The sequence below is a fragment of the Pseudomonas putida genome (assembly GCF_028682475.1).
Classification (GTDB): Bacteria; Pseudomonadota; Gammaproteobacteria; order Pseudomonadales; family Pseudomonadaceae; genus Aquipseudomonas; species Aquipseudomonas putida_AG.
Genome location: NZ_JANHLE010000012.1, coordinates 1 through 54,710, shown reverse-complemented (window position 1 = coordinate 54,710; position 54,710 = coordinate 1). Strand labels below are relative to the sequence as shown.

The 54,710-nt window shown below is 61.0% G+C and carries 56 protein-coding genes, 1 tRNA gene and 3 pseudogenes (1 of these 60 running past the window's edge); 25 read left to right on the top strand and 35 right to left on the bottom strand.

The window, feature by feature from the left end:
- Window positions 1-1,107: the 3' portion of a siroheme synthase CysG gene (cysG, locus tag NPS47_RS12340; RefSeq protein WP_274295223.1), read on the top strand. The gene continues 282 nt to the left of window position 1, outside the view; 1,107 of the gene's 1,389 nt are visible here — the last part of the coding sequence; its start codon lies off the left edge, out of view; the stop codon is at window positions 1,105-1,107.
- Between the two features lie 66 nt (window positions 1,108-1,173).
- Here the strand turns inward: cysG and NPS47_RS12335 are convergent, their stop codons facing one another.
- The 8 genes from NPS47_RS12335 to NPS47_RS12300 form a co-directional block, all read right to left on the bottom strand.
- Window positions 1,174-2,142: a glutathione S-transferase family protein gene (locus tag NPS47_RS12335; RefSeq protein ID WP_274295222.1), complete on the bottom strand. Its 969-nt coding sequence runs from the start codon at window positions 2,140-2,142 to the stop codon at window positions 1,174-1,176.
- Window positions 2,143-2,252: 110 nt separating this feature from the next.
- On the bottom strand, window positions 2,253-3,248 hold the full coding sequence (locus tag NPS47_RS12330; RefSeq protein ID WP_274295221.1) for a glycosyl transferase family protein: 996 nt from the start codon (window positions 3,246-3,248) through the stop codon (window positions 2,253-2,255).
- Window positions 3,245-3,580, bottom strand: coding sequence for a TusE/DsrC/DsvC family sulfur relay protein (locus NPS47_RS12325; protein WP_274295220.1), 336 nt, complete (start codon window positions 3,578-3,580; stop codon window positions 3,245-3,247). Before NPS47_RS12325 ends, NPS47_RS12330 begins: the two co-directional genes overlap by 4 nt.
- Window positions 3,577-3,876, bottom strand: a complete 300-nt coding sequence (gene tusB, locus NPS47_RS12320) for a sulfurtransferase complex subunit TusB (protein ID WP_274295219.1) — start codon at window positions 3,874-3,876, stop codon at window positions 3,577-3,579. The genes NPS47_RS12325 and tusB overlap by 4 nt, the downstream gene beginning before the upstream one ends.
- Window positions 3,876-4,235, bottom strand: coding sequence for a sulfurtransferase complex subunit TusC (gene tusC, locus NPS47_RS12315; protein WP_274295218.1), 360 nt, complete (start codon window positions 4,233-4,235; stop codon window positions 3,876-3,878). Before tusC ends, tusB begins: the two co-directional genes overlap by 1 nt.
- 1 nt (window position 4,236) lies before the next feature.
- On the bottom strand, window positions 4,237-4,629 hold the full coding sequence (gene tusD / locus NPS47_RS12310) for a sulfurtransferase complex subunit TusD (RefSeq protein WP_191832093.1): 393 nt from the start codon (window positions 4,627-4,629) through the stop codon (window positions 4,237-4,239).
- A 128-nt stretch (window positions 4,630-4,757) separates the two neighbouring features.
- Window positions 4,758-6,137, bottom strand: a complete 1,380-nt coding sequence (locus NPS47_RS12305; protein WP_274295217.1) for a nucleobase:cation symporter-2 family protein — start codon at window positions 6,135-6,137, stop codon at window positions 4,758-4,760.
- A 223-nt stretch (window positions 6,138-6,360) separates the two neighbouring features.
- On the bottom strand, window positions 6,361-7,032 hold the full coding sequence (locus NPS47_RS12300; RefSeq protein ID WP_274295216.1) for a Bax inhibitor-1/YccA family protein: 672 nt from the start codon (window positions 7,030-7,032) through the stop codon (window positions 6,361-6,363).
- A gap of 121 nt (window positions 7,033-7,153) precedes the next feature.
- On the opposite strand from NPS47_RS12300, the gene NPS47_RS12295 reads away from it, so the two are divergent.
- A tRNA-Ser gene (locus NPS47_RS12295) sits at window positions 7,154-7,241 on the top strand.
- 120 nt (window positions 7,242-7,361) lie between these two features.
- On the opposite strand, the pseudogene NPS47_RS12290 reads toward NPS47_RS12295, so the two are convergent.
- Window positions 7,362-7,601: pseudogene (locus NPS47_RS12290) on the bottom strand (integrase); the annotation flags it as partial.
- Window positions 7,602-8,107: 506 nt separating this feature from the next.
- On the opposite strand from NPS47_RS12290, the pseudogene NPS47_RS12285 reads away from it, so the two are divergent.
- From NPS47_RS12285 to NPS47_RS12265, 5 genes and pseudogenes are all read left to right on the top strand, one after another.
- Window positions 8,108-8,302, top strand: a pseudogene (locus NPS47_RS12285) (DUF2514 family protein); the annotation flags it as partial.
- A 14-nt stretch (window positions 8,303-8,316) separates the two neighbouring features.
- Complete coding sequence (locus tag NPS47_RS12280; protein ID WP_274295215.1) at window positions 8,317-8,523, top strand: hypothetical protein; 207 nt, start codon at window positions 8,317-8,319, stop codon at window positions 8,521-8,523.
- A 135-nt stretch (window positions 8,524-8,658) separates the two neighbouring features.
- Window positions 8,659-8,892, top strand: coding sequence for a hypothetical protein (locus NPS47_RS12275; protein ID WP_274295214.1), 234 nt, complete (start codon window positions 8,659-8,661; stop codon window positions 8,890-8,892).
- 964 nt (window positions 8,893-9,856) lie between these two features.
- Complete coding sequence (locus NPS47_RS12270; protein ID WP_274295213.1) at window positions 9,857-10,225, top strand: hypothetical protein; 369 nt, start codon at window positions 9,857-9,859, stop codon at window positions 10,223-10,225.
- Window positions 10,226-10,326: 101 nt separating this feature from the next.
- A complete protein-coding gene (locus tag NPS47_RS12265; protein ID WP_274295212.1) occupies window positions 10,327-10,740 on the top strand; it encodes a hypothetical protein in 414 nt (137 codons plus the stop codon).
- 106 nt (window positions 10,741-10,846) lie between these two features.
- Here NPS47_RS12265 and NPS47_RS12260 read toward each other — a convergent pair whose 3' ends face one another.
- Window positions 10,847-11,788, bottom strand: coding sequence for a universal stress protein (locus NPS47_RS12260; RefSeq protein WP_274295211.1), 942 nt, complete (start codon window positions 11,786-11,788; stop codon window positions 10,847-10,849).
- A 404-nt stretch (window positions 11,789-12,192) separates the two neighbouring features.
- Here NPS47_RS12260 and NPS47_RS12255 point away from each other — a divergent pair, with 404 nt between their 5' ends.
- The 3 genes and pseudogenes from NPS47_RS12255 to NPS47_RS12245 form a co-directional block, all read left to right on the top strand.
- Complete coding sequence (locus NPS47_RS12255; RefSeq protein ID WP_274295210.1) at window positions 12,193-12,639, top strand: hypothetical protein; 447 nt, start codon at window positions 12,193-12,195, stop codon at window positions 12,637-12,639.
- 187 nt (window positions 12,640-12,826) lie between these two features.
- Window positions 12,827-13,018: a hypothetical protein gene (locus NPS47_RS12250; RefSeq protein ID WP_274295209.1), complete on the top strand. Its 192-nt coding sequence runs from the start codon at window positions 12,827-12,829 to the stop codon at window positions 13,016-13,018.
- 70 nt (window positions 13,019-13,088) lie between these two features.
- A pseudogene (locus tag NPS47_RS12245) lies at window positions 13,089-13,250 on the top strand (anti-virulence regulator CigR family protein); the annotation flags it as partial.
- A 174-nt stretch (window positions 13,251-13,424) separates the two neighbouring features.
- Here NPS47_RS12245 and osmE read toward each other — a convergent pair.
- Window positions 13,425-13,787 carry an osmotically-inducible lipoprotein OsmE gene (gene osmE, locus NPS47_RS12240; RefSeq protein ID WP_274295208.1) on the bottom strand — a complete coding sequence of 121 codons (363 nt, stop codon included), beginning with the start codon at window positions 13,785-13,787 and terminating at the stop codon, window positions 13,425-13,427.
- A gap of 132 nt (window positions 13,788-13,919) precedes the next feature.
- On the opposite strand from osmE, the gene NPS47_RS12235 reads away from it, so the two are divergent.
- The 3 genes from NPS47_RS12235 to NPS47_RS12225 all read left to right on the top strand — a co-directional run bounded on the left by NPS47_RS12235 (window position 13,920) and on the right by NPS47_RS12225 (window position 15,323).
- Window positions 13,920-14,189, top strand: coding sequence for a hypothetical protein (locus NPS47_RS12235; RefSeq protein WP_274295207.1), 270 nt, complete (start codon window positions 13,920-13,922; stop codon window positions 14,187-14,189).
- A 106-nt stretch (window positions 14,190-14,295) separates the two neighbouring features.
- Window positions 14,296-14,871 (top strand): hypothetical protein, encoded by a 576-nt coding sequence (locus NPS47_RS12230; protein ID WP_274295206.1) that lies wholly within the window; start codon window positions 14,296-14,298, stop codon window positions 14,869-14,871.
- A gap of 17 nt (window positions 14,872-14,888) precedes the next feature.
- The gene (locus NPS47_RS12225; protein WP_274295205.1) at window positions 14,889-15,323 is read left to right on the top strand and encodes an MAPEG family protein; all 435 of its coding nucleotides are present in this window, start codon (window positions 14,889-14,891) and stop codon (window positions 15,321-15,323) included.
- Here the strand turns inward: NPS47_RS12225 and NPS47_RS12220 are convergent.
- From NPS47_RS12220 to yghU, 4 genes are all read right to left on the bottom strand, one after another.
- A complete protein-coding gene (locus tag NPS47_RS12220; RefSeq protein ID WP_274295204.1) occupies window positions 15,317-15,790 on the bottom strand; it encodes a copper chaperone PCu(A)C in 474 nt (157 codons plus the stop codon). The genes NPS47_RS12225 and NPS47_RS12220 overlap by 7 nt on opposite strands.
- A 15-nt stretch (window positions 15,791-15,805) precedes the next feature.
- Window positions 15,806-16,798, bottom strand: a complete 993-nt coding sequence (locus NPS47_RS12215; RefSeq protein ID WP_274295203.1) for an SCO family protein — start codon at window positions 16,796-16,798, stop codon at window positions 15,806-15,808.
- A gap of 41 nt (window positions 16,799-16,839) precedes the next feature.
- Window positions 16,840-20,256 carry an Ig-like domain-containing protein gene (locus tag NPS47_RS12210; RefSeq protein WP_274295202.1) on the bottom strand — a complete coding sequence of 1,139 codons (3,417 nt, stop codon included), beginning with the start codon at window positions 20,254-20,256 and terminating at the stop codon, window positions 16,840-16,842.
- A gap of 257 nt (window positions 20,257-20,513) precedes the next feature.
- Complete coding sequence (gene yghU, locus NPS47_RS12205) at window positions 20,514-21,353, bottom strand: glutathione-dependent disulfide-bond oxidoreductase (protein WP_274295201.1); 840 nt, start codon at window positions 21,351-21,353, stop codon at window positions 20,514-20,516.
- Between yghU and NPS47_RS25640 the strand changes: the two genes are divergently transcribed.
- Entirely contained in the window at window positions 21,352-21,546 is a 195-nt protein-coding gene (locus NPS47_RS25640; RefSeq protein WP_337993420.1) for a VOC family protein, read from the top strand. The genes yghU and NPS47_RS25640 overlap by 2 nt on opposite strands.
- A gap of 57 nt (window positions 21,547-21,603) precedes the next feature.
- Here the strand turns inward: NPS47_RS25640 and NPS47_RS12200 are convergent, their stop codons facing one another.
- The 4 genes from NPS47_RS12200 to NPS47_RS12185 all read right to left on the bottom strand — a co-directional run bounded on the left by NPS47_RS12200 (window position 21,604) and on the right by NPS47_RS12185 (window position 25,368).
- On the bottom strand, window positions 21,604-22,956 hold the full coding sequence (locus NPS47_RS12200; RefSeq protein WP_274295200.1) for a glutamine synthetase family protein: 1,353 nt from the start codon (window positions 22,954-22,956) through the stop codon (window positions 21,604-21,606).
- A 23-nt stretch (window positions 22,957-22,979) separates the two neighbouring features.
- On the bottom strand, window positions 22,980-23,537 hold the full coding sequence (locus tag NPS47_RS12195; RefSeq protein ID WP_038612709.1) for a helix-turn-helix domain-containing protein: 558 nt from the start codon (window positions 23,535-23,537) through the stop codon (window positions 22,980-22,982).
- 12 nt (window positions 23,538-23,549) lie between these two features.
- On the bottom strand, window positions 23,550-24,839 hold the full coding sequence (locus tag NPS47_RS12190; RefSeq protein WP_274295199.1) for an NAD(P)/FAD-dependent oxidoreductase: 1,290 nt from the start codon (window positions 24,837-24,839) through the stop codon (window positions 23,550-23,552).
- 79 nt (window positions 24,840-24,918) lie between these two features.
- Entirely contained in the window at window positions 24,919-25,368 is a 450-nt protein-coding gene (locus tag NPS47_RS12185) for a multidrug/biocide efflux PACE transporter (protein ID WP_274295198.1), read from the bottom strand.
- A gap of 93 nt (window positions 25,369-25,461) precedes the next feature.
- Between NPS47_RS12185 and NPS47_RS12180 the strand changes: the two genes are divergently transcribed.
- Window positions 25,462-26,322, top strand: a complete 861-nt coding sequence (locus NPS47_RS12180) for a LysR family transcriptional regulator (RefSeq protein ID WP_274295197.1) — start codon at window positions 25,462-25,464, stop codon at window positions 26,320-26,322.
- Here NPS47_RS12180 and NPS47_RS12175 read toward each other — a convergent pair.
- From NPS47_RS12175 to NPS47_RS12165, 3 genes are all read right to left on the bottom strand, one after another.
- Window positions 26,264-27,475: a GGDEF domain-containing protein gene (locus tag NPS47_RS12175; RefSeq protein ID WP_274295196.1), complete on the bottom strand. Its 1,212-nt coding sequence runs from the start codon at window positions 27,473-27,475 to the stop codon at window positions 26,264-26,266. The two genes, NPS47_RS12180 and NPS47_RS12175, sit on opposite strands and share 59 nt — an antisense overlap.
- A gap of 113 nt (window positions 27,476-27,588) precedes the next feature.
- On the bottom strand, window positions 27,589-28,788 hold the full coding sequence (locus tag NPS47_RS12170) for an amidohydrolase family protein (protein ID WP_274295195.1): 1,200 nt from the start codon (window positions 28,786-28,788) through the stop codon (window positions 27,589-27,591).
- A gap of 102 nt (window positions 28,789-28,890) precedes the next feature.
- On the bottom strand, window positions 28,891-29,580 hold the full coding sequence (locus NPS47_RS12165) for a GntR family transcriptional regulator (protein WP_274295194.1): 690 nt from the start codon (window positions 29,578-29,580) through the stop codon (window positions 28,891-28,893).
- 493 nt (window positions 29,581-30,073) lie between these two features.
- Here NPS47_RS12165 and NPS47_RS12160 point away from each other — a divergent pair, with 493 nt between their 5' ends.
- Both NPS47_RS12160 and NPS47_RS12155 read left to right on the top strand, forming a co-directional pair.
- Entirely contained in the window at window positions 30,074-31,603 is a 1,530-nt protein-coding gene (locus NPS47_RS12160; RefSeq protein ID WP_274295193.1) for an NCS1 family nucleobase:cation symporter-1, read from the top strand.
- 24 nt (window positions 31,604-31,627) lie between these two features.
- Window positions 31,628-32,356, top strand: a complete 729-nt coding sequence (locus tag NPS47_RS12155) for an aspartate/glutamate racemase family protein (RefSeq protein ID WP_274295192.1) — start codon at window positions 31,628-31,630, stop codon at window positions 32,354-32,356.
- Window positions 32,357-32,485: 129 nt separating this feature from the next.
- On the opposite strand, the gene NPS47_RS12150 is transcribed toward NPS47_RS12155, so the two are convergent.
- From NPS47_RS12150 to NPS47_RS12125, 6 genes are read right to left on the bottom strand one after another with little or no spacing between them, the layout of a single operon-like run.
- On the bottom strand, window positions 32,486-33,370 hold the full coding sequence (locus tag NPS47_RS12150) for a ChaN family lipoprotein (protein WP_274295191.1): 885 nt from the start codon (window positions 33,368-33,370) through the stop codon (window positions 32,486-32,488).
- A 56-nt stretch (window positions 33,371-33,426) separates the two neighbouring features.
- A complete protein-coding gene (locus NPS47_RS12145; RefSeq protein ID WP_274295190.1) occupies window positions 33,427-34,194 on the bottom strand; it encodes a heme ABC transporter ATP-binding protein in 768 nt (255 codons plus the stop codon).
- The gene (locus tag NPS47_RS12140; protein WP_274295189.1) at window positions 34,194-35,231 is read right to left on the bottom strand and encodes a FecCD family ABC transporter permease; all 1,038 of its coding nucleotides are present in this window, start codon (window positions 35,229-35,231) and stop codon (window positions 34,194-34,196) included. The genes NPS47_RS12145 and NPS47_RS12140 overlap by 1 nt, the downstream gene beginning before the upstream one ends.
- Window positions 35,228-36,115, bottom strand: a complete 888-nt coding sequence (locus NPS47_RS12135; protein ID WP_274295188.1) for a heme/hemin ABC transporter substrate-binding protein — start codon at window positions 36,113-36,115, stop codon at window positions 35,228-35,230. Before NPS47_RS12135 ends, NPS47_RS12140 begins: the two co-directional genes overlap by 4 nt.
- Before the next feature lie 12 nt (window positions 36,116-36,127).
- Window positions 36,128-37,198, bottom strand: a complete 1,071-nt coding sequence (locus NPS47_RS12130; RefSeq protein ID WP_274295187.1) for a hemin-degrading factor — start codon at window positions 37,196-37,198, stop codon at window positions 36,128-36,130.
- 17 nt (window positions 37,199-37,215) lie between these two features.
- Complete coding sequence (locus tag NPS47_RS12125) at window positions 37,216-37,902, bottom strand: energy transducer TonB (protein ID WP_274295186.1); 687 nt, start codon at window positions 37,900-37,902, stop codon at window positions 37,216-37,218.
- Between the two features lie 214 nt (window positions 37,903-38,116).
- Here NPS47_RS12125 and NPS47_RS12120 point away from each other — a divergent pair, with 214 nt between their 5' ends.
- Window positions 38,117-40,345 carry a TonB-dependent hemoglobin/transferrin/lactoferrin family receptor gene (locus NPS47_RS12120; protein WP_274295185.1) on the top strand — a complete coding sequence of 743 codons (2,229 nt, stop codon included), beginning with the start codon at window positions 38,117-38,119 and terminating at the stop codon, window positions 40,343-40,345.
- A gap of 6 nt (window positions 40,346-40,351) precedes the next feature.
- Here the strand turns inward: NPS47_RS12120 and NPS47_RS12115 are convergent, their stop codons facing one another.
- The 3 genes from NPS47_RS12115 to NPS47_RS12105 all read right to left on the bottom strand — a co-directional run bounded on the left by NPS47_RS12115 (window position 40,352) and on the right by NPS47_RS12105 (window position 42,833).
- Window positions 40,352-40,600 carry a hypothetical protein gene (locus tag NPS47_RS12115; RefSeq protein WP_274295184.1) on the bottom strand — a complete coding sequence of 83 codons (249 nt, stop codon included), beginning with the start codon at window positions 40,598-40,600 and terminating at the stop codon, window positions 40,352-40,354.
- A gap of 185 nt (window positions 40,601-40,785) precedes the next feature.
- Window positions 40,786-42,126, bottom strand: coding sequence for an ATP-binding protein (locus NPS47_RS12110; RefSeq protein ID WP_274295183.1), 1,341 nt, complete (start codon window positions 42,124-42,126; stop codon window positions 40,786-40,788).
- Complete coding sequence (locus NPS47_RS12105) at window positions 42,123-42,833, bottom strand: response regulator (protein ID WP_274295182.1); 711 nt, start codon at window positions 42,831-42,833, stop codon at window positions 42,123-42,125. Before NPS47_RS12105 ends, NPS47_RS12110 begins: the two co-directional genes overlap by 4 nt.
- A gap of 164 nt (window positions 42,834-42,997) precedes the next feature.
- Here NPS47_RS12105 and NPS47_RS12100 point away from each other — a divergent pair, with 164 nt between their 5' ends.
- Window positions 42,998-43,321: a hypothetical protein gene (locus NPS47_RS12100; protein WP_274295181.1), complete on the top strand. Its 324-nt coding sequence runs from the start codon at window positions 42,998-43,000 to the stop codon at window positions 43,319-43,321.
- Window positions 43,314-44,021, top strand: coding sequence for a DUF3313 domain-containing protein (locus NPS47_RS12095; RefSeq protein WP_274295180.1), 708 nt, complete (start codon window positions 43,314-43,316; stop codon window positions 44,019-44,021). Before NPS47_RS12100 ends, NPS47_RS12095 begins: the two co-directional genes overlap by 8 nt.
- Here NPS47_RS12095 and NPS47_RS12090 read toward each other — a convergent pair.
- Both NPS47_RS12090 and NPS47_RS12085 read right to left on the bottom strand, forming a co-directional pair.
- Window positions 43,993-45,822 (bottom strand): SLC13 family permease, encoded by a 1,830-nt coding sequence (locus NPS47_RS12090; protein ID WP_274295179.1) that lies wholly within the window; start codon window positions 45,820-45,822, stop codon window positions 43,993-43,995. The genes NPS47_RS12095 and NPS47_RS12090 overlap by 29 nt on opposite strands.
- A 75-nt stretch (window positions 45,823-45,897) precedes the next feature.
- The gene (locus tag NPS47_RS12085; protein ID WP_274295178.1) at window positions 45,898-46,551 is read right to left on the bottom strand and encodes an SOS response-associated peptidase; all 654 of its coding nucleotides are present in this window, start codon (window positions 46,549-46,551) and stop codon (window positions 45,898-45,900) included.
- 167 nt (window positions 46,552-46,718) lie between these two features.
- Between NPS47_RS12085 and NPS47_RS12080 the strand changes: the two genes are divergently transcribed.
- The 4 genes from NPS47_RS12080 to NPS47_RS12065 are packed head-to-tail and all read left to right on the top strand — an operon-like array spanning window position 46,719 to window position 49,555.
- Window positions 46,719-47,909: an NAD(P)/FAD-dependent oxidoreductase gene (locus tag NPS47_RS12080; protein ID WP_274295177.1), complete on the top strand. Its 1,191-nt coding sequence runs from the start codon at window positions 46,719-46,721 to the stop codon at window positions 47,907-47,909.
- Between the two features lie 26 nt (window positions 47,910-47,935).
- On the top strand, window positions 47,936-48,301 hold the full coding sequence (locus NPS47_RS12075; protein WP_274295176.1) for a DUF1641 domain-containing protein: 366 nt from the start codon (window positions 47,936-47,938) through the stop codon (window positions 48,299-48,301).
- 22 nt (window positions 48,302-48,323) lie between these two features.
- Window positions 48,324-49,145: a methyltransferase domain-containing protein gene (locus NPS47_RS12070; RefSeq protein WP_274295175.1), complete on the top strand. Its 822-nt coding sequence runs from the start codon at window positions 48,324-48,326 to the stop codon at window positions 49,143-49,145.
- A gap of 59 nt (window positions 49,146-49,204) precedes the next feature.
- Window positions 49,205-49,555: a hypothetical protein gene (locus NPS47_RS12065; RefSeq protein ID WP_274295174.1), complete on the top strand. Its 351-nt coding sequence runs from the start codon at window positions 49,205-49,207 to the stop codon at window positions 49,553-49,555.
- Window positions 49,556-49,558: 3 nt separating this feature from the next.
- Here NPS47_RS12065 and NPS47_RS12060 read toward each other — a convergent pair whose 3' ends face one another.
- Window positions 49,559-50,257 (bottom strand): YoaK family protein, encoded by a 699-nt coding sequence (locus NPS47_RS12060; RefSeq protein ID WP_274295173.1) that lies wholly within the window; start codon window positions 50,255-50,257, stop codon window positions 49,559-49,561.
- Window positions 50,258-50,287: 30 nt separating this feature from the next.
- Window positions 50,288-51,370, bottom strand: a complete 1,083-nt coding sequence (locus NPS47_RS12055; RefSeq protein ID WP_274295172.1) for a PAS domain-containing protein — start codon at window positions 51,368-51,370, stop codon at window positions 50,288-50,290.
- Window positions 51,371-51,857: 487 nt separating this feature from the next.
- Here NPS47_RS12055 and NPS47_RS12050 point away from each other — a divergent pair.
- The coding region (locus NPS47_RS12050; protein ID WP_274295171.1) for a T6SS effector BTH_I2691 family protein at window positions 51,858-54,710 on the top strand (2,853 nt) is incomplete at its 3' end.

Here is a 54,710-nt window from a genome sequence, read left to right as displayed (position 1 = left end):
CAGCGCTGCGTGCCGGTCAATGTGGTCGATGCGCCGTCCCTGTGTTCGGTCATTTTTCCGGCCATTGTCGACCGTTCGCCTTTGGTCGTTGCGGTGTCCAGCGGCGGCGATGCGCCGGTGCTGGCGCGCTTGATCCGGGCCAAGCTGGAAACCTGGATTCCTGCCGCCTACGGTGAGCTGGCCGGGCTGGGCGCGCGTTTTCGCGACAAGGTCAAGGCGCTCTATCCGGACGTCAATCAGCGTCGCGGCTTTTGGGAAGATGTTTTCCAGGGCCCGATCGCTGAGCGGCAACTGGCCGGGCAGGGGGCTGAAGCCGAGCGTTTGCTGCAGGCCAAGATCGACGGTGCCAGCTATCAGGCGCCGGGCGAGGTGTACCTGGTTGGCGCGGGCCCGGGCGATCCGGACCTGTTGACCTTCCGCGCCTTGCGCCTGATGCAGCAAGCCGACGTGGTGCTCTACGACCGTTTGGTCGCTCCGGCGATCATCGAGTTGTGCCGCCGTGATGCCGAGCGTATCTATGTCGGCAAGCGTCGCGCTGACCACGCCGTGCCCCAGGAGCAGATCAACCAGCTATTGGTTACCCTGGCGCGTCAGGGCAAGCGGGTGTTGCGCCTCAAGGGCGGTGATCCGTTCATCTTCGGTCGTGGTGGCGAAGAGATCGAGGAACTGGCCGAGCAGGGCATTCCGTTCCAGGTAGTGCCGGGGATCACGGCAGCCAGTGGTTGCTCGGCGTATGCCGGGATTCCGCTGACGCATCGTGATTACGCCCAGTCGGTGCGTTTCGTCACTGGCCACCTCAAGGACGGTACCAGCAACCTGCCTTGGAATGACCTGGTGGCACCGGCGCAGACCCTGGTGTTCTATATGGGCCTGGTTGGCTTGCCGACCATCTGTGCCGAGCTGATTCGTCACGGTCGTGCGGCTGATACCCCGGCAGCGCTGGTGCAGCAGGGCACTACACCGAACCAGCGGGTGTTCACCGGTACGCTCGCTGACCTGCCAGCCCTGGTGGCTGAGCATGAAGTGCATGCACCGACCCTGGTGATCGTCGGCGAAGTGGTGCAGTTGCGCGACAAGCTGGCTTGGTTCGAAGGTTCTCAAGGCTGAAAAACATCGCGGGGCAAGCCCGCTCCCACTTGGTGGGAACGGGCTTGCCCCGCGATGAATCCAGCCCTAGTTTCCCGCCTTTATCCAAATCCCTCGTCCCGCCAAACGCTCCCGATCATGCGCCACAGCAAAATCCTGCATCGGCCCTTTAGGCACAATCCCGTTCGGATTGATAGTCTTGTGGCTCATGTAGTAATGCTTCTGGATATGCTCGAAATTCACCGTCTCGGCCACCCCCGGCCACTGATACAACTCCCGTAGCCAGTTCGACAGATTCGGATAGTCAGCCAGGCGCCGCAGGTTGCACTTGAAGTGCCCGTGGTACACCGCATCGAAACGAATCAGCGTAGTGAACAGCCGCCAGTCCGCCTCGGTCAGGTATTCCCCGGCCAGATAGCGATGCTCGCCCAAGTGTTGCTCCAGGCAGTCCAGCTCGGCAAACACTTCATCAAACGCCTGCTCGTATGCCTGCTGCGAGGTGGCAAAGCCTGCGCGGTACACGCCGTTGTTGATGGCCGGGTAGATTCGCTCGTTCAGCGCATCGATCTTGGCTTGCAGTGGTGCGGGGTAGAGGTCCAGGCGATTGCCGGTCAAGTCGTCGAACGCATGGTTGAAGATTCGAATGATCTCCGCCGACTCGTTGTTGACGATGCGCTGTTCCTGCTTGTCCCACAGCACCGGTACCGTGACTCGGCCGCTGTAGTGCGGGTCGTCGCGGGTATAGCGCTGATGGAGGAAATCCAGGTGCTCGAGCTTGTCGCCGGTGGAGCCTTTGCTCTGATCGAAGGTCCAGCCATGTTCGCCCATCAGCCAGCTGACCACCGACACGTCGATCAGGCTTTCCAAGCCCTTGAGCTTGCGAAAGATCAGGGTGCGGTGCGCCCAGGGGCAGGCCAGCGAGACATAGAGGTGGTAGCGACCGGCCTCGGCGGCGGGCAGTTGATTGCGTCGCTGCGCATTTTCGCGTTGGAACGCACCGTCTTTGCTGCTTTGATACCACTGGTCATGCCAGCGTCCGTCGATCAACAGGCCCATGCTGAGCTCCTTGGCGATTCGTTCGAGTATAGAGCCCAGTGTACGAGCTTGAGTTCGAACGAATAGCGCAAAGTCTGCGCCTGTTTAATCGACTTTATAGATGGGTTGCCTTACGCCTGGCGTTGATCCCAATAGCGTTGCGCCTGCGCGAAGGCTTCATCACGGCTGTGACCCAGCCCACGCAAGGCCAGGGCCATGGTCGCCACCACAGCGAGCTCGCCATAGCTGTCGCGAGCTTCGCCGTGCCATACGCTCAGCAGATGCTCAGGAACAAGGCTCGCCGGTTTGACATGGCGCTGGGGCGCCAGGGCTGGCCATTCTTCATCCCACTCAATGCCGTTCGCTGTGCCATACAGATGGCTGCTGGAGTCCGGGTTGATCTCGATCTCACCGCCATCACCCTTGACCACAATCGCGGTGTCGCCAAGCAAGCGGCTGGCTTCGCGATGCACCGCCTGGTAACCCGGGTGGAAGATACTCTGCAGCCCGCAACGGGCACCCAGCGGATTGAGCACCCGCGCCAGGGAGTGAATCGGCGAGCGCAGGCCCAGGGTGTTGCGCAGATCGATCATGCATTGCAGACGCGGCGCCCAGTCCTGCAGAGGGAAAAACGCCAGCTGCTGGCTGTCCAGGGCCTGGGCAACGGCATTCCAGTCACGGCACAGCGGGATCTGCAGCAGCTCGAGCACTTGCTCGGTGTACAGGCGGCCGGCGGTATGAGCACCGCCGCCGTGCAGCAGGATACGCACACCGTTGGCGGCCAGGCACTTGGCAGCGAGCAGGTACCAGGGCAAGTGACGTTTCTTGCCGGCATAGCTCGGCCAGTCGAGGTCCACCGCGATCTGTGGCGCGTCCAGACGCTCACGCAACGCTTCGGTGAAGCCGGCCAGTTCCTCGGGGCTTTCTTCCTTGTGCCGCAGCAGCATCAGGAAAGCGCCCAGCTGGGTTTCTTCAACCTTGTCGTCGAGCAGCATGCCCATGGCTTCGCGGGCTTCCTCGCGGTTCAGGCCGCGGGCGCCGCGCTTGCCCTTGCCGAGGATGCGTACGAACTGGGCGAAAGGGTGTTCGACCTGGGTTTCGGTGATCAGCGGGCGAGGATCGGTCATATGCAATTGGTTGGTTTCGGCAGGCCCGCAAGCTTCGCGGCGAGTTTGGCGGGAGTGCCTTTGAACAGGCGGTTCAGGTGCATGCTGTTGCCTTTTTCTGGGCCCAGCTTGAGTGCGGTGTACTTGATCAGCGGACGGGTAGCTGGCGACAGCTCGAACTCCTGGTAGAAGGCGCGCAACAGCGTCAGCACTTCCCAGTGTTCAGGGGTCAGTTCCAGTTGCTCGTGGGCGGCGAGGGCGGTGGCGACTTCTTCGGACCAGTCGCCGAGTTCAACCAGGTAGCCATCCTTGTCCAGAGCGATGCTGCGCTCGCCTACAGTCAGGGTACTCATAGCCAGCTGTTGACCTTGTCATAGTCCAGCGACAGCGCGACAAAGGCTGGGTAGTCGATGGCCTTCGCACCGTCGCCAGCGGTGATGGCGCGTGCTTGCAGGTCTTCATCAAGGGCGAACAGCCGGCCTTGCAGGTTGCTGGCCTGCAGGCTTGCCAGCGGCGCGCTGCCGGGCTGCAGGGCATACACCGCATCGCCGCAGAGCAACAGACCATCCGCGTTGCCAAGCAGGCGCAGGCAGCTGCTCAGGCGATTATCGCCGAAGGGCGAGTGGGAAATTACATGCAAGGTGCTCATCAGAGGGTAATCACCTGGTCAAAACGGTCGATCAACGCGGTCAGCGTGGCGTCATCCAGCGCTTGCACGGGCAAGCTCAGGGTCTCTACTGCCAGTCCGCGCTCCTGCAAGCTGCTACTGGCGACAAACAGCTCTTCGACACCGAACATCGGCAGAGCCTGCAGATTGGCGGCCAGGTTCTTCTGTTGCAGCTGGGCAGGTTGCTGGCCGGACGCGAGCTGGAACACCCCGTCGTCGAGAAACAGCATGCCCAGCGGCAGATCGAAGGCGCCACCGGCGAGGGCAATATCCAGCGCTTCACGGGCAGAAGGACCGGCCCAGGGCGCCTGGCGGCTGATAATCAGCAAAGACTTGGCCATTTCAATCGCCTCCAAAGCAGATCAACCGGTCGGCGCTTTGTGCGCCTTCATGCAACTGACCAAGACCGGACAGTTCCCAAGGTGCCGGCAGGTTCACTGCCGGGCGCTGATAGCGTTGGGCTTCTTCGGCATTGAGCACGCCACGGCGCAGGGCGGCGGCAATGCACACGACAGCATCGAGCTGATGCTCACTGATGAAGGACCGCCAATTGGCAGCGACATCCAGTTCATCCTGTGGCGCAACCACGTTGGCTGAAGCGCTGTGCACGCCATCCTGATAAAAAAACAGCCGGACAATTTCATGCCCACCGGCCAGTGCAGCCTGGGCAAATTGCAGGGCGCGGCGCGAGGAGGGCGCGTGGGCTGGAGAAAAAACCGCAATGGCGAACTTCATGGAAGGCTCATTCAGCAAAACTGCGCCAATCATAAAGCAAAAAGCCCGCAGCAACATGCCACGGGCTCTTTGGGGCTTACCTAGCCCCCTGTGGGAGCTGGCTTGCCAGCGATGGCGTCACGGCCATCTCAAGCCTTGTCTTTATGCTCCGGCAAGAACCAGTTCAGCACCAGAGCACAAATCCCCCCGGTAGCCACACCCGATTCCAGCACATTGCGTAGCGCCGACGGCATATGCGCCAGGAACTCCGGCACCTGCGCCACACCCAGGCCCAACGCCAGCGACACAGCAATAATCAACAGCGCGCGACGATCCAGGCTGATGCTGGCGAGAATATTGATTCCCGACGCGGCCACCGCCCCGAACATCACCATCGCCGCACCGCCGAGCACTGGCTCCGGTACTGCCTGGATCACTCCGGCAACACTCGGGAACAGGCCAAGGATCACCAGCATCGCCGCGATCCACACACCGATATGCCGGCTGGCAATACCGGTCAGCTGAATAACGCCGTTGTTCTGAGCGAAAACCGAGCTCGGGAAGGTATTGAACACCCCGGCCAGCAGCGAATTGGCGCCGTTGACCAGTACACCGCCCTTGATCCGTTGCATCCACAGCGGGCCTTCGACCGGCTGGCGCGAGACCTTGCTGGTGGCGGTAACGTCACCAATGGCTTCCAGCGAAGTCACCAGGTAGATCACCAGCATCGGAATGAACAGCGCCCAGGAGAAGCCCAGGCCGAAATGCAGTGGCATTGGTACCTGGAACAGCTCGGCCTGGTGCATACCGGTGAAGTCCAGGCGGCCCAGATAGCCGGCCAGGGCATAACCCACGGCCAAGGCAATGACGATGGCGCAACTGCGCATCCACACCACCGGAATGCGGTTGAGCACCACGATAATCGCCAACACCACGCCCGACAGCAGCAGGTTCTCGCCATTGGCGAAGGTGCCGTTGCTCATGGCGGCAAAACCACCACCCATGCTGATCAGGCCGACCTTGATCAGGGTCAGGCCGATCATCAACACCACAATGCCGGTCACCAGCGGGGTGATCAGGCGCTTAACGAACGGCAAAATGCGCGAAATACCCATTTCCACGAAAGAGCCGGCGATCACCACGCCGAAAATCGCTGCCATCACCGCTTCCACCGGCGTGCCTTGCTTGACCATCAACGCACCACCGGCGATCAACGGCCCGACAAAGTTGAAACTGGTGCCCTGAACAATCAACAGCCCGGCACCGAACGGCCCGAAGCGTCGGCACTGGACAAAGGTGGCGATCCCGGAAATCACCAGCGACATCGACACGATCAGGTTGGTATCCCGGGGCGAGACCCCCAGCGCCTGGCAGATCAGCAGGCCCGGCGTCACGATTGGCACAATGATCGCCAGCAAATGCTGCAGTGCGGCCAGCATCGCAATCAGCGGTCGTGGCCGGTCTTCAAGGCCGAGGACCAGTTCATTGGCCTGCGCGGGTGCGCCGGGTCCTTGCTCGATTGAACTCATGGGAGTGCTGCCCCGGAAGAAAAAAGGAGCGCATTCTACGGGGCTGTGGCCATTTGGGGTAGTGATTGATATCGCAGCCTTGCGCGGTCCGTGTGGGAGCTGGTCTTGCCAGCGATGCAAGGCAAAGCCTTGCCAAAACCTGGCAGCGCGCCAATGCCTGCCAACCCACACCCACAAAAAAGCCCGCCGAAGCGGGCTTTCTCACAAACGACCAACCACTCGATCAGTCATCGCGACCCATCAGGCCGAACAGCTGCAGCAGGCTGACGAACAGGTTGTAGATCGATACATACAGGCTGATGGTTGCCATGATGTAGTTACGCTCGCCACCGTGAATGATCGCGCTGGTCTGGAACAGAATGCAGACCGACGAGAACAGCACGAAACCGGCGCTGATCGCCAGCTGCAGGCCGCTGATCTGGAAGAACAGGCTGGCCAGCACCGCGCCCATCAGGACGAAGAAACCGGCGGTGATGAAACCACCGAGGAAGCTCATGTCCTTACGGGTGATCAGCACATAGGCCGACAGGCCACCGAACACCAGCGCGGTCATGGCGAAAGCCGAGCTGACCACCTCGGCGCCACCGGCCATACCCAGGTAACGGTTGAGGATCGGGCCGAGAATGAAGCCCATGAAACCGGTGAGGGCGAAGGTAGACACCAGGCCCCAGGCCGAATCACGCAGCTTGTTGGTGAGGAAGAACAGGCCATAGAAGCCGATCAGCACCACGAAAACATTCGGGTAGCCGACGCGCATTTGCTGTGCAACGAAGGCCATGACGCCACTGAAGGCGAGGGTGATAGCCAGCAGCCCGTACGTATTGCGCAGGACCCGGCTGACCTCCTGCTGCTCGACCTGCTGGCCGTGATTGACGGCGTAATCCTGTTCGCGCATGGCGACACTCCTGTGGGTTTGAAACGTTCAGATGCAAAGATCATAACAGAGGTCTGCAAGCCAGCTACACAGAGAGTTTGACAGCTTGTTTCATTTCGGTATTATGGCGCCCGCAATACGAGGAAGCGTGGCCGAGTGGTTTAAGGCAACGGTCTTGAAAACCGTCGATGGGCAACTATCCTAGAGTTCGAATCTCTACGCTTCCGCCATCTTCAAAGCCCTGATTATTCAGGGCTTTTTGCGTTTTTGGGGGCGAGAAAAGTCCCTGCCGAACTTGGGCAAAAGCCTAAGAGTTCCGATACTTTTCGGAAAGAGTTCCGAAACTTTCCCTATTTAGATGGTTTTGCGATTGCTCCAACCCGGCGATAAACCCGTTCGGTGATGTCGCCCTTGGTATGGCCCAAAAGCAGGCTGGCGTCCTCAATATCCTTGATCTCAGATGCTGCCTTCGGTCGGATGTCGCGGAACTGGAACTGCGTGATTCGAGCCGCCAAGAGGCTGTCGCCTTCCTCCACGGCTGTTGATCTGGCCAGCGCCCGCGCTTCGTCCCAGCGATTGCGCAGCAGCTCTGGGCATGGGGATACCTCGCCGAGACTCGGCTAAAATTCAATTAGTTGGGGGTAGTGAGGTGATATATGCGCTACTCAAAAATCACGCCGTTTTTGTGGTGGGCTGCAGCCCTGCAGTTTTTTGCGATCTACTCAGCGGTCGAGCACAAAGCATGGGACATTGTGATCATTTGCCTGCTGGTGATAGGCGTTGGGGTATGGTTCGCTAGAGCTGCACGGCAACTGGAGACCCACAAACAACCGCCCGTGAGATAGTCAAAAGTTAAGCTGCTCTTGTTTCTGGCTGGTATTCGACCCAGCCTTCCTTCGATACCTTGGTCTTCTCGTTGCTGACCGGGTGCCCTGCGGCATCCGTGAGAACGCACTTAGTCCTTATTCGCAGATCCCGGCTTTCGGGTCAGCGCCAAGAACTGTTCGGCATACTGCGGCGCGTCGAACATCTGGTTCAGTTGCCTTACCTTCTCACCGGCTTGATCTTGGCCGACTGCTACTCAACGGCCAAATTCGCGGCGGCTGGTGCTACTGGCGCCGATGCTGCTGGTCAGCGGATGCGGGACGATGCAGCCAAGCTCGCCGCCATGGTGCTCTCCGACCTGCGCGCACGGGCTGATGCTCGAGCGGGAGAGCTGGCGAAAGCATATGACCGGGCACGAATAGCTGGGCTGGCTAGCGAGGCCGCCTATGCTGTCTTAATAAAATAACAAGGAACTGAGTCATGGACGACTTGGACGAGAAGATTGCCGCTGGTGAACCTCTGATGCTCCAGGCAATGGATGCGATACGCCAATATCACGAAGCTCGGGATTCCCTTACGCCAGCGGAGGAAGTGGAGCGTTTGCGACTAAAGGCGGCGTCATTGTTCGAAGCGATTCAGGAGTATCAGTTGCGGATATTTGGCGGGCCGATACATCCACATGTTTGAGCTCGCCATGGTTAGCTGTGATGCGGAATTCCAGCCGAGCGGATGAATCGCACGATAAAAGAGGCGACGATCAAGGCGTTCCATCAATCCCTGCCAGTACCTGCTACTTTGAAGATTCGCGCAAGGAGTTCGGACATGGCAGATAAATATGTTGGGAAAATAGTAGGAGTTGGCACGGATAATGTGAAGTACGTTATCAACATCTATCAGGATGAGACCGTCGAACGCTCGTCAAACGGCATGATTCGACATGAAGGCCTGAAGCATTTCGAGATGCAATTTGGTGGTGACGTGAAAAAAATTTCCGAGACTGAGTACGAGATTGTGGCTACGGGCGTGAGGGTCACTGTGCATGATGATCAACGCTAAAAGGCTCGGGCTTTCACGCGACTGACGGCACACCCGCAGTCTACAAAAGCCCGCCGAAGCGGGCTTCCTCATAGGGGAGGGCGAAAACTGCCTATGGCGTAGCGGCCCGCAGCCTTATGCCGCTCACTTCGACCTGCTGGCCAACGGCGAACTCTTCACGCGGGGAGCGGAAAGTGCTTACCTCTCCGGTACTGCTGCGTACCTTGTAAGCGTGTCCCTGCTGTCCCGTTGCGGACTGCACACCAGATCCGACAAACAGTCCTACACCTGCCCCTATCGGGCCGCCTACTGCGCCGCCAACCAGCAGCCCTGTTCCCGCACCAAATCCAGACCCAACCGTAGTGTCAGCTTCCTGGGAAATCACTTCATCAGCGATTGCAGCGCTTGCACCGGTGAGACAAAGGCTCGCGCTCAAGACAACAACAAATAGCGGTTTCATGCTGCCTCCCAATGGCAGGCAATGCTACCTGCCATGATGGCCATGGCAAACGGACCGCTTCGGCACAGGGCCGCAGGCCTGGCACATGGATAAGCGTAGCAGTGGCTGGCAAAAAGCCTGTAGGGCGAGGAGGGTGCTGGAAATGAAAAGCCCAGCGCTAGGCCGGGCTCTCTGCAGACGGGGCCAAATCCCTTTGGCTTGGTCATATTGGTCGAGTAGCGTGACGAGATGATGACAGGCATGAAATAGCCATGTTCGGCCATGTCTCGTCCGGACAGGGGCATTTCGACTACGGCGTACCTCGAGTCATTGATTGATTTACTTGTATGCTTGAACAGTGAATAAACCGAGCTAATTCAAATTCAACGTAATATATATAGCTAACTCGACTACTTTGCGGTTTCCAATGGAGCTAGTATTTGCAGGTGATGCAGTGTCTGGATATTCAGTGTAGCTATAATTAAAAAGGGCTTTTCTCATCCGAAGCTATCCATGGTTTTTTATGGGGGTGATCGGAGGTGTAGCATGAAGAGCCCAAGGTTGCTCTCCCGCGGCGTGATAGTGTCTTCTTTGGTGGTCTTTTTCCTTGCTGGTTGCGCCCAGAACCCGGATGTCCGCATTGGACATGACCACATTTCCGGCACTATCGCGAAGAGCCCGCCAGATTATATGGTGTGCGTTCAGGATGAACTCCGAGGGAGTTCAAGTACGTTCGTGCTAAAGGATAACAACTCGCTCAAGCTGTTTGTTGAAAACACCGACCCTGACAAAGCCAGTGGCCTTGTTGAGGTCCATGTTTCCGGGCAGCAGTATCACTACTCCGCCTACCAAAGAGATGCCTGGTATGACCATGGCAGGCTTCTCGATGCTGCGTTTGTGTGTTCAAGAACATAAGTTATGGCGCTGGGCTTTTTGTTTCTGGATCACCTGTGAGCAGCACGCTACAGTGCTGGCAGGGGCAGATAACGCCCAAATCACGGACAAGGAGGTTGCGGATGCTTGCGAAGCTGTTGGTGACAGTTGGAATCGTCTTTTACGCCGTGGTCGTACCGATCCTCGAGATCAACGACACTCATGTTTTCAACCAGGCCTGGGAGCCCCACGCTCGGCTGCATGAGACTTGGCAATTATTCACGAACACGGCGATTGGAGCCTTCAGTGTCTGGCTTGTGTGGGGCAAAGACAATCTCAAGCTAGCGAGCCTGCTCACGGTGTTCGTAACCGGTGGGTTCTTGATGGCTTACTGGCTCCGCGACGGGTACGGTGGTTCGATGGTTCTCACGGATGGTTCAGAGAAAATGATCCTGGGGGTTAACCTCGGACTTTTTGCCTACACGCTGGCGATCTTGCTGGCGGGTATTGCTGTCGCCGTTGAGTGGCGGAATCGAGATACGCCAATAGAGTCCTGACTGCGGGAGGGGCCAGGTGTCGCAATAGTGTGGGTTGAACGTTAGCGCTCAGTTCAGCCCCACGCTGGGTTTTCCAGGTGGAGGCTTGGGGGCAGTTAACCTGCGCCTACGAACCGGGTCGATGGTGATGATGATGGTGATGGTTATAGGGCCAAGAGGACGCCGCACTATCGGCCGATAGTTCCGACGGTGGGGCGGCCAGCTCTTCCAGGTGCGTGATGATGTCGTCCGGTTTAAGCACCAGTATGTCGCAGTCGAGTGTGTCCAGAATCATTTCGGCGGTGTTGCCGACCAAGGCGCCGCTGAGTCCGCTACGGGCTACACTGCCGATTACCGTTAGCGCCGCTTCGAGTTTGTGCGCCAGGTAGGGGATGATTACGTCTGCCGGCCCTTCTTCGATATGCAGGCGTTCGTCACTGATGTGGAACTCGGCCTGGAGCTTCTTGCATTGTTCGCTATAGAAAGCCTGGATGCTCTCTTTGACTTGCAGCATGGGGTCGCTCGCCGAGAGCATGGGGTAGGGGTGGGCGCTCACCATGTGTAGAGCACCGCCGGCCAGTTGGGCGATGTCGTAGCCGTGGCTGACGATGCCGGTATGAAGCAGCCGATGCGCCACATCACTATTGCCGACATCGACGGCTGCAAGAATGGGGCTGCCGGCCCAAGGCCTGGCGGTTTTTACCATCAGCACCGGGCTTGGGCAGTATCGCAGTAGTTTCCAGTCCTCAGGGGTGAGAAGGGGCTTTATCAGTGGTTTATCGGGTAAGTGCTGGGTGATTACAAGGCCGCAGCCTTCCGCCTGTTGAGCAGCGATGATGGTTTTGTGTGAACTGCCATGCCAGGCTTGTTGAGCGCTAATGCTATAACCCTCCTTTTTCATAGCGTTCTGCATGTCGTTCAAGTAGGGAGAGTGATGATTGCCCTTGCAACAGACCAGCAGGTGCAAGTGCGATTGAGTAGCGCTGGCAATCATTCTGGCTCTGTTCAGGATCTGATCCGTGGACTTTTGCGAATCCACTACCACCAAGGTACTGCGAATCGTGTGCATGATCGTCTTCCTGTGCGTGAGTACAGTTTTATACAGGGGCACGTGCGGTTGACGCTTGAATCGAGTGGGTAGGCATGATCACGGAACTGATCGCTATTTAAAACGCGCAAACTATATTCTCCAATGCTTATTGCTGGCAGTGTGAATAAGCCTGCTCTGCGAGAGGGCGCTGAGTGATCGGATTAATAGCCGGGTATTATGACCGTTATTGTCTTTGCGGTTCAGGTTTTCGGACGGCTGAATTAGTTTGTTTTTAACTAAGCGCGGAAATGACTAACAAGTGTTTGATCTTATGGGCTGGGCGTGCGATTCCAAATTAGGCATTTCGTCGGCTGGGCAAGAACTTAGCGAGGCGAGGCCGGTCCTACTGGATACTCAATCCTACCTGTGGAGCCGTACAAAAAATGAAGAAAACCATGGCCGCGCTTGCCTGTGCATTTTTGCTGGGGACAACAGCGTTATTACCGGCCGACCTTTCTCCTATCGGCTCAGCCTATGCCAGGGGTAACGGGGGCGGAGGTGGTCACGGTGGGGGAAATGGAGGTGGCCACGGTAGTGGGCACGGCGGCATGGGCGCAGGGAATGGCAGCCACGGTGGTAAAAGCAACGGTGCCGGCTTTGGAGACGATCACTCCGGTAAGGCGACGCGAGATCATGGCGTGAGTGGTCACCACTACGGCAGTGATCGCAATGACGATAATGGTCATGGTACGGCTACTTCCGGTATCGCCCATTCCAAGGACACCCGCGGCTTGTCCAAGTCAACTGCAATATCGTCTACCACGCCGGGTGATCATAATGCGAAAGGGCTAGGCAATGCGGCCAGGTCGTCCTCTAAAAATGATCGATGATACGATTGATCCTTGAGTAGCAAGTCGGTCTGAATACTCCGGCGAAGCCCAGCCCCGCGCTGGGCTTTTGCATTTGGCACCCTTAGATTTCAGAGCCCCACACAGTTTGCCGACTATCTCCAGCAACGCGGAATGCTCGCGTTCCGGGCGTAAAATAGCAGTGCTACCTCATCAGAAGGAGCCGCATATGGATACCAAGCACCTGGATCAACCGTTGTCGGCGCAAACCGTTTGGGATAAGTACTTCTGTGCTGCGTTGATTGCGGAAAGCAATCTGACTGCACCGATTGTAGGAGGCGCCACTCACGAAGATCGGCAAAATCTGTTGATTGAGCGGGCCAAAGCGCTCGCCGACAAAATGATGGAAAACAGAAAATAATCTTAGCCCAGCCCTCGTGCTGGGCTTTCACACCTGTGGGTTAGAGACTATTGCTGATGCTTAGGCATGTGAGCCGCTGCCACCTGGAATCGCGAAGAAGCTTGATGGACGGCTGCTGGACCATCTGCCGCATTACGATGGTTATGAGTGGCAACAAGCCGGGACGGATCTGATTCTGGTCGCTATTGCGACGGGGATCATTTACGAAGTGCTCAATGGCGCTCTGGACTAGGTGGCGGATCGTTTTTTCACATTGAGTTAACAGCACCTTTGTGAAGTCTTGAAAAAGCCCGCTTAATGGCGGGCTGTTTCAGGCAAGGCTCAATACCTTGGTGTTCGTGTGCTTTTTCATGTTGCTGACGCGCGCCTTGCTAGCGTGGTGGTTGATCGATTCTGCAATGCAGTGCTAATAACCCGACCCTCCCATCCCTCCCATGTTGCTAGGTGCTTCCCTGGACTTTTGCTGGGCACGACTCCATTCTGCGCAGGTCATGAAACTGGTGTGGTCCACTTTTCCCGCGCCATCGAAGCTGACATGGTAAGGCTGCTTTTTGCCGGCTTGGCTGAGCAGATAGTCGAAACAGGTACCGGGCACTACGGTACGCTGGGTTTCTGATAATGGTTTACCGCCAATGCGCTGGACTTGTTCTTTGTCCATGCCCGTTTCGACCTTGGCAACCAGCGGCTGGTCACGATAGACATAGGCGTCAGTAGCGCAGCCACTGGTTGCTGACAGCATGGCGACCAGCGCGAAAATAACTTTGTTCATGGCAGTGCTCCCGCAAGTGAGCGTCGTAAAGAAACGCCTGGGCACATCAGTTAAAGTAAAGCCGAGCGCCGCAAGGCACGCCAAATTTGCGCACGAGAGATTCAAATGCACGGAGCAGGAATGCTGGGGGACTTGCTGGTCCTGGGCTTTTACATGAGCGGTGCGGTGATCTGGATGTACTTCTGGTTGCTCTGCTTTGCTCATCGAAACGCACTGTTCGGGCCGATGACCGGTATTAAATGGCTGGCGCTGATTGCAGCATGCAGCGTCACTACCGCCTTTGGCCTGTATCTAGCTGCCGTTGAAACGTTCAGTCGGGACAATGCCGATTGGTGGCTGGTGATTGGCGCTGCGGCGATCCCGGTGATTGGCATTCAGATTATTCGCCGCAAGCTTCAGTAGGCCAGTAACCAGCGCAAAACCGATACGCTATCAACCTATTGCTATGCTTCTCAGAGCAATGATGAGCGTGCAGGTCTGACGTTTCGACAGCGCCGGGATGGGCCACATGGAACCTGTACAGGATTATGTGGTGTACGTCGTATCGGCCCAGGAAGGCTGGTTGTCTGAGGTGTCAACGCTGTTGACGGCCTTGGCGGCGTTTGCTTCGGTGTTTGTCGCGTGTATCGCCGTACGCTTCAGCGCCAGGCAGATAAAGATGCATGAACAACACAATCGGCGCATGGCAACGCCACACCTGTCAGCCTGGAACAGCACCGACATCAAGGCAAAATCCTACTGTTTCACCCTGGAAAACAACGGGCTGGGGCCGGCCATCATTCGTGAAGTGTGCCTCTGGGTCGATGGCAGGCAACTGCAGGGTGAGGGCCCGGATTTGCTCGAGGCGGCCAGTTGCCTGTTGCTCGGGGATATTCCCTATGAACAACATGCCGAATTGTTCATCGTCGGTGAGTTCATCCCGCCTGGGAAAAAATTCAACACCACTACAGTGATGCTGGCAGACCATGAGCCGGCGGCGGTCATGGCCATTGCCAAGGATCGATTACGCTTGCTGATTCGCTACGACAGCATCCTTGGCGATTCTTATGTCTACGATTCGGATCGCTGGCGGGATCGTCAGTGATCATTGAGGGAAGTGCGATGACAAGTCCAAGTGCGATCGTATTGGCCGGATTCATTGCGTGGGCGTTGGCGTTACTTGTTCTGATGGAGCTGCTGCGAGGTTTTCTCGTGCTGTTCAAAGGTGTGCCGGCCAATCAATTCACCCCGGACAACGCCACGCTTTCCCCCTTCATGCAGCGCCTGGCGCGGGCGCACGCAAACTGTGTGGAAGGGCTGCCCATTTTTGGCGGCCTGTTAGTCCTGGCTTTGCTCACCGGGCAAACAGCGATCACCGATCCACTGGCCTACGCGTTTCTGGTCGCGCGACTGCTTCAGTCCTGCATTCATCTGGCTTCGCAACGTGTTGCGGCGGTCTTCTGCAGGTTTGCCGCGTTTGCTGTACAGCTGGCGATCGCCGTCTATTGGGTCGTTCGGCTCCTGGCACTCGCCAGCGGTGCAGGAGGCAGTCAGTGAACGTGAACGGTGCCGTGGCTGGCCTGTGCTTCAACCGGCCGGACCTCGACCAGCACTTCAATCGTGCCGGCCTTTTCAAACTCCAGCGTCAGCGGGAACTGCTCCCCGGCTTTCAGGGGTTGTTCCATGCCCGACAACATCACGTGGTTGGCGCCGGGTTGGAAGGTCACCTCGGTATGGGCCGGAATGTCCATGCCGGCAACATGCTGCATGTTCATCATGCCGTCATTGCCGGATTGGGTATGCAGCCTGGATGTTTGCGCGCGAGGGCTGCTGACAGCGATCAGGCGATCTGTTTCGCTGCCGTGATTGTGCACAGTGAAATAGGCCGAGCCGCCCGGCAGCTCGACGGGTAACTCACGTGACCAGGGCTGGGTGATCAGCAGCTCGCCGAGCTGGTACTCCTGGGCAAGGCTCAGCGAGCTCCAGGCGAACACTGTGCACAGCAGCAATAGTCGGTTAACCATGGTTGAACTCCTTTCTTAGCGGCTTGTTTGCGAAGTCGTGATGGGCGCCGGGGTCTGCAGGCGCTCGGTCTCTTCTTCCAGGTAAGTCAGCAAGGCAGCGATCTCGACATCGCCCAAACGCAGGTTGGGCATCGCCAGGCGGTTGTATTGTTCATACAGCAGCATGGCCAGCGGATCCTTCTCTGCCAGCATCACATCAGGTTCTTTGATCCAGCGGGTCAGCCAGGCGGGGTCGCGCTGGCGGGTGACGCCGAGTAGATCCGGGCCAATGCTGCGCATCCCGGCGTGCTCGGTATCGCCGAGCGTGTGGCAGGAAGAACAGCGCGTGCGATAGATCTGTTCGCCGACGCTGGGCTGGCGCACGTTGGGGGCCTGGGCGTAGTCGTTGGTGTCCGTGCTGGCCAGCTTCCAGTTGTGCAGGCTTTTGCCCAGGCGGTCGGCCAGTACATAGGGGTTTTCCATCGGGGAAGCTTTCATCCAGCGCCCGGTGCTTTGATTGCCGATAATCAGGCTGAGGTTATGGTCCTTGGTTTGTCCGTCATCGACACCCTTGATGAACAGGCCGAGCTTTTGCCGCAACAGGGTGATGTCGTCTTTATTACCGGTCAGAAACTGCCAGCCGGGGCCGATCTTGAATTTCTCCGCATAGTGCTTGAGTACTTCCGGGGTATCGGTTTCTGGATCGATGCTGATCGAGTAAAAAAACACATCGCGACCCACGCGCTCGCCGAGCAGTTTCTGCACCTGCCGCAGGCGCGCGGTTTCCAGTGGGCAGGAGTCGGTGCAGGTGGTGAAGATGAAGTTGATGGCCACCACCTTGTCTTTGATCAGGTCATCAAAAAACCGTACTGATTGGCCGTCCTGGTTGATCAGCGGGGTGTTGGGAAAGTAGTCCCGCCCCCATTGCTGGGGCGGGGCGCTTTCGCTGGCGGCCGCGAGTGACCATTGCCCGCCGCACAGTGCAACGAGCAGCAAACGGCGGAGTATTTTCGCGGTGTTCCAGCCCATGTCCTGTACCTCCTGAAGATGTAAATGATCAGCGCCGGGTGTCAACGTACGGTTAATGGAACCGTGATGGCTTTACCGTTAAGCGGCTTGATCGTTACCGTCGGGTTAGGCGAAGGTCCGCTGCCAGTGGTGCTGGCGGACAGGCGCCAGGTACCGCCGGACAACACCGTCGCCGTGCCCAGAGTCAACGGTCCGCTGGTGGTCGATGCAGTGATTGCGAGGGTTTCGCCAATCTTCATCGAGCTGGTCCCCATCAGGTCCCAGGCATAGCGGTTGTTGCTGCGCACGGTGACAGTGGCGCTGGTGACCTTGAGGTTCTGATCAACCTCTACCGCCGCCGGAGTGACTGCAACGCTCACGTTGGCCGCCAGTTTCGACACGCCGTCGCGGGCATCCTTGACCTTGTATTCGAAGACCGCGCTGTAGGCCTCGTTTACCGTCGCGGGGGGAGTAAAGGTCACCTGGGTACCGTTGCTGCTGACGCTGCCCTGACCGGAGTCCGGTTGCCCCAGGCTGACGACGCTGAGCGGCACGTCACCATCGGGGTCGCTGTCGTTGGCCAGCACATTGAGGGTGATCGGCACGCCGGCTTTGGTGGCGCCGCTGTCATCCCTGGCCACAGGCAGCTGGTTGTCGTCTGGACCTTCTCCCGGCCCTTCGTCGTCCTCATCGCGGAAGCCGGGCAGGGCGGCGGAACTGATGTACTCGACACCATCCCAGGTCGGCATCGGCGAGGGCATCAGCTCGAACTGACCCGGGCGCTCAAGGTCAAAACGCAGCAACATGGAGTTGTCTTCGTGCTGGGTGTTGTGGCAATGCTCCATGAAGGTACCGGCGAATTCGCGAAAGCGGATCGCCATTTCCAGCTCGCCGGAGCTGTCGACTTCCGGTCCGACCCGATAAAGGTCCTTGCGTGCCCATTTTTCCCACTCTGGCGGTGCCTTGCCGTCGCGGTTGAGAATGACCCCTTCCTCGAAGTGCACATGCACCGGGTGACTCCAGCCGTTGCCACCGTTTTTGATCTTCCACACTTCGAGGGTGCCTTCCCCCGCGTAACCGGCATCGGTCGGGCCCGTGGCCAGCTGCGGTGAAGCAGTGATCCGCCGCGGGTCCATGGAGTAGCCAAAGCCGCCGTCGGTCTTGATCGTCCAGGGCGCCGTGTCGGTACCGTCGGAGCGACCGAATTCGAAGCTGCGGTGGCGTGCCTGCTTGAGTTTGGCCTGCATGTTCTGATCGTTGCGGTCGATGGTCAGCGGGATCATTTTCTTGCCGGCGGCCTTGCCCGGTTTGGCCGGTTCGTAGGCCACCGGGTCCATGCTCAGGTCGGTGCCGCTGTAAGGCTTGACGTTGAACTGCAGGAATTTGCCGACCACCGGGTCGCCATCGCGCCAGCGGGGGCCCTTGCTGGTCTGGTCGATGACCGCCTTGTATTTCTCCGACAGCACATCGGCCAGCGACACCGCGTCCACGCTTGGGCCTTTGCCGGTGTCGTGCTCCATGAGGTTGACGAAGAAAATCTTGTCGCCGGGTTGAATCCCGTGCTTGGCGAAGTTGATGATGATGTCGTAGCGCTCGGCGATGGCCATGGTCGGCATGATGCCGTTGTCGTCCTTGAGGTCGCCGTTGCCGTTGAGGTCCATGCTGCCGTCGAACGGGATGGCATGTTCCATGATGTTGCCGTCGTTGGCGATCATGTGGAACGGCACCCGGTTGTACGACACCCCGGAACCCTGCGGGCCACGGAACTCACCGCCATTACCGCGCACTTCGCGGACCACGGCGACCTTCATGTAGCGCGACACCGAGCCATTGAGGATGCGCAGGCGATAGCTGCGCGCACGCACGTCGAAGTAGGGTTTGTACAGCCAGTTGACCATCATCTGGTCGCCGATGAAGCCGTCGATGTTGAACGGGTTGAACCACAGTTGGCCGCTCTGGTCCCAGGCCTTGTCGGCAAAGGTCAGGTTGACGTCATAGTCGCGGTTGCCCCAGGGCAATGCCGAACCGCTGGGCAGGCGCAGGTTGACGCCGTCTTGCAGGGCCTCGTTGCCGCGGTCCAGGGCGCTGTAGTAGTTCATCATCGCCGCGTTGCCCTTGTAGACATTGTGGGCGGTGAAATCGAGCATGTGATCGTGGAACCAGTGGGTGCTCATGGTCTCGCGCCAGTCACCGCGGACCTTGATGCTGCCGTTCTGACAGGTCTTGAGCCCCGGCTGGCTATCGTTGACCCAGAGCGTTTCCCCTTCGGCGCAAGGGAATGCGGCTCTGGGGTCTTGGGCGTTGGTGTTGATCGAGTCGTAGCCGGCCAGTTGCACCGGCCAGCGGTAGTCGTAGTACTGACCGGGGAAGAAGAAGGCGTTGGTATAACCGTCGCTTTCGGCCGGGTTATGGCCGTTGTGTTCGTGGGTGCTGAGGGTGTGCAGGCCAAAGCCGCCATTGGCTGCCGGGTCGATGGGCAGGGCGTTGTAGTGGCGCATCAGGATTGGTTGGCCGTAGCGGGCCATCAGCAACTTGGGCGGCAGCGTGCCGTCGAAGGTCCACAGCGAGTTGTGGTTCTGGATCGGCATGTTCGGGTGAAAGCGGATGCCGATGCCTTTGGCCGTCCCCTCGGTTGCAGGTATACCGGCGGTGTTGTGATAAAGCCCGCCGGGGCCGAACTCGCCTTTGGCGTAGCCGTGCATTTGCCGGCTGTCACGCAAGCCCTGGTTGTACCGCGCGCCGGCTTGCGCAGTCTTGATCGCCGCCTGCGGGTAGAACTCGTTCCAGCGCTGATGCGACCAGCCTTTTCCCGGTGGCCGGCCTTCGGCTGGCGAGCCGACCGGGTGGCGGTTGAGGAAGGCTTCGATTTGCGCCTTCCAGGGGTTGCGATCGAGCACGTTGGCATATTGCGTCGGGAACGGCAGCAGCCCGGGTTGCCGGAGAAAGGCCTCCAGCGCTGCGCCGGTGGGGCCGCTGCGCGCGACATTGTTGGGGTCTTGCTCGGGGGCAGGGCCTGTGGTGGGAACCGGGAAGGGGATGGTGCCGGCTTCGACGGTCGGGTCGAGTTTCTCCGGGCCGAATTCTTCGTACAGCAGCATCTGCTGAGTAAAGGGTTGCGCCCCGAACAGCGGGCTGGCCAAACCATTGGTGGGATAGTTGAAGGATGTCTGCTTGGCCGGTGGCAGCACGTTTTCAGTCCGGGGCGTGGTGCGGTCACCGTACGCGCCATCGGGCAAGGCGAGCGATCCGTGGTTGCCCTCGGGCAGCAACTTCAACCCATCCAGCGCTTGCTGCCGCTCCAGAGGGGTGGCAGGGAGGGGGGTGTAGGCCGAGGGGTCGGTTGGCGACGGTGGGCTGGTGTCGTCCATCGGCACGGCACTGGCAGATGAAATCCCGAGTGCGATCAGCAGCGCAGAAGCAACGCCTGAGTAACGGAAAAGTTCACGGGTCGATCGGCGCTGCGTAGGGGTGTTGTGCATAGCGGTTACCTCGTTCCGTACCCGGTTGGGCGCTGGTGCGATGCCATATGAATGTCAAACTGCCATTTGGTGATGGCAGGGGCAAAAAACGCACCAACTCGGAAAATCGAGGGTTTCTGCAGGAAAAACTGTTTTTATTCAAAGGCTTGAAATTCGCCACCAGGACGGGCGATAAGCCGACTCTTTAGGTGAGTGGGGGGAGATCCCCATATTTGGTTTTGGGTGACCATTTCCCCCCCCCCCGCGCTGATCGAGAATCAGTCCAGATCCGCCGCCTGATGCCGCTCCGGCACCTGGCTCGCTTCATCCCCCCAGGTCCGGTTCACCCGTTGCCCGCGCAGTACCGCCGGGCGTTTGGCGATCTCTTGTGCCCAGCGTTGCACGTGGGTGTATTGCTGCACATTGAGGAACTCAGCCGCCGAGTACAGGTTGCCCAGCACCAGCTGGCCGTACCAGGACCAGACCGCGATATCGGCGATGGTGTAGCTGTCACCCGCCAGATAGCGGTTTTCGCTGAGGCGGCGATCCAGCACATCAAGTTGGCGTTTCGCTTCCATGGTGAAGCGGTTGATCGGGTATTCGAACTTCTCCGGCGCGTAGGCATAGAAATGCCCGAAGCCGCCGCCAAGGTACGGCGCTGCGCCCATTTGCCAGAACAGCCAGTTCAGGGTTTCCGTCCGCCCGGCGCGGTCGGAGGGCAGGAAGTGACCGAATTTTTCTGCCAGGTACAGCAGGATCGAGCCGGACTCGAACACGCGAATGGCAGGCTCTTCACTACGGTCCAGCAAGGCCGGAATCTTCGAGTTGGGGTTGATCTCGACAAAGCCGCTGGAGAACTGCTCGCCTTCGCCAATACGGATCAGCCAGGCGTCGTATTCGGCTGCGGTTACGCCAAGCGCCAGCAGTTCTTCGAGCAGGATGGTGACCTTCACGCCATTGGGGGTGGCCAATGAATAAAGCTGCAAGGGGTGCTTGCCGACCGGCAGTACCTTGTCATGGGTCGGCCCGGCGACTGGCCGGTTGATGTTGGCGAATTCGCCACCCGACGGTGCGTCATGCGTCCAGACCTTGGGCGGGGTGTAGGGAGCTTTGCTCATGGGGTCAACTTCCTGGTTTGCTCAACGATTATGGTTCGCCCTGGTGCCAGAGCTGACCGTTTCCGATCTGAAGCAAAGCCTACGCTTTTACGGCGAAGTGTTGGACTTCAAAATCGAGTTTGAGCGCACGCGAACATTGGGTCTACCCAGAACCGGTGGGAGCGGGCCTTGCCCCGCGATGCGATGTGACTGACATACCGCAATCGCGGGGCAAGCCCGCTCCCACCGTCAGACAGTTGCTCCCTCTGGATCAAAGGAACCAGCGGTACTCCCGGGCACTGATGTCCTGCATGAACGCCAGATGGTCCTGGCGCTTGTTCTCGCAGTAAACCATCACGAACTCACTGCCCAGGCTCTGGTTGACCACCGGGTGCTGGCGCATGGCACTGACGGCACTGAGCATGTCCTTGGGAAACTCGATGCCGCTGCTGCGATCTTCATTGAGTGGGGCAATAGGCTCGCGGGCGGCATCCAGGCCGTGTTCCATGCCGCTGAGAATGGCGGCCAGGACCAGATAAGGGTTGGCGTCGGCACCGGCCAGGCGATGTTCGATGCGCAGGTTGCGCGGATCGGACTCGGGGATGCGAATGCACGCGTCACGATCCTCGAAGCCCCAGCTGGCGCGGCTGGCGGCGTTGACCATGGCGCCATAGCGGCGCATGGCATTGTGGTTGGCGGCGAAGATCGGCATGCAGTGCGGCAACAGCTCCAGGCAGCCGGCCACGGCATGGCGCAACGGGCGCTGCTCATCGGCGGCGAGCAGGTTGTTGCCATCGCGGTCATACAGGCTGACATGCACATGCATGCCGCTGCCCGGAGCCTCCAGGTAAGGTTTGCTCATGAAGCTGGCGCGCATGCCGTGCTTGAGCGCCACGCCACGGGTGCTGCGGCAGAACAGCGCCGCCCAGTCGGCGGCGCGCAGGCCGTCGTCGCAATGACCGAAGTTGATTTCGAATTGACCGGGACCAAGTTCGGCGGTGATGACGTTGGCGTCCACGCCTTGCTCATTGGCGGCCTCGACCATGTCGCGCAGTACGTCGGAGTAGCGCGACAGGCGCTCGATGTGCATGTTCGGCTGGTCGTCAGGGTCATCACTGAACGGGTCGCGGGGAAACTGAGGCAGGCCTTCCTTGAGGCTGCGGTCGAACAGGTAGAACTCCAGCTCGAACGCCACGACCGGGCGAATGCCGCGACGCTCCAGGCGCTGCAGGACCTGGGCGAGCACTTCCCGCGGTTCGAATTCGATGGGCGCGTGGGTGCCATCGGAACTGATCAGCATCTGCCCCAGCGGCTGGTTCTCCCAGCGCACTGGCTTGAGCGTGCCCGGAATCAGGCGCCGTGGCGCGTCCGGGTCGCCGTCGTGGAAGCAGTAGTCGCCAATCGGGAACAGACCGCCCTGGACGCCCAGCAGCACGCAGTTCTGTGGCAGTTTCAAGGGGCTGCCGGCAGCGACCTTTTCGAGCATGTCGATAGGGTAGCGCTTGCCATAGAAGTGCCCGGGAATGTCCAGGCTGATCAGGTCGACATAGCGCACCTCGGGGAAGCGGGCGCGAAAGTCACGGACTTCAGTGAGCAGATCGGGAAAGCTTTTTGTTGTTGTCATCGATTGCGATCCTGCAGCGTGGTTCAACGGAATACCCAGAGCACCCGGGTCGGTTGCTCGGTGAGGTTGGCGTAGCGAAACTGGCTGTGTGGCGGAAGCTGGAAGCTGTCGTTGGGGCCCAGGGTCACCGGTTCTTCACTGTCATCGAGCCACAGGCTCAATTGCCCTTCGAGAACGAAACCGCCTTGCTCGGAACTGTCGTTCAAGTGCCCCTCGCCGCTGGTGGCGCCGGGTGCCAGGTGACTTTCGAGCATGGAGAAACTGCCGGTGAGCTTGGGCGAGACCAGTACGTCGGTGATGCCGCCGGCGTAGTAGAGCGTGCGCCGCTCGCCCGGGCGGGTAACCCAGTCCACTTCCCGTGGTTTGCTCAGGTTGTAGAAGTAGGTGGTGGGCACATCGAGGGTTTCGCTGATGGCAGTGAGGTCGGCCACGGTGGGACGCGACAGGCCGCGCTCGACCTGGGACAGAAAGCCGACCGAACGATCGATGCGCTGGGCCAGTTCACCGAGCGTCAGGTTGCGGTGTTTACGCAGGTCACGGATCAGGATTGCCAGTCCTTCGATTTCATCCTGCATGTCCATGGTGGTGTCCTCTCAAAGATTGTCGCGCAGGCGGTACCAGGCCTTGGCCGCGGCTTCCAGCGGGGCGGCGAGCAGATCGCCGCCGGGGAAGCGGCCGTTGTCGATGGCCTGGTACAACGCCAGCAACTCGCTGTCGCCGAGAATGGCATCGCTGACGGCGCGGGCGCCGGCCAGGGTCGGCAGTACGCCATGCCCGGAGAAGCCCTGCAACCAGTAGCGTTGGCCGCTGCGGCCAATATCCGGGGTACGCCGCAGGCTACAGTCCAGATGGCCGCCCCAGGCATGCTCGATGGCAACCCCGCGCAGCTGCGGGAAGGCGCGCTCCAGCACCGGGCGGGTGGCGGCGGCAACGTCTTGGGGAATGCCGCCCAGATAGGTACAGCCACCGCCAAACAGCAGGCGGTGATCCGGGGTCAGGCGGAAGTAGTCAGGGACGAACTGGTTGTCGATCACGCAGCTATTACGTGGCAGCAGCGAACGTGCGAAGGCGGGGTCCAGCGGCACCGTAGCCACCTGGTAGGAGCCTACCGGCAGCAGGCGGCGTGACAGTTGCCGGTCAAGCTTGTCGATGTAGGCATTGCAAGCCAAGACCAGGACGTCGCTATGCACTTCGCCATGTTCGGTACGGGCGACAAAGCCATTGGCGGTTTCACGGTAATCGAGTACGCGGGTCTGTTCGTAGATGCGTCCGCCGGCTTCTTCAATCGCCGATGCCAGGCCTTGGGCCAGTTTCAACGGGTTGAGGTGGGCGCCTTGCGGATCGTACAGCGCAGCCTGGTAACGCGGACTGTCGATCCACTCCGGCAAGGCGTCACGTTCGATCAGTTGCAGCTCGTCGTAACCCCATTTTTCGCAGGCTTCGCGCTGGGCTTCGCGGAGCATGCCGACGCGCCGGGGCAGTACGGCGGTCCACAGGCTGCCGGGACGGTAGTCGATCTCGAAACCATGGCGTTCGGGGAGTTCGCGCATCTCCTGGGCGGCCCAGCGCATGCTGTCCCACAGGCGCCGGGCGCGTTCCAGGCCCAGCGCTTTTTCCAGGGGGTGCATGTCGCACGACCAGCCCAGCAATGCCTGCCCGCCATTGCGCCCTGAGGCCGCCCAGGCCACACGGCTGGCCTCCAGCAATGTCACCCGCTTGCCCGCCAGGGCCAGGCGCAGGGCCGTGTGCAATCCGCTGAAGCCGGCACCGATGATCAGTACCTCGGTGTCCAGGCGCTCATGCAGGGTAGGGCGCAACGGGATGGCACCGGGGTAGGTGCGGGCGTAATAGCTGCCGACATGCTGGGCGGATTGCTTGAACATGGCGAGTCTCGTGAATTTTTATTGGTATATTTTCATGAAAAACTACCAGATAAATTTCACCAGTCCAAGCCCTTTGGGTTTATTGCACCTGCAGCGCTGCGTTGTGGCCTTTGAGCAGCCGCTGGCGCAGCAGGTCATAGCCCCAGTTGTAAGCCATTGTGTAGGGCAGCATGAAGACGAAGAAGCCGATCTCCAGCATGAACGCCTGCACCAGCGACAGGTTGAGCATCAGCGCGGCAATCGGCACGCCGATCACGACAAAACCGATCTCGAAACCGCTGGCATGCAGGGCCCGGACCTTAACGCTGCGCTTGACCCGCTCAGCCGGCCAGAGCCGGTCGAACACGCTGTTGTAGAGCATGTTCCAGAGCATCGCCACAGTCGACAGGACCACGGCCAGGGTGCCGACTTCGAGCATTGAGCGATTGAGCAGCCAGGCGCCGAGCGGGGCGCAGATCAGCACGGCAATGGCCTCGAAGCCTACGGCGTGGACGATCCGCTCGACGAAGGATTTGTTGGAAACACGCATGACATCACCTGAACGGTTGGATTCGATGAAGTGATTGTCATCGCTTTTTTGCTTATGTTAAAAATGGATTCCATCGATAAAAGCGATAGACCAATGCGCTATTCCCCCGAAGCTCTACACGCCTTTGTCGAAGCCGTCGCCCTTGGCTCCTTCTCGGCAGCGGCGCGCAAGTTGCGCAAAAGCCAGTCGACCATCAGCGCCGCGATCGCCAACCTGGAGGCGGATCTGGGCGTCAGCCTGTTCGACCGTCAGGCCCGTCACCCGGTGCTGACCGAAGCCGGGCGCAAGGTGCTCGGGCATGTTCAGGAAATCCTCGCCGCCAGCGAGCGGCTCGACGAGCTGAGCATCCGCCTGGCCGATAACGTCGAACCGCGGCTGACCATCGTCCTCTCGGACATGTATCAGCTCACCCCGGACAACCAGGTGATGCACCAGTTCGAGCAGCGCTACCAGGACATCGAACTTGAATGCATGATCGCTGAAGCGGGGGACGTCTTGAGCCTGCTGCAGAGCGGTCGCGCGCATCTGGGTTTGCTGGCGGCGCAAGCGCATTACCCGCCGGACATCGGCGTGCGCAGATTGCCCGGGCAAGCGCAGATGGGCATTTTCGTCGCCAGCGGTCATCCGTTGGCAGCGCTGCAGCAGCCGACCCAGGCGCACCTGGCCAGCCATCGCCAGCTGTACCTCAATACCTATGCCGACAGCGAGAACAAGCCGCAGGGGCGGGTCTGGTCGGCGCCGGATTACCTGTTGCTGCTGGAAATGACCGAGCAAGGCTTTGGCTGGGCCGAGTTGCCGCACGGCCTGGTGCAGCAGTACGGCCACGGCCAGCTGGTCGAGCTGACGTTGGGCGGGTGGCCACGGCCGATTGCCGTGGATGCGGCCTGGTCTCGGCTCAACCCACCGGGGCCTGCGGGATTGTGGTTGCTGGACTGGCTGGCCCGGGAGCGCTGACAGCCCGACGATACACGCGCACGCGGTTACGACCTTCGTCCTTGGCCGCATACAGGGCGCCGTCGGCCATCGACAGCAGGCGCGACAGGTCATGCTCGTCGGCGTTACCGGCAACGATGCCGATGCTGACGCTCAGCTGTCCCGCATCCAGCAGCGGCAAAGCGTGGAAGCTGCTGCAGATGCGTTGGGCGACCCGCAGGGCTTCGTGTTCGTCCGCGTTGCCGAGCAGACAGGCGAACTCTTCGCCGCCGATACGACCCAGCTCGTCCTCCCGGCGAATGCTCTGGCTGGCGACCTGACTGAAGGCAATCAGCACCTGGTCGCCGGTCTGGTGACCATAGGCATCGTTGAGTCGTTTGAAGTGATCCAGATCGCACAGCAACAGGGCCACCGGCTCGCCGCGGCGGGCACAGCCCGCCAGCAATTGCGCGCCACGCGACATGAATGCACGACGATTGCCGATGCCGGTCAGCGGGTCGGTATAGGCCGCAGCCTTGAATTTCAGCTCGGTGCGCTCGCGCACCATAGCCAGGGTGACATAGGCAATGCCGATGGCGTAGAGCATCGATTCGAACAGCAGAAAAGCGAAAAAAATCGTGCCGTGGCCAGTGCTGGCCAACGCATGTTCCAGGGACACCCCGTGGTCGGCGAAGGTGCGCACGGCGTAAAAGCCAGTGTGCGCCAGGGTCAGTAGCAATGCAGGCAGGTAAGCGACTTCCAGGTGCTTGCGGTTGCGCCACAACTCGAACACTGACAGGCCACCATAGATGGCAGTGAGCAGCGAATACAAGGTCACGCGCAGGCCCAGGTCGCCGTAGAAGCCTGGCAACAGCCCCCACGACAACCAGAACAGGGCTCCGGCGAAAATGCCAGGCAGGTGCGCGGGACGCCCCCCGAACACGCGCATGGCGGTCCAGTTCAGCGCCGCCCCCAGCAACAGGACGATATTGCCCAGCACCAGCGAAATGAAGTCGGGGGCCTGGCCACGCAGGCTCACCAGGGTTGCGCCGAGGGCGGCAAGTATCAGCATGCTCCCCAGGTAGCCAAGCGTCTGCTCGCGCACGCCACGGCTCCAGGCGTGCAGGGTCAACAGACCCATCAGGCCGAAAATGAACACGGCCACCATCAACAGGGTCGGGATGCTCAGCAGCACTCGTTTCGCTCTCCATGCGGCCTTGCGCCGGTTTTCAGCGGCATGCTAGCGGAGCAGATGGTACTTTGCCAGCAGGGTGCTGTGGCCGAGCGCTCGCAGGTTCTGTTGCTTCGCTAGGCGTGCTGAATCTCGAACTGCAGGCCAACCGGCGCGGCCTGCAGCTCGCCACGGCGAACCAAGCGCCGCTCGGCAGGGGCGGCGGCGACGGCGGCAGCGGCGTTGGGGGCCTTGATCACGATAAAGGTCGCGTCATGACCGACCTTCAGCCCATAGTCGCTTTTGCCCATCACGGCCGCGCCCGCCGACGTGGCCATGGCCAGGGCCACATTCAGCTCTTCGTCGCTGTAGAAGCCGGAGCGGTAGCCGATCAGCATCGCCCGCTGAAGCATATCGGCGTTGCCGTAGGGCCACCAGGCATCGCGAATATTGTCGTTACCGGCGAAAACATTCACCCCGGCAGCGCGCAGGCGCAGGATCGGCGGGAAGGGGTGATCGCCCGGTGCGTTGGTGAGGATCGACACCCCGGCGTTGGCGAGCGTTGCGGCAATCCGCTCCAGCACATCCTCAGGCACCTGGCCCAAGGCATAGGCATGACTGACACTTACACGCCCCTGCAAGCCCGCAGCGCAGGTGCGGGCAGCGATCCGCTGCAGTTGCTCGACCCCTTGCAAGCCCGGCTCGTGCAGGTGGATGTCGACTTTTACTCCGTGACGTTCAGCAATCCCGAAGACCACATCCAGTTGACCCTCGGCATCGCCATCGAGGGTCGTCGGGTCGATACCGCCAATGACCTCGGTACCCTCGCGAATGGCGGCTTCCAGCACATCGGCAGTGCCCGGGCAGGACATCACCCCGGCCTGCGGGAAGGCCACCAGTTCAATGTCGACGATACCGCGCCATTTCTCTCGCGCTTCCATCACCGCGTGCAGGTTGCTCAGGCCGGTAGTGGCATCGACATCGACATGACTGCGCATGGCCACCGTACCGAATGACACCGCCTGGCTGATCAGCGCATCGGCGCGTTCGACCATTGACGGCGCCAGGGCCAGTTCACGTTTCTCCACGGCCAGGCGCTCGCGCAGGCTGCCGACCGCCTGGTGCGGATGCCAGCGGTCGCCGACAAAGCTCTTGTCCAGGTGGATATGGCCGTCGATGAAGCCCGGCAGCAGCAGTTGCCCGCCCAGGTCGATGCGCTCGACGCCTTCCAGGGTGCCAACATCTGCGCCCAGGCGAGCGATACGGCCATCGGCGACGGCCAGGGACAGCGGACTGCCGTCGGCAGCGACGGCATTGACGAACACACGATCAATCATTTCACGACCTCTTGGTGGAGGCCGCACACCCTATAAAAGTGGCGGGGTATCGGCCAATTAAATATCGGGATCGATAGCAGTGGATTCGTGAATGCCCATACTTCAGCCGCCGATCAGGTGCTTGAGCGGGTGGTAGTCGGCCTTCAGATTATGGGTGGCTTTGAGGATCGCCTCTTCAATGCCGCTCAGGTGAGTACACACCAGCTCGATAGCGGCTGCCTGATCGCCGGCTTCGAGAAACTCGATCAGGCGCAGGTGCTCGTTGCCGCGACAGGCTTCATGGCGTTCGTCATCGAGGGTCGAGGCGTACAGCGAGCCGCGCTCGATCAGCTTGCGGAACCAGTCGAGCAGCACCGGGTTGTCCAGCACTTGCGCCAGGCGCAGGTGAAACTCACCGAGCAGATTGACGTAGCGCGCGTGATCGCCGGCATCGGCTGCCGCTTCTTCTTGCGCGACATGCAGGCGCAGGGGTTGCAGCAAGCGCTTGTCGGCGCGGCGGCAGAGTTCGGTGACGATACCGATCTCGATCAGACGCCGGGTTTCGAATACTGAACGGATGTCTTCATCGCTGGGCAGCGAGACCCAGGCGCCTTTGTTCAGCTCGGTGGACACCAGGCCGTCGCCTTCCAGTTGCTTGAGCGCGGCGCGTACCGAGGTGCGGCTGACCTTGAACAGCTCCGCAAGCGAGGACTCGCCCAGTTTCATGCCGGGGCGCAGGGTGCGTTTTCTGATTGCCTCGTGGACCCCCAGGTAGACGCGTTCTACGGTCGATGCGGGGAGTTTTTCGGTCATTACCAGCTCCGTGATTCCTTGATGGCACCAGCATGCCGGAAATGTGCGGTGACCAAAAGTTTCGTGGTGAAAATGATGTGGGCAATCGCGGGGCAAGCCCGCTCTCACCGGTGCCGGTGGGAGCGGGCTTGTCCCGCGATAATGTGTACATTGGTATCGTGTTATTGGATACACGTTACCTGACTCTGTTACCCACATTCTCATTTTTTGCACTTTGCGCGCTGACCGTTCGGTCAAGTAAACCGCTTCTATAGCGTAAAGCCACAAAAAATTAATTTTTAAAAATCAATTATTTAATCCAGATAGTCAGGCCGATACACGCCTCACTTGCCCCCTCTGTGGCACACATATTGTTCCTCGAAAATCGTAAGACAAAAATTGCATACAATCTTTGTATGCAGCGGCGTCCAGGCGCCGACGGCGGTCCCAACTCTTCAAATCCAACAATAATGTGCTGCAGCACCACAGGCGCTGCAGCAGGAGACCGGGGAACATGCAATTGGATACTTCCAAACCTCTGGATACCGCGTACCTGTCACCCGACCCTGCCGTGTCTGCACAGGTGTCCGGGCATGCCAGCTTAAGCCCCAGGCTGCACAATGCCGACCTTGCCCCGACCAAAGCCGCCGGACGGCGTTGGGGCGGCTACAGCATCTTCGCCTTGTGGACCAACGATGTGCACAACATCGCCAACTACTCCTTCGCGATGGGCCTGTTCGCGCTCGGCCTGTCCGGCTGGCAGATGCTCGCGGCCCTGGCCGTCGGCGCGGCGCTGGTGTACTTCTTCATGAACCTGTCCGGCTACATGGGGCAGAAAACCGGGGTACCGTTCCCGGTGATCAGCCGCATGAGCTTCGGTATCTACGGTGCGCAATTGCCGGCGATCATCCGTGCGGTGATTGCGATCGCCTGGTTCGGCATCCAGACCTACCTGGCCTCGGTGGTGTTGCGGGTGTTGCTGGTGGCGATCTGGCCGGCGCTGGCAAGCTTCGACCACAACGCCATCCTCGGGCTCTCAAGTCTGGGCTGGGCCAGTTTCGTCGCCATCTGGTTCGTGCAGCTGGTGATCCTGACCTTCGGCATGGAGATGGTGCGCAAGTACGAATCCTTTGCCGGCCCGGTGATCCTTTCGACCGTGCTGGTGCTGGCGGTGTGGATGTATTTGCGGGTGGATGGCAACCTGGCCTGGTCGGTGGGCGAGCCGCTGACCGGGGTGAAGATGTGGACCCAGATCTTTGCCGGTGGCGCGCTGTGGCTGGCGATCTATGGCACGCTGATCCTCAATTTCTGCGACTTCGCGCGTTCCTCGCCGTGCCGCAAGACCATCCGCGTCGGCAACTTCTGGGGCCTGCCGGTGAACATCCTGGTGTTCGCGGTGATCAGCTTCGTGCTGTCCGGGGCGCAGTTCAGTATCGATGGCACGGTCATCGACAGCCCGACCCAGATCATTGCCGCGATTCCCGACAAAACCTTCCTGGTGCTCGGCTGCCTGGCCTTCCTGATCGTCACCGTGGCGGTGAACATCATGGCCAACTTCGTCGCCCCGGCTTTCGTCCTTTCAAGCCTGGCCCCCAGCCGCCTGAACTTCCGCCGCGCCGGCCTGATCAGCGCCACCCTAGCGGTGTTGATCCTGCCCTGGAACCTCTACAACAGCCCGCTGGTGATCGTCTACTTCCTCTCCGGTCTGGGCGCGCTGCTAGGCCCGCTGTACGGGATCATCATGGTCGACTACTGGCTGATCCGCAAAGCCCAGGTGCATGTTCCGGACCTCTACAGCGAGGCGGCCAGCGGCACTTATCACTACACCCGCGGGGTCAATTACAAGGCCATCGCCGCCTTGGTGCCCTCGGCCATCGCCGCCGTTCTGCTGGCCCTGGTACCGGCATTCAGCGAGCTGACACCGTTCTCCTGGCTGTTCGGCGCAGCCATCGCCGGTGGCGTGTACTACCTGATTTCCGATCGCAAAAAACACTACGTGGACTGTTCCGGCGAGCACTTTGCCGTCGACAGCGCCCAGCACTGAGCGTCACGCACAAGGACCTGAGTCATGAGAATACTGGTAGTCAACGTCAACACCACGGTGTCGATCACCGAAGCCATTGCCCGCCAGGCGCGAAGCGTGGCGTCGCCGGGCACTGAAATCGTCGGCCTGACCCCGCGCTTTGGTGCCGAGTCGGTAGAAGGCAACTTCGAGAGCTACCTGGCGGCGATTGCCGTGATGGAACGGGTGCTCAGCTACGACCAGCCCTATGACGCAGTAGTCCAGGCCGGTTACGGTGAACATGGCCGTGAAGGCTTGCAGGAGTTGCTCAACGTGCCGGTGGTGGACATCACCGAAGCGGCTGCCAGCGTGGCCATGCTGCTCGGCCATCGCTACTCGGTGGTGACCACCCTGGACCGCACCGTGCCGCTGATCGAAGATCGCCTCAAGCTGGCCGGGTTGGACAGTCGTTGTGCTTCTGTGCGCGCCAGTGGCCTGGCAGTGCTGGAGCTTGAAGAAGATCCCGAGCGGGCCATTGAAGCGGTTGTGGCTCAGGCAGAGGAGGCGGTGCGTAGCGACAAGGCCGAGGTGATCTGTCTTGGTTGTGGCGGCATGGTCGGGCTCGATGAGCGCATCCAGGCGCGTACCGGGGTGCCGGTGGTGGATGGCGTGACGGCGGCGGTGGCGTTGGCCGAGTCGCTGGTGCGCTTGAAGTTGAGCACTTCCAAGGTCCGCACCTACGCGCCGCCGCGTCCGAAAGAGATTCTCGGCTGGCCGCGCGCCTTGCTCGGCTGACTGCGTGGAACGCTGCCTCGTTCTCGGCAGCGGCTACACGGTGGGAGCGGGCTTGCCCCGCGATTGCAAGCGGTCAGTCATATCGCATCGCGGGACAAGCCCGCTCCCACCCGAGTGTTGGTGTTCTAATTAGCGCCGCAGTTTGGCGCAATGATCCTGAGCCGGTTGTGCCGCCGTGTACCACACATAATCAGCGTTCTCGGCGGTCACGGTCTTGCCTACCTCAGCCAGAATCAGCACCTGGTTACCTTGGCCCGCACCCAGATCGTTCAGGTGCAGCGGCACCCCCAGATCCTTGCGCACATGGAACGCCCCGGCCAGCAACACGGCGGGCGTGGGGGCGGCCAGCAGGCTTTCGGCCATGCGCCGATCGCGCTGTTGTTGCACGGCGAGCATCGCTGGCATCTGCGATTCGGGCAACAAGCCGCAATGCGACTCACGGATATCATCGAGCAGCGTGGCTTGCACTTCAGGACGGGTTGACGCTGCGCCTTCGAGCACTGGTCGCTGTTTGTAGATCTGCATGATCTGCGCGCGGTTCAGGTTGGCCGAGAGCAATGGATACGGCTGGCGCAGGGCGTAGGTGACCAGCGCGCCGTATACGCCCCAGTCCCAGTTGGCCTGCCATGCCAGTGCCTGGAACGCATCGCCTGGCGGTTGTCCGGCACGGGTCGCGGCCTGCGCTGCATCGACCTTGTCCTGCTGGTCCGGGTTGAGCATTTCCATCAGCAGGCTGCCTTGCGGCCGTTGGCCGGCCAGTTCGCGCAGCAGCCACAGTTGCACGGCGTGGTGGTCCGGATTGTCGTGTTGTTCACCGACCAGCACACGTGGGGCGGCGGCCAGGCGTTCCACCAGTTGTTGCGGGGTGAGGGTGCGGCCTGTGGCCAGTTCGCGGATCACCCCAAGCTCGGCATGATCACGTCCCTGTGGCGCAATCGGGGCCGGTGGCGGCAAGACACTGTGGGATTGGCAGGCCGCCAACAGGCTGACCAGGCAAAGCAATAGAAGGCGCATCGGGATTCCTTGCTAAGTAGTTGCCCCTCGATCAATGGCTGACGAGGGGCGCGGTTTCAGCGCGCGATGATCAACGGGTGGCCGCGTTCCGGGTGTTGGTGAATCAGCACTTGCAGCCCATACACCGCCGCCAGCGCATCGGCGGTCAGCACCTCTGCCGGTGGGCCATAGGCGTGGGGCAGGCCGTCCTGCAGCAACAGCAGTTGATCGCAATAGCGCGCCGCCAGATTGAGGTCGTGGAGGATCACCATCACCGCCGCGCCGCGTTCGGCGAAGTCGCGCACCGCTTGCAAAATGGTGTGCTGGTGCAGCGGGTCGAGCATCGACGTCGGTTCGTCGAGCAGCAGCGTCTGCCCCTCGGCGCCGGGCCAGAGCTGGGCCAGTACCCGCGCCAGGTGCACGCGTTGGCGTTCACCTCCGGACAGGGCCAGGTAGCTGCGTTGCGCCAGGTGCAAGGCATCGGCCGCAGCGAGTGCCTCGGTGACAATTTCGGCGTCGCGCACGCGGCCACTGGCGTGAGGCAGGCGGCCCATGCCGACCACCTCATTGACCGAAAAGGCGAAGTTCAGGCTTGAACTCTGCGGCAGTACCGCCAGGCGCCTGGCACGTTCCTGGCCGGGCCAGTCGGCAAGCTTGCGCTGATCAAGGCTGACATGGCCCTCGGTGATCGGCAACTCGCCGCACAGCGCTGCCAGCAGGGTGCTCTTGCCGGCGCCGTTAGGGCCGAGAACGCCGAGCACTTGCCCAGGGTGCAACTGCAGGCCGATATTCGCCAGTACCGTGCGCTGACCGCGACGTACCAGCAGGTTGTCTGCTTCGAGCATCAGGTGCGCCCTCGTACCAGCAAAAAGAGGAAGAACGGCGCGCCAATCAGTGCGGTGACGATACCGATCGGCAGTTCGGCGGGTGCCAGCAGCAAGCGTGCGATCAGGTCAGCCAACAGCAGCAGGCCTGCGCCTGCCAGCAAGGAGGCAGGCAGCAGTACCCGGTGATCCGGGCCGACCAGCAGGCGCATCAGGTGCGGTACCACCAGGCCGATGAAGCCGATCAGGCCCGCCGCCGCGACGGCAGCACCGACGCCCAGCGCGGTGCACAACACCAGTTCCAGCTTGATCCGCTCGACGTCGAAGCCCAGGTGACGCGCCTCCGATTCGCCCAACAGCAGCGCATTGAGTGCAGCGGCGCGGCGCGGCAACCACAAGGCGACCCCCACGGCGACAATCAACAACGGCCACAAACGCTGGTAACTGGCACCGTTGAGGCTGCCTAGGTTCCAGAAGGTCAGGGTGCGCAGGGTGGCGTCATCGGCCAGGTAGGTGAACAGCCCCACCCCCGCGCCGGCCATGGCAGTCATCGCCACTCCGGCCAGCAACATGGTGGCGACATTGGTCTGGCCATTGCTGCGCCCGAAGCGATAAACGATGGCCGTGACGATCAGGCCGCCGGCGAAGGCGCACACCGACAGCACATAAGGCTCAATGGCCGCTGGCAGCCCACCGACCAGGCTGCCGCCGACGATGGCAATGGCCGCCCCCAGCGCTGCACCGCCCGAGACGCCGACCAGGCCCGGGTCGGCCAAGGGGTTGCGGAACAACCCCTGCATGGCGACCCCGGACAACGCCAGCACCGCACCGACCGCAATGCCGAGCAAGGTGCGCGGCATGCGGATCTGACCAAGGATCAGGTCTGCCTGCTGTGTGGCGTCGCCATCGAGCGGCAGGCCGATCAGGCGCAATCCGGCCTTCAGGGTTTCGCCCAAGGGCAGGCTGACCGGCCCCAGGGCCAGCGACAGCCAGACTACCAATACCAGTACCAGTCCCAAAGCGAGCAGCATCGGCCGCGGTCGGACAATCGCCGTCATTGGCCAGCCTCGGCACTCAGTGTCTTGGCCTGCGGATAGAAGGCTGCGGTCAGCGTCGCCAGGGTATCCGGCACTCGCGGTCCAAGGCCACCGACCAGCAGGGTCGGGTCGATCACCAGCACACGACCGTCACGAGCAGCCTGGGTTTGCGCCAGTACCGGGTTCTGCTCAAGCAGCGCGGCACGTGCTGCGTCGCCCTGTAGGCGGCTGCCGGCCAGGAGAATGACCTGCGGATCGAGGGCCAGCATGGCTTCACTGGACACGGGCTTGTAGCCCGTGTGTTCGCCCAGGCTTTGGCCGCCGGCTTGCTCGATCATCCAGGCTGCCAGGGTGTCCTTGCCCGCCACCTGCAGGTTGCCCCCGGAATGGCTGAGCAACAGCAATACCCGTGGCGCCGGGTGTTGCTGACGGACTTGCTTGACCACCGCAGCCTGCTGTTGCAGACGCTGCTGGTAGTTGCTCAGCAGCGTCTGCGCCTGAGTTGGTTGACCCAACAATTGGCCCAGCGTGGTCAGGTTCTGTTGCAGGGCGGGCACATCGGCCTTGGCTGACAGCAGCTCGATGCGTACGCCGGACGCCTTGAGTTGTTCCAGAACAGGCGGTGGTCCCATTTCGTTACTGCCGACCAGAATGTCCGGACGCAGGGCCAGAATGCCCTCGGCCGCCAGCGCACGCTGGTACCCGATGCCGGGCAGGCTGTGCAACGAGCGCGGAAATTGGCTGGTGCTGTCGACACCAACCAGCTTGCTTTCGCCGCCCAGCGCTACGACCCATTCGCTGAATGCACCGCCAGCGCTTACCCAGCGCTGGGGCAGGGCATCGCTGGCACTGGCCAGCTGGCTGAACAGCACAGCAGCGCAGGCCAGGAGGATTTTCTTAGGCATCGAGGTGCTTCCTTAGGCGGTCATCGTAGTCGCGGATTCTGCCAGAGTACGCCAGTCGTCACGCTCCGGCACACCTGGTTTGCGCACCCCGAACAGCTGGATGACCAGATCGCCGTTGGCGTCGAAGCCCTCGTAGCTGGTGACGATGCCATCTACGCTCGGCTTGCGTACGCGCCACAGTTCGGTGATGCCAGTGGTTTTCAGGTGCAGGTTGAATGCAGGATCGAGGACGTTGAACCAGGAGTCCATCCAGCGCAGGTTGCTGACCGGGCCCGAGTGGATCTGGATGCAGTGCGGGTTACCGACGAAGACCATGATCGGTACTTCGCGCTTGCCGGCTTCTTCCATAAGATTGGTCAGCTCGACGGTCGCCAGCGGTTCAGCCCATTGATGACCTGCCAGGCGCAACGCCTGGGTACGCGCTACATCATTGCGCTTGAGCAGGGCGAAGAAATCGTGGGTGTCCTGAAGTTGCGACCATTCAGTGCGCAGCGTGTCGGCATCGATTTCGGCGTCGGCACGTGGGGTCTTGGCGGCTGGCAGCGGTTGCAGGTCCAGCGCGGTGCTCTGTTGCTCGGCACGGAAGCGCTCCACCAACGGCGCCCAGGCGGCCTCTTCACTGGTAGCGGTGAGGAACACCTTGTGCACGGCAGTGCCCTGGCGGTCGAAAATCTGGATGCTGCGCTGCGGTCCGCGCGCGGTGTTTTCGTCGACGGCGAACACACTGGCCCAGCCGCTGAGGAACAGACGCAGGTCGATATCCGGGGACAGCACCATGCCCATCTGGCCGCTGCCCATGATGGTCACCTCGTGGTAAACGCCTTTGCGCTCATGCACGCAGTGTTCATTGCGGGTCAGCGCCATGATGTAACCCAGCTCGCCCAGTGCCGGCAGCAGGGTCTTCCATTCCGGGCGCAGGCGCACGGTATCGACGCCCAGGCGGCTGGCGGTCAGCTCGGCCTCGCTGACACCGAGTTTGGCAGCGGCGTCGCGGGCGCGCAGGCCCGATTGTTCGCTGCGCAGTTGTTGCCACTGTTGGTAAAGCTCAGGTCCGGCAGCCAGGGCGAGCGTTGGGGCAGTCATGGTGAACTCCTTCAGGGTCATCGGTTCGCCGTAAGGGCGAATTCTATTGGTATTTCCACGCGGCTGGGCACGGCCCGGCCATCGACTATTTCGGGACGAAAGCGCCACTGGGTCACGGCTTCGAGGGCTGCCTGATCAAGGCTTGTCACCCCCGACGAGCGCACCAGCGTGAGTTTGAGTTGCTTGCCGTGCTCATCCAGGCACACCTCGACGCGGACGATCCCTTGCTGGTTGCGCCGACGGGCCTGCGACGGGTAGCGCGGTGGCGGCGGAGGGCTGACAAAACTGGGCCGCAGGCTGATCACTGGCGACATCGGTGGCGCAGCAGGGGCGGGCGTGCCGGGGCTGTTTGCCGGTGTCGATACCGGCTGGCGGGTGGTTTGGCGCGGTGTTGCCGACGCAACGGCGGTCTGGCTAACACGCGGCTCGCTGCGTGGCGAGGGCGCTGACTTGACGATTGCAGGTTGGGTTTTGGCCAGCAGCGGCTTGGCGGCTGGGGGCACGGGTCTGGGCAGCACTGGCGCTTGCGGGCGAGTTGGCTGTGCAGGTACAGGCTCGGCGGCTTGAGCAGGGCTGACCAGTTGAATGGCCATCGGTGCTTGCCACGCCAGGGGCTCGGGCGTTGCCCGCAGCGAGTGCAATAGCCAGCCCGCACTGACATGCAGCGCAACCGACAGCACCAGGTAGCCCCAAGAGTGTTTCATGCAGGTCTGGTTCTTATTGAATATGAATGCGCATGGTAATAATTTGCATTTGTAAGTCAAGCTGGTTATCTTCGTCGCCGATGCCATTGAGAAGCATTATCAGTAAAACCCTCTTCACAGAAAGGGGTATTGCTGAGCCCAGAACAAAATCCAACACATCCCCGTCAGCCCCGACGGTTAACGCGCCGGGCCTGATCATCAGGAGTCAAGTTAGATGTCGATCCGCCCGCCATTCCCCCAGCGTTCCTGGCTTGCCTTGCTGCTGCTCTCGCCATCGCTGGCCCTGGCTGCCGAGCCCGTTACCCAGTTCGATACGGTCAGCGTGACCGCAACGCGTACTGCACAAACCCTGCTGCAGGTGCCCAGCACGGTGTCGGTGCACAACGAACGGGAAATCGATCAGCACAACGACAAGAACCTCAAGGATCTGGTGCGCTACGAGCCGGGCGTGTCGGTCAGTGGTACCGGAAGTCGCTTCGGTCTGTCGGGGGCCAACATCCGTGGCATCGACGACAACCGCGTGCTGACCCAGGTCGATGGCGTGCGGGTTCCGCAAAGCAACTTCTTCAGCCCGTTTCAGGACGTGCGCAGCAACTACGTCGACCTCGACACCATCAAGCAGGTGGAAATCATCCGTGGCCCGGCGTCTTCGCTGTACGGCAGCGATGCAATCGGCGGTGCCGTCAGCTTCCTGACCAAGGATGCCGCCGACTACCTCGAAGAGGGCGACGACAGCTACGCGCGTATCAAGACCGGCTATGACGGCAGCGATGACAGCTGGCAGCGCAGCGCCACCTTCGCCGGGCGCACCGGCACGGTTGACGGCTTGCTGCACCTGGGTCGGCGAGACGGTCAGTCCACCGACACCTGGGGCGGCAACGGTGGCGTGGGCGGCTCGCGAGAAGAGGCCAACCCGCTCGACTACACCACCGAAAACCTGCTGGCCAAGCTGGGCTGGGACTATGCCGACGGCGATCGCCTGCAGTTCACTTACGAGCGCTATCAGGACGACGCCAACAGCAACCTGCTGAGCGACATCACTTCACGGGCGACTTTCAACAGTCCGGCCATCCTTGGTTCGCAATCGAAAGACAGCATTGACCGTGATCGCTACAGCCTGGAGCACACCCTGAGCCTCGACAGCCTGCTGGCCGACCAGCTGAAATGGCAGCTCAACTACCAGGAAAGCAGCAACCAGCAGAAAACCCTGCAACAGCGCCAGACCGTCTCGCGGGTCAATCGTGTGCGTACGCGGGATTCGCAGTACGACGAGCGTCTGTGGAGCCTGAACACCCAGGCGGACAAGCAGTTTGCCGTCGGCGACAGCCGTCATCACATGATCTACGGTGCCGAGCTCAAGCGCATCGAGGCCAGCAACCTGCGTACCGGCAAAGAGGTTCGCCTCGACACCGGCGCCACCGTGCCGGCCACCGAAAACTTCCCGGTCAGCGACTTCCCGGATCCGACCAGCGAGTCGCTGGGCCTGTTCGTCCAGGACAACATCGAGATCGGCCGCTGGACCCTGCTGCCAGGCCTGCGTTACGACTACTACCGCCAGACCCCGCACGTCACCGACGAATTCCTCAACGGGCTGCCGGCGCAAACCGATCCGTCACGCATCACCGACGACCACATCTCGCCAAAGTTCGCCGTCACTTATCAGCTGACCGAGCATGAAAGCGTGTACGGGCAGTACGCCGCCGGTTTCCGTGCGCCGAGCCCGGTGAACATGTACGGTGAGTTCAGCAACCCGCAGTTCGGTTACCAGCAGATCGGCAACCCGGACCTGAAGCCGGAAACCAGCGACAGCTATGAATTCGGCCTGCGCGGTCGCTATGACCTGGGCAGCTTTGGTATCGCCCTGTTCTACAACAAGTACAAGGACTTCATTGCTACCGACACCGTGCCGGATCCTAACGGCACCGGCCTGCTGACCTTCCAGCCGCGTAACCTGGGCAAGGTCACCATCCGCGGCGCTGAAGCCAAAGGTGACATCAAGCTCGACGCGTTCATGCCTGCCGGCACCCGTGCCCTGGGTTCGATTGCCTATGCCCGTGGCAAGGATGAAGAAACCGGTCAGGCACTCAACAGCGTCGACCCGCTCAAGGCAGTGATGGGCCTGGGTTACGATGCCCCGAGTGGTATTTATGGCGGGCAGTTGACCTGGACCCTGGTGCAAGCCAAGGACCGCGTCGACCATACCGGCGATGCCGATTTGCTGATCGACCGTCAGTTCGAGACCCCAGGTTATGGTGTTCTCGACCTCAATGCCTGGTGGCAGGTCACCGAGCAAGTGGCGATCAACGGCGGCTTGTTCAACGTCACCGACAAGAAGTACTGGAACTGGAGTGACGTGCAGGGCCGTGATGAAGATGCCGCTGGCCTGGGCCGTTTGACCCAGCCAGGGCGCTATGCAGCGGTCAACGTGATCTGGGAAATCTGATAACGATCAATCGTCGTCGTCATCATCATCCCGGTCGCGACGGCGGTCGTTGTCGTAGTAACGATAACGGTCGTCGTCGCGATAGCGTTTGTTGTACTGGCGGTGGTCGCGGTCATCGCGGTCGTCGTCCCAATCGCGGGAGTAGCGATGGTCGCGGTCCCAGCGATGATCGTCGCGGTCGTAGTCGTGGTAGTAGCAACCGGCGGTGGCCAGTACCGTGGTGATCACGGCGAAGCGGGTCAGATGTTTCAGCACTGTGGTTCCTTGATCCGCACAGCGGTTGGGAGGGTACAGGCTCAGACCAGCCGTTCGGGTTTTTGTTTCCGCAATGCTCAAGGCAAAAAAAAGGCTCACACGAGGTGAGCCAAAATCGACGTTCTGAAGGGAAGAAACCCTACTGTAGAGGTCTGCCGTTAAGTGGGCGTTAACGGCAGTTGCATTCAGTCATTGACCCGCGGCAAGACGATTCTCGCCAGCAATCCGCCGCCAGGCGCGTTGCGCAAGGTCAATTCACCGCCTTGTTCTCGAATCGCCGTACGCGCTGACGGCAAGCCCAGGCCAACGCCACCGGTGTCGCGATTGCGCGAGCTTTCCAGGCGAAAGAACGGCACAAATACATCCTCCAGCGCTGCCTCCGGAATCCCCGGGCCCTGATCACGGACTTCGATGAACAGGCTGCGGGCATTACTGCTCAGGCGAATCGCCGGTGGCTGGGCATATTTGACGGCATTCTCTATCAGGTTTGTTACTGCGCGTTTCAAACCCAGTGGCCGACCGAGATACACCAGATTTGCCGGTCCTTCGAATGCCACGTCAATTTGCTGGTCGCGGTAATCGTCAACCAGGGTTTGCAACAGCTCCGCCAGGTCGAACGGTGTGGCGGTTTCCAGGTGGGTTTCATCGCGAAAGAAGCCAAGTGCAGCATTGATCATGCTTTGCATTTCATCCACGTCGCGGAACAGCTTGCGCTGCTGCTCGGCATCCTCGATGAACTCGCCACGCAGGCGCATGCGCGTCAGCGGCGCGCGCAGGTCATGGGAAATGGCCGCCAGCATCTGCGTTCGCTCGGCGATGAAGTGCTGGATCTGTGCCTGCATGGTGTTGAACGCGGTGATGGCCTGACGCAGCTCATGGGGGCCCTCCAGGCGGATCGGCGGGGCGCGCAAGTCGCTGCCAAAGCGCCGCGCGGCGCGGGCGAAACGTTGCAGTGGGCCGGCCAGCTGGCGTGTGCCGACCCAGGCCACCAGCACGGCGGCGATCAGTGCCAGGATGCCGATGATGGTAAAGCGCATAGCTGAACTCAGCCCCCAGCTGCGGTAGGGCGGGGTGAACGCCAGCCAGCTACCGTCGGACAGTTGGACGACCAGTTTGTAGTGCGCCTCTGGGCTGCCATCGGGCCAGTCGGCGGGCTGGAAGCCTTCAAGCCGGCGCGGGCGCTTGGCCAGCAGCTTTTGCAATTCCGGTATCGCGTCAGGGTCGATCGGCTCGCCGGGGCCGGGCAGGGCGAGCGCTTGGCGCTGGGCACTCCAGCGCACGTGCAACAGCGGATTGCTGGCGCTGTTGGCCAGTTGTTCGCGCTGCTCAACGGGTGCTGCTTCCAGTATCCGGGTGGTCACGGCGATCTGCTCGAGCAACCCGGTATGGGTCAAAGGTGGTCGTGCCCAGACACCGGCCAGTTGCACAAACAGGATGTTCAGCGCCACCGAGATCAGCATGGCGGCAATGATGGTCAGTGCGATGCGTCGGCTGATGCCGTCGTGATGCAGGCCCAGGCGGATCATGTGCGGCTGACCTTGGCGTCGAACAGGTAGCCACCGTTACGCACAGTGCGGATCAGCGCCGGGCGCTTGCTGTCCGGTTCGATCTTGCGGCGCAGGCGGCTGACCTGCACATCGATGCTGCGGTCGTAGGCCTCATGGCCCTGGCCGCGGGCCAGGTCGATCAACTGCTCGCGGGTGAGGATGCGCTGCGGGTGTTCGAGAAACACCAGGAGCAGATCGAACTCACCGGCCGACAACGGCACCATCACCCCTTGTGGTGTGCGCAGTTCACGGCGGGTGACATCCAGCTGCCAGTCGTCGAAGCGGATCAGCGGCCGGGTGTCTTCGCTGAGGCCGCGCAACTGCTCGCCGGCGCGGCGTTGCACGGCGCGCAACCGGGCCAGCAGTTCGCGGGCGTCGAAAGGCTTGCCCACGTAATCATCAGCGCCCAGTTCCAGACCGACAATACGGTCGCTCAACTCGTCCATGGCGGTGAGCATGATGATCGGGATGCCGGTGCTGCTGCGCAGCTTCTGGCACAGGTTCAGGCCGCTTTCGCCGGGCAGCATCAGGTCGAGGATGATGGTGTCCGGACGTTGTTTTTCGATAGCCGCCCACATCGCTGTGCCATTGGCGGCCAGGTCGACTTCGTAGCCATGCATGACAAAGAACTTCTTCAGCAGGGCACAAATTTCCACATCGTCATCGACGATCAGCAGTCTGCTCACGATCAGGTCCAGTGGGGCGTGAAAAGTGCGTATCTAAAACTATTCTGCGGCGCCGGTCACATATTTCAATCATGCAATAAAGCTGCAGCCGCGACACAAAGTGGACATCAGCCAGCAAAGGCCCTGGGCGATCCTGTCGGCAGTCCAAACCACGGGAATCTTCCATGCCGGCACAACCTCCAATCGACGGCCTTGACTGCAGCCAATCCCTGACCCTCGACCTGCGCACCCAGGATCTGTGGCGCAACGCGCTGCTCAGCTACCAGGACTCGCGCCTGGGCCTTTGCCGCGAAGGTACGCACATGATTCTGAGCCATTACTTCGAGCGATACAGCCCCAGCAACAGTCAGTGGATGGAATACAGCTATAAAGTGTCGCTGGCCGAATTGGTGCACTGGATCATGGCCAATGGCCAACTGCAGGTCGATCGCTCCGGTACTCCCCCCAGGGCCATCCGCCACCAGGCCGGGAACTCTCGTCATGCGTAAGCAGATTTTCGCCCCGGTACTGTGCCTGTCGCTGTTGATGGTTGGCTGCAGCCAGAACCGGGTATCACCCAAGGAGTATTCCGGCTTTCTGCGCAACTATGACCAGTTGAGCGAGCACAAGACCGCATCGGGTGAGTCGGTGCTGCGCTGGGTCAGCCCCAAGCTGCGCATGGAGCGGTACAGCCAGGTGTATATCGCACCCAGCCGCTTCTACCCGCAGCCCAAGCCCAGCGAGCGGATCCCCGAGTCGACCTTGAAAGCCGTGACCGCCTACTACGATGCGGCGCTCAAGCGTGAGCTGGGCAAAGTGCTGACACTGGTCGAGCAGCCCGGGCCAAACACCTTGATTATCCGCCCGGCAATCACCTCGGTCAGTGCGCACACCCAGTCACTGCACTTCTATGAGTACCTGCCGGTGACCCTGGTGGCCGCTGGGGTCAGCAGCGCTGTCGGTATCCGTGACCTGGACAGCGTGATTGCCACCGAAGCGGCGTTCCTCGATGGCGGCACTCGCACCGTGGTCGCCGAAGTAGTGCGCAAAGGCACCGGTCTGCCGCTGGAGAACGACGATCAGGTGATGACCGCCGAGAACCTCAAGCAGGTGCTCGATGGCTGGGCGCAGGATTGGCGCAACGCGGCCGTGGCCCTCAAGCAGCAAAACGCCGCCGCGTTCACAGGGCAAAAATCCACGGCACCATGAACACGCTGACCACCATCACCAGCAAGGTGAAGGGCACGCCGATTTTGACGAAGTCGGCAAAGCGGTACTGACCGGGGCCGAGCACCAGGGTGTTCACCGGTGACGAAACCGGGGTCATGAATGCCGCAGACGCCGCCAGGGCAACGATCATGGCGAAGGGGTAGGGCGAGGCGCCCAGCTGTTCAGCGGTACTGATCGCCACCGGGGCCATCAGTACCGCTGTAGCCGTGTTGGAAATGAACAGACCGATGATCGCGGTAATTGCAAACAGGCAGGCGAGGATCAGATAAGGTCCGGCCTCGCCGAGCAACTGCACCAGCACATTCACCGCGATGGCGATCCCGCCGGTTTTCTGCAAGGCCAGGGCGAACGGCAGCATGCCGACGATCAGCACCAGGCTCTGCCAGTGGATCGCACGGTAAGCGCTGTTCATGTCGATGCAGCGTCCGGCGCCCATCAGCAGGCAGGCGATCAACGCGGCGATGACATTGGGCACCACGCCGCTGATCATCAGGCCGACCATCACCGCCAGGCTGAGCAGGGCATAGGGCGCCTGGTTCAGGGCCGGGGCGACATTGTCGACTTCCGCTGGCAGGCTCAACACCAGAAAGTCCTTGGGCTGCGCTTGCAACTGGCGCACCGACTTCCACGGGCCGATCACCAACAGGGTATCGCCAAGCTTGAGCTTTTCTTCCACCAGCTGTTCTTCAATTGCATTCTGGCCGCGGCGCAGGCCGACCACGTTAAGGTCCCAGCGGCTGCGAAAGTTCAGCTCCAGCACGCTTTTGCCGATCAGTTGCGAGCCGGGTACCACCGCCACTTCGGCCATGCCCACGGCGTGGGACTGATCGATGAAGTAGGCGGCCTTGAAGTGCAGGGGTTCGAGTTTCATGCTCTGGCACAGGCTGCGCAGATCGTCACGCGGGGCGAACATATCGAGCAACAGCACATCGCCCTCATGCACCGTGGTGCTGGAGTCAGGGCTGATGACCCGGGTGGTGAACTTGTGCTGACGTTCGATACCGACCACGTTGGCGCCATGCACGGTGCGCAACTTCAACTCGCTGAGGCTGTGACCGATCAGGGGCGAGTCGGGGCGTACCCGCAGGCGTCGTTCGCGGCCGGCCAGTTTGTAGTCGATGATCAGGTCAAGCAGGGTGCGGCGGGTTTGTGCGCTGCCGTCCTTGCGCACTTCACCGCTGAGCCAGTGGCGGGTCAGCAGCATGTAGCCGACGCCAAGCGCGAGAATCACCAGGCCGAACGGGGTAAAGCTGAAAAAGCTGAAACCACTTGCGCCGTGGCGCACCAGCTCGCTGTGCACCACCACGTTGGGCGGTGTGGCGACCAGGCTGAGCATGCCGCTGATCAAGCCGGCAAAACTCAGCGGCATCATCAAGCGACTGGGCGATACCTTCATGCGTGCGGCGATGCTCAGCACCACCGGAATGAAAATGGCCACCACCCCGGTGGAACTCATCACCGAACCGAGCCCGGCCACACAGACCATCAACAGCACCAGCAAGCGCACCTCGCTGTTGCCGGCGCGGTCGGCCATCCACTCGCCGATGCGGTAGGCAATGCCGGTGCGCACCAGCCCTTCGCCGATCACGAACAGTGCGGCGATCAGCACCACGTTGGGGTCACTGAAACCGGCCAGGGCTTCCTGGACGGTAAGGATACCGGTCAGTGGTAACGCCACGATCACCAGCAGGGCGACCACATCCATGCGTGGTTTGTTGGCGATGAACAAGACCACGCTGGTAAACAGCAGGCCGAGCACCCAGAGCAATTCGTGGTTCATGCAGTCTTCCCGATCCTTGAAGGCTGGAAGTTTGGCAGAAAGTGGAGGGTGGTTCATTGATTTGCGTAAGCGCTTCTATGCAATGGGTCTGAGCAACTCGGGTCCCTGGTTGCGTACATTACCTACCGCTTTATCCACCCTGTACCAGGCAAACGACTCGGCCGGTTCACCCAGGTTGAGCAACATCTGTTCGGCCTGGGCTTTGTCACATTCAGGATTCAACCAATCCCTGGCTAAATCAGGCGCCAGTACGACAGGCCTGCGGTCATGGATATCAACCATGCCACCCACACTGTCGGCAGTGATGATGACAAAGCCATCGTCCTCGGCCACACCCCATTGGCCAATGCCAGCGCAGAACACCGGCAGGCCATCGCGGCGATGAATATAGTAGGGCTGTTTTTTTGCCTCGCCTTCATCGACCCATTCGAACCAGCCATCGACCGGTACGATCAATCGGTGCCCCCAGATCGCCCGGAAGAACGGTGAGTGCGCGACTTTCTCCACCCGTGCATTGATCGGCGCTGCCCGGTCATGGGCCCAGTGCGGACGCCAGCCCCAACGCAACCAGTGGGCGCGCTGCGCGGACAGGACGGCGACGTTGGTGCTGGGGGCAACATTGTAGTGCGCCAAAGGCTGTTCGCCGACGTCATTGGCCAGCGCGCCGGGCATGCTCAGGGCATCGACGAAATCGTGAATGCCACGGTACTGGCTGAGTCTTCCGCACATGCAGGGTGGCCTTTATTTGTCATCTGATACGGTATCAGAGGTCATCTTCGGCGAAATTCAAGGAAAACGAATTAACCTATATAGCCAAGGGTTATTGGCATATCACGGCGGCTTCTCTAACTATAGTTCGCGAAGCGCCAAGGCTCAGTTCGCAAGGAAGCGTGCGTATGGCAAACCATATTCTCATCGTCGGTGGCGGGGTCGGCGGCACCATGCTCGCCAATCAACTGGTCAGCAAGCTCTACCCGGAGATTCTGCGCGATCAGGTGCGTATCACGCTGCTGTCCAGTTCACCTGATCATTACTACAAACCCGCCTTCATGTACGTGGCTTTCAACCAGTTCTTCCAGGAAGAACTGAAGCGCCCCGAACGTTCCTTGCTGCGCCCGGAAATCGACTTTCAGGTGCAGGAAGTCACCCGCTTCGATTTCGCCGGTCAAACGCTTCATACCCGTTCCGGCAAACGCTTTGGCTATGACTTTCTGGTAATCGCCACCGGATGCGTGCCGGCACCCGAGCGCATCGAAGGGCTGCAGCAGGGCGGTGATCATTTCTACCAGTACGAACCGGCGCGGCAGCTGGCGCAACGCCTGGCCAGTATCGAGAAGGGGCGGATCTTCATTACCGTGTCGTTTCCACAAACGCCCAACGTGCCCCATCAGTGCGGCATTGCGCCGGTGGAAACCACACTGATGCTCGATGACTACCTGCGCCGCCGCGGTGTGCGTGACAAGGTCGAGATCATTTATACCTACCCGACCACGGCACAGCTGCTGCGCAATTGCCTGTTCTTGCAGCGGCCAACCGGTGAAATTCTGCCGGGCATCTTTGCCCAGAAGAACATCCAGTTTCAGCGTGGCTTCACCCTCGGCAAGGTCGATCCCGAGCAGCGCATTGCCTACTCGGAAGAAGGTGATGCGCAACCCTACGACATCCTCATGGGCACGCCGCCGATCCGCGCGGTGGACGCGGTGCTGGAAAGCGGCGCATCGCAGGCAGCGAATCAGGAAGGCTGGCTGCCGACCAACCATGAAACCCTGCAGGTTTATGGTCTGCAAGGGGTGTATGTGATCGGCGATACCGTCGACCTGCCGGTCAGCAAGGCCGGTGGTGCCTGCCACAACCAGGCGCCGGTGATTGCGGACAATATTGCCGGCGAGATTCGCTTGGGTACCACGGTGGCGGTGTATGACGGCAAGGTCCAGGCCGCCGCGCAGATGGGCCTGAACGCCGGTATGCCGTTGACCTACGACTACCGCCACGATGTGCTGCCAACGCCGCCGACCAAGCTCGGTGGCCTGCTCAGGAACGGATTCAATCGCGGCCTGTACTGGGCCGTTGCGCGCGGCATGCTGTGACCCGACCCCGGGAGGAGCTGACTGACATGGAAGTGACCGATACGCTCGCCCTGCAGGGCGAAAATCCGGGCCTTGAGGCCTTTTTGAACAAACTGCAGCCTTTGCTCGATGGCGGTCGCCTGGACAACCTGGTCGACCTGGCATCGTTGCTCTCCGATCTGGTCGACCTGCTCGATGCGGCCATGGTGGAAAAACTCTCGGTGCAGTTCGAACAAACCACAGCCTTGTCCTGGAACCTTGGCAATGCCATCCGCCTGGCCAAGGCCCAGACCCGCCAGGAAACCACCCCCCCTGGTTTGTATGGCCTGCTCTCGCTCCTGCGAGAACCGCAAACCCGTCGCGGGTTTGCTCTGGTGCTCAGGGTATTGAACGCCATTGGCCACCAGGATTGATCGTAGGCAAAGGAAGGCTGAGATGATCGCTAAACACTGCACCACCGCACCCGGCGGTAATACCGTCTGGGACCCGAAAAGCTATCTGCAATTTGCCCGCCTGCGTGAACGGCCGGTGCTCGAGCTGCTGGAGCGTCTGCCCTTGAAGGCCCCCGAGCGTATTTATGACCTGGGCTGTGGCACCGGCATTGCCACGCGGCTGTTGGCCGATCGCTGGCCGCGGGCTGAACTGTTTGGTGTCGACAGCTCCGTCGAGATGCTGCAAGAGGCGTTGGCCTTGCCCATCAAGGTCAACTGGCTGAACGCGGATGTCAGCCAGTGGCAGGCGGAAAAACCGGCCAATCTGCTATTTGCCGCTGCAGTCCTGCACTTTATCGAAGACCATGAAAGCCTGTTGCCGCGCTTGCTGGAGCAACTGCAGGCGGGTGGTTGTCTGGCCGTGCACATGCCCAACTGGCGCGATGCGCCCTGGTATCAGCTGATGCTCCGCGCCTTGAGCGAGCCCGGGCCCAGCGGTCAGCCGCTGGGTACCTTGGCGCTGCGCAAGTTCATGGCTTCGCGCAATGTCCTGTCGCTGGACAACTATTACCGTTTGCTGGCGCCGCGGACCCGCGAACTGGATATCTGGGAAACCGAGCACCTGCAGGTGGTCGAAGGCAACTCGCCGGTTTTCGACTGGGTCAAGGTTTCGGCGTTGCGCCCGGTGCTCAGTGCGCTGGACGATGCCGAGCGCGAAGCTTTTCTCGGCAAGTACCTGAAGCTGCTGCACAACCACTATCCACCAGAGGAAGACGGGCGCACCCTGTTTCCGTTCAAGCGCACCTTTATCATCGCCACGGTGTGAGGCGCGGGTGTTGGCGGCCCGGCAATGATACAGTCGGCTTTTTTCGACGAGGGTGTGTCATGCGGGTAGTAATGGCGATGGTCGCTGCAGCACTGTTGGCCGGTTGTGCCTCTTCGGCCATGGAAGCGGCACGGACCCAGGCACCGAACAAAAGCTTCACCTCAAGCAAGCCCGCCGATCGCGTTGCCCAGTGCATCCAGTTCGGCTGGCAGGATGAAGCGGTGTTTGGCGTCGATGCCAGTGGCTACCTGGAGCCAGGCAAGCAGGGCGGCTTCACGGTCTATACCCGTGAAGCGGAATCCTTTGCGGATATCCAGTCGCAAGGTGCAAACACCGCGGTCAGCTACTACGCCATGAAAAACGACAGCGTCGCCTTGCGCCGTATGGCGGCACTGGCCACCTGCCTGTAAACGCTAGCGGGGCATGTACCCGAGCTGCCAGCGCCGGGGGATCTTCAACGAGATCACCCCGAGTGCGGCAGCGAGCAGGGCGCTGAACAACAGCGCGGCCAGGTCGAAGGCCTGCTCCAGCAACACCCCGGCAATGGCGCCGACAAACATCCCGGTCCAGGGAATCAACTGCACCCGCCAGCCATGCCGGCGCTCGCCCAGCAGCGCCCGGCCCAGTCCGCGACCAAAGCGCGACAGCGCGCCGGTGACGTAGGTCAGGCCGATGGGCAAACCGTTCACTTCCTCGACCACCGCGTTGATCATGCCCATGGCCGTAACGGCTGCGACCAACGCCGGCAATTGCCAGCTCGGCGGCACCAGGCCGGCCAGCGCCAGCAGGGTGGCGATAATCGACAGTAGCGGCCAGGGGCGCCGGCCACTGAGACGGGCGATGACAACGCCGAGGGCGTTGCCCAGTACAAAAGCCAGCAGCAGCACACCAATACGCAGCACCAAGCCGAGTTCACCTTCACCCAGCGAAACGGCCAGGCGTGTGGTGTTGCCGCTCATGAACGAGACGAAATCACCGGTGGCCATAAAGCCAATGGCATCGGTCATGCCGGCCAGCACGGACAAAGCGGCGACAAAATACAGCCCGACCTTGCCGCGCAGCCTGGCCACGCGCAAGGACCGAGCCGAAAGATGTGAGGAACCTGGCAGCATCCATTACGCTCCCAATCAACGTGAAGTGACTCAGGCGCGTTGCGCCAACCTGGCTTCGAGCCCGGCGATATGGGCCTGCAGCCGTTCGTGTTCGTGGCGTTCGGCACTGATGTCTTCGAACACGCTGATCAGATGCTCCGGCTCACCGTCGGCGCGGCGCTGCAGCGAAGTGCGGGCGCGTACCCAGATGTACTCGCCGTTTTTGTGGCGCACCCGTTTCTCCACCTCATAGCGCTCGGTTTCCCCGGCCAGCATGCGCTGCAGCAGTTGCAGGTTGGCCGCCAGGTCATCGGGGTGGGTGATCTGTTGGAAGGTCATGGCATAGAGCTCTTGCGCGCGGTAGCCGAGCAGTTCGCACAGGCTGTTGTTGACCCGCTGCCAGCTGCCGTCGGGGTCGATGTAGGCGAGGGCGCCCCAGGCCAGTTCGAAGATCGCGCGAAAGCGCTCTTCGCTGTTGCGCAACGCTTGCTCGGCGACCTTGCGCTCAGTGTTGTCCATGCTGATGCCGACCATCTTTACCGAACGACCGGCGCTGTCGCGCACCACCGTGGCGCGGGAGGAAATCCAGCGCAGTTCGCCATCGGGGCGGGTGATACGGAAATCGCATTCGCAACCACTGCCGTCGGCCACCGCCTGGGCATACATGGCCTGCATCTGCGCAATGTCTTCGGCTGGCAGGTGGGCCCAGAAGTCTTCGTTGCGATGCACCGGCCAGCCATAGACCTGCTCGACGTTGGGCGAGTAGGTGACCTCGTCGCTGATCAGGTTCCACTCCCAGGTGACGATGCGTGCGCCTTCCTGGGCCAGCTTCATGCGCGTTTCACTTTCCATGATTTCGGCGGTGTAGCGTCGGCGCAGGTCGGTCATCGGCAGCTCGACCACCTGCGGCTGCTGGATATTTTGCAGGGCTTCTTCGCCGTAGCGCAGCCAGATCCAGTTGACCTGGAGAAAGTCCGCCAGCTTGCGCAGGTTGTCGTAGTCGATTTCGCCGCCGCGGGTCCATTTGTGAACTGCGGTGCGCGAGATCCCCAAGGCCGTGCCCACGGCTTGCAGGGTCAGCTTGTGATGCTCGAGCAGTTCCTTGAGGCGGAAGGCGAAACTGTTTTCCAACATGGGGCAGGTGTCCTGATCGGGGCCAAGAGCCTGTCAGTATACCTAAGCTGTCAACTTTGGGTTGACGGTGAAGCTTTCGTGGGGGGCGATTGGCTCTTGAATGCTCTGCCAACTGAATTCCAGAAAATAGAGCTGCAGTTTAGGAAGCGTCTGACATCAATTTTTAGTCGCTCTTGGTAGGTTTTCCGGGTGTTTACGTCAGCCCACGCATGATTTCGCTTGGGCATTGCGTGGTTTTCTCTCCCCCGTTTAAGGACAAACGCATGTTCGCAGCGGCCAATAGCATGCATTCCGAACTCCAGATTCCCACGGTTCGCCACGACTTCAAGGTCCTGGCGTTTGACGGCACGTAAGCCATCAGCGCCTTGTACGCGATCCAGGTAGAGCTGGTCAGTGCGCCCCTCGAGGCCTTCAGATTCGCCCCGGAGCTGCGTATCCAGCACATGGACAAGCAGTGCCTGCACCTCGACTTGAACAAGGACGCATGATGAACCAGCCCGTGACAGAAGCCGAACTGAATCAGGCTCGGCGCAACCAGGAATTTACCCAGGCGGTAATGGGCAGAGGCCAATGTGCCTTGCGGCACCCGCAGGTGGCGATTTTTCCGGTGCGTTATGCCCTGGACGAATCACCGCTCAGCAAAGCCAGCAACCAGGGGCCGAACCCACTGCCGGCCGGCTGGTCGAGCAGACTGCCCGAGCTGCAGACCCGCAGCTACACCCTGCGCCAGTTGCGCGATGGCTGGTTGTACGTGTGGAACAGTGTCGACCAGACCTTCCACGAATACCAGGTAGCCGGTGAGCACTTCACCCGGCACCTGTGGACTGACAGCCAGCTGAATCAGGACGTCCGCCACAACCCGGGCGAAAGCCACCCGTATCTCCTGTATCCGCGGCGCAGCCAGTTGCGTATCGCTTTCTCGCCGGTGCAATGGACCTGGCGTATGTGCGAGCTGATGCGCAGCAATGCCCCCGCCCAACGCCAATGGATGCGTGCCCTCGATCTGCCGGCGTTCTGCGCCAGCGGCAAAGTCGAGCACGGCGACGAGATTACCGAGTTGGGTAACAGCGTGGCGGATATTTTCGTCTACGGCGCCACCGCCCCGAGCTTCACCAGCACGCTGCTGCCGACCCGCGCCAGCGAGCCTGGCCTGGCGTACAAACCGGCGTTCGAAGAGGCATTGGTGCGCGGCAGGGTGCCCGAGCAGGACACGGCGCTGTTCATCGCCCTGGATGATCCGCTAGCCATCGTCGATGACCTGAGCATGAACCTGACTGGCCGGCTCCTGGAGCAGAGTCAGTTTGAAAACCTGCATCAGCAGACACTGGAAAGCGCCGTCGCCGTCGAGCGCTTGTGTGGTTTTGATACCGATGCGTTTATCCCGGACTCGGTCCAGGACCCGCTGCAACGCCAGGCCTGCACCGACGAGCTGTACCGCTTGCTCAAAGCCATCGATGAAACCGAGCGCGGCAAGGACCTGGTATCGGCCGATCTGGGGGCAATGGTCGAGATGGGCGCGGGTTCGACAATCGCTACGGCCAAGGCCGAGTTTGAAGCCCGCTGGGGGCAACTGTCCGCTCAAGGCGATTGGCAGGCAGCGCTTGAAGAATGGCATGCCAAGCGTCTTTGGCGCGAGGACGTGCACTTCGATGAAGTCCAGCAGTACCTGAGTCAGGCCACGGTCCAGGCGCAACGGTTGCAGGCGCATTGCCAGCGCAGCGAAGCCGATCTGCTCACCTGGCTTGAGCGCCTCGCTCCCGACGCCGAGGCTGTTTACCACGACACCTGCAATGGCGATCAGGCCAGCCAGTTGCTGGAGACCGCGCACGCGCTTTACACCCTGCTGGGCAATGGATCGAAGGGGCAGCAGTGGTTGTGCCAGCAGGCTGAGCGACCGAGCAGCCTGTTCGGCCTGGCGCTGTTCAACTTCAACCCGGAAGTGGCGACCTTGATCAAGACGGTGTCGCACAACTTCACCAATTACGGAACACTGGACGATCAGGGCCGCGAAGGGGATGGCAGCGCACCGGCGCTGACCCCGACCGCGGCGGCCGATGTCACCAGCGTGGCCTCGCGGGCCAATGAGCTCAAAGCGGTCTTCGACCTGGAGAGCTTACAGAACAGCCAGCCCTACCAGGCCATGAGCAGTGCCGCCAGGCAAGCCATGAGCACCCTGGCCAAGGTCGCCAACCACCAGGCCCGGGACGCCTGGCACGGGCTGAGCGGCATGCTGCTGCCGGCCATGAAACAGCAAACCGGCTTTACCCTCGCGGCCACCCAGGTGTTGATCTCCACGGAAATTTCCACGGCTACCCAGCTGCGCATCAACCCGACCTACACGCGCGACTATCAGGTCTGGCTGCTGCAAGTGAAAGCCATCAACAACAAAATAACCGGCGCCAAACACGTATTGCTCCGCCAGGCGCCGGCTTACGACCAACGCGCCGCGCGTATATCGCTGCAAGCCCATGAAGAGCAGCTCAAAGCATTGTTCCTGAAGCGTCCCAATCAGGTCATCGCCCAGGCATCGGGTAGCACGCGCCTGAATGCCAGCCTGGGGCAAATCAACGGCTGGCTCGGCGACCTGGGGCAGGCCGAGGTGAAGGCGCAACTGAAACTGGCCGGTACCCGGGATTACCTGACGCGCACCAAGGCCTGGATGGCGCAGAACCTGGGCAATGCCCTGCCGGCCTTGCTGGTCGGTCTGAACGCGTGGAACGTTTGGAACACTGCCAAGCAGGCGCAGAACGACGGTCGCTTTACGGCGGATGAATGGCGCACGTTGGGAGCGAACTCCGCGTATGCCGCCAATGCCATTGCGGCGTTGTGGGTTGGGCCAGCTTGGAGTCGGGCGGGGGGGATGGCTGCGAAGTTGGGTGATGAGACCCTAAAGGTTGCTCAGGCTGGTTATTCTCAATGGCTAGGAAAAGCCAAAACCGCTTCCGCAGGAAGTGTTCAAGCTGCGGTGGAAAAGGAGTTTGCGAAGACTTCGAAAAGTCTGATATTGCGCACGGTGACGTGGGCTGCGTTGGGGGCTGTTGCGGCCGGACTAGAGGCGTGGCAGATCTCCGAAGACATTGGCAGGGCGACAAGTGAGGAAGAGAAAACGCTGCTTACATCTAAGCAAGTAATTGTTGGAATGATGGGGGTTGTTGCCACAGGCCAGCTAATTGGCGCAGGCCTCGGTTATTGGTTTGGCTTTGCCTGGGTAATGTCGACGCCAGTGACGATCATCATAGCGCTTCTCGGAATTGCCTATTTGATGGTCTCCATGGCCGCCAACCGCTTCAAGCGTGAGGGGCTGCGTTTGTGGTTGTACCGTTGCAGCTGGGGGCGCGGT

Excerpts from the sequence above, each read along its gene's own strand:
- NPS47_RS12140 (WP_274295189.1), bottom strand. The coding sequence starts at position 35,231 with ATGACGGCGATTGTCCGACCGCGGCCGATGCTGCTCGCTTTGGGACTG.
- NPS47_RS12145 (WP_274295190.1), bottom strand. The coding sequence starts at position 34,194 with ATGCTCGAAGCAGACAACCTGCTGGTACGTCGCGGTCAGCGCACGGTA.
- NPS47_RS12210 (WP_274295202.1), bottom strand. The coding sequence starts at position 20,256 with ATGCACAACACCCCTACGCAGCGCCGATCGACCCGTGAACTTTTCCGT.
- NPS47_RS12180 (WP_274295197.1), top strand. The coding sequence starts at position 25,462 with ATGCGCTATTCCCCCGAAGCTCTACACGCCTTTGTCGAAGCCGTCGCC.
- NPS47_RS12265 (WP_274295212.1), top strand. The coding sequence starts at position 10,327 with ATGCTTGCGAAGCTGTTGGTGACAGTTGGAATCGTCTTTTACGCCGTG.
- osmE (WP_274295208.1), bottom strand. The coding sequence starts at position 13,787 with ATGAACAAAGTTATTTTCGCGCTGGTCGCCATGCTGTCAGCAACCAGT.
- NPS47_RS12125 (WP_274295186.1), bottom strand. The coding sequence starts at position 37,902 with ATGAAACACTCTTGGGGCTACCTGGTGCTGTCGGTTGCGCTGCATGTC.
- NPS47_RS12270 (WP_274295213.1), top strand. The coding sequence starts at position 9,857 with ATGAAGAGCCCAAGGTTGCTCTCCCGCGGCGTGATAGTGTCTTCTTTG.
- NPS47_RS12090 (WP_274295179.1), bottom strand. The coding sequence starts at position 45,822 with ATGAACCACGAATTGCTCTGGGTGCTCGGCCTGCTGTTTACCAGCGTG.
- NPS47_RS12165 (WP_274295194.1), bottom strand. The coding sequence starts at position 29,580 with ATGACCGAAAAACTCCCCGCATCGACCGTAGAACGCGTCTACCTGGGG.
- NPS47_RS12200 (WP_274295200.1), bottom strand. The coding sequence starts at position 22,956 with ATGACAACAACAAAAAGCTTTCCCGATCTGCTCACTGAAGTCCGTGAC.
- NPS47_RS12255 (WP_274295210.1), top strand. The coding sequence starts at position 12,193 with ATGAAGAAAACCATGGCCGCGCTTGCCTGTGCATTTTTGCTGGGGACA.
- NPS47_RS12330 (WP_274295221.1), bottom strand. The coding sequence starts at position 3,248 with ATGACCGATCCTCGCCCGCTGATCACCGAAACCCAGGTCGAACACCCT.
- NPS47_RS12300 (WP_274295216.1), bottom strand. The coding sequence starts at position 7,032 with ATGCGCGAACAGGATTACGCCGTCAATCACGGCCAGCAGGTCGAGCAG.
- NPS47_RS12085 (WP_274295178.1), bottom strand. The coding sequence starts at position 46,551 with ATGTGCGGAAGACTCAGCCAGTACCGTGGCATTCACGATTTCGTCGAT.
- NPS47_RS12280 (WP_274295215.1), top strand. The coding sequence starts at position 8,317 with ATGGACGACTTGGACGAGAAGATTGCCGCTGGTGAACCTCTGATGCTC.
- NPS47_RS12170 (WP_274295195.1), bottom strand. The coding sequence starts at position 28,788 with ATGATTGATCGTGTGTTCGTCAATGCCGTCGCTGCCGACGGCAGTCCG.
- NPS47_RS25640 (WP_337993420.1), top strand. The coding sequence starts at position 21,352 with ATGGGGTCAACTTCCTGGTTTGCTCAACGATTATGGTTCGCCCTGGTG.
- NPS47_RS12250 (WP_274295209.1), top strand. The coding sequence starts at position 12,827 with ATGGATACCAAGCACCTGGATCAACCGTTGTCGGCGCAAACCGTTTGG.
- NPS47_RS12080 (WP_274295177.1), top strand. The coding sequence starts at position 46,719 with ATGGCAAACCATATTCTCATCGTCGGTGGCGGGGTCGGCGGCACCATG.
- NPS47_RS12065 (WP_274295174.1), top strand. The coding sequence starts at position 49,205 with ATGCGGGTAGTAATGGCGATGGTCGCTGCAGCACTGTTGGCCGGTTGT.
- NPS47_RS12225 (WP_274295205.1), top strand. The coding sequence starts at position 14,889 with ATGACAAGTCCAAGTGCGATCGTATTGGCCGGATTCATTGCGTGGGCG.
- NPS47_RS12120 (WP_274295185.1), top strand. The coding sequence starts at position 38,117 with ATGTCGATCCGCCCGCCATTCCCCCAGCGTTCCTGGCTTGCCTTGCTG.
- NPS47_RS12155 (WP_274295192.1), top strand. The coding sequence starts at position 31,628 with ATGAGAATACTGGTAGTCAACGTCAACACCACGGTGTCGATCACCGAA.
- NPS47_RS12185 (WP_274295198.1), bottom strand. The coding sequence starts at position 25,368 with ATGCGTGTTTCCAACAAATCCTTCGTCGAGCGGATCGTCCACGCCGTA.
- NPS47_RS12100 (WP_274295181.1), top strand. The coding sequence starts at position 42,998 with ATGCCGGCACAACCTCCAATCGACGGCCTTGACTGCAGCCAATCCCTG.
- tusD (WP_191832093.1), bottom strand. The coding sequence starts at position 4,629 with ATGAAGTTCGCCATTGCGGTTTTTTCTCCAGCCCACGCGCCCTCCTCG.
- NPS47_RS12160 (WP_274295193.1), top strand. The coding sequence starts at position 30,074 with ATGCAATTGGATACTTCCAAACCTCTGGATACCGCGTACCTGTCACCC.
- NPS47_RS12110 (WP_274295183.1), bottom strand. The coding sequence starts at position 42,126 with ATGATCCGCCTGGGCCTGCATCACGACGGCATCAGCCGACGCATCGCA.
- NPS47_RS12135 (WP_274295188.1), bottom strand. The coding sequence starts at position 36,115 with ATGCCTAAGAAAATCCTCCTGGCCTGCGCTGCTGTGCTGTTCAGCCAG.
- NPS47_RS12060 (WP_274295173.1), bottom strand. The coding sequence starts at position 50,257 with ATGCTGCCAGGTTCCTCACATCTTTCGGCTCGGTCCTTGCGCGTGGCC.
- NPS47_RS12305 (WP_274295217.1), bottom strand. The coding sequence starts at position 6,137 with ATGAGTTCAATCGAGCAAGGACCCGGCGCACCCGCGCAGGCCAATGAA.
- tusB (WP_274295219.1), bottom strand. The coding sequence starts at position 3,876 with ATGAGCACCTTGCATGTAATTTCCCACTCGCCCTTCGGCGATAATCGC.
- yghU (WP_274295201.1), bottom strand. The coding sequence starts at position 21,353 with ATGAGCAAAGCTCCCTACACCCCGCCCAAGGTCTGGACGCATGACGCA.
- tusC (WP_274295218.1), bottom strand. The coding sequence starts at position 4,235 with ATGGCCAAGTCTTTGCTGATTATCAGCCGCCAGGCGCCCTGGGCCGGT.
- NPS47_RS12230 (WP_274295206.1), top strand. The coding sequence starts at position 14,296 with ATGGAACCTGTACAGGATTATGTGGTGTACGTCGTATCGGCCCAGGAA.
- NPS47_RS12130 (WP_274295187.1), bottom strand. The coding sequence starts at position 37,198 with ATGACTGCCCCAACGCTCGCCCTGGCTGCCGGACCTGAGCTTTACCAA.
- NPS47_RS12275 (WP_274295214.1), top strand. The coding sequence starts at position 8,659 with ATGGCAGATAAATATGTTGGGAAAATAGTAGGAGTTGGCACGGATAAT.
- NPS47_RS12075 (WP_274295176.1), top strand. The coding sequence starts at position 47,936 with ATGGAAGTGACCGATACGCTCGCCCTGCAGGGCGAAAATCCGGGCCTT.
- NPS47_RS12220 (WP_274295204.1), bottom strand. The coding sequence starts at position 15,790 with ATGGTTAACCGACTATTGCTGCTGTGCACAGTGTTCGCCTGGAGCTCG.
- NPS47_RS12195 (WP_038612709.1), bottom strand. The coding sequence starts at position 23,537 with ATGGACATGCAGGATGAAATCGAAGGACTGGCAATCCTGATCCGTGAC.
- NPS47_RS12150 (WP_274295191.1), bottom strand. The coding sequence starts at position 33,370 with ATGCGCCTTCTATTGCTTTGCCTGGTCAGCCTGTTGGCGGCCTGCCAA.
- NPS47_RS12190 (WP_274295199.1), bottom strand. The coding sequence starts at position 24,839 with ATGTTCAAGCAATCCGCCCAGCATGTCGGCAGCTATTACGCCCGCACC.
- NPS47_RS12260 (WP_274295211.1), bottom strand. The coding sequence starts at position 11,788 with ATGCACACGATTCGCAGTACCTTGGTGGTAGTGGATTCGCAAAAGTCC.
- NPS47_RS12335 (WP_274295222.1), bottom strand. The coding sequence starts at position 2,142 with ATGGGCCTGTTGATCGACGGACGCTGGCATGACCAGTGGTATCAAAGC.
- NPS47_RS12095 (WP_274295180.1), top strand. The coding sequence starts at position 43,314 with ATGCGTAAGCAGATTTTCGCCCCGGTACTGTGCCTGTCGCTGTTGATG.
- NPS47_RS12215 (WP_274295203.1), bottom strand. The coding sequence starts at position 16,798 with ATGGGCTGGAACACCGCGAAAATACTCCGCCGTTTGCTGCTCGTTGCA.
- NPS47_RS12325 (WP_274295220.1), bottom strand. The coding sequence starts at position 3,580 with ATGAGTACCCTGACTGTAGGCGAGCGCAGCATCGCTCTGGACAAGGAT.
- NPS47_RS12055 (WP_274295172.1), bottom strand. The coding sequence starts at position 51,370 with ATGTTGGAAAACAGTTTCGCCTTCCGCCTCAAGGAACTGCTCGAGCAT.
- NPS47_RS12070 (WP_274295175.1), top strand. The coding sequence starts at position 48,324 with ATGATCGCTAAACACTGCACCACCGCACCCGGCGGTAATACCGTCTGG.